This is a genomic window from Sphingobacteriales bacterium, from assembly GCA_016700115.1.
Taxonomy (GTDB): domain Bacteria; phylum Bacteroidota; class Bacteroidia; order Chitinophagales; family UBA2359; genus UBA2359.
Genome location: CP064999.1, coordinates 4,440,698 through 4,498,368, shown reverse-complemented (window position 1 = coordinate 4,498,368; position 57,671 = coordinate 4,440,698). Strand labels below are relative to the sequence as shown.

Sequence of the window (57,671 nt, the reverse complement as noted above, 5' to 3'; positions counted from 1 at the left end):
TACGTATTCAAGGTATTCATCTGAAGCAAATACATATTGAAATTGGGCTGTACTTGAAAGAGGGACAAAAGTAAACTGAATTACTGCAGCATCATTTGTGGATGAAGCAAATCCACATGGAGTGGATGCAGTTAAAGCAGTTAAGTTTGCATCACCCGCAGTCCCAAATGAAGTTGTGACTCCTGATGAGTTATTAGGTCCTACAGCACTTGAAGCTGAACCGCTTGAAATAATTATACCACTTGGAATACCGATACCACCTCCATTCGCAAAATAACCGATTGCATTTGAATTTCCGGTGAAAGTAACATTTGAAACCTGAGAACAACCTGTTAAAAAAACATTTTGTACCAACCAGGCTGCATTACTATTATTGCCTCCTGTTTGAACGGTCAAATTTGAACAAGCTGTCTGTCCTTGCCAATTCATGTTAAATCCAGATGAAACAACACTTCCGTTTGACACAAAATTTAAAGTAACACAAGAATTAACAATAAATAGATTGCCGGGAGTTGAGGTTCCAGTATATGATCCAATCAATGTACCGGAGGTAGAATTACCACTATAAATATTGATATAATCCGGGCCGTTTTGAAGATTGAATTGTGTGAAATTTAGGTTAATACAAGAGGCACCGGTAGGACAAATTGTAAAGACAAAATTTTGATTGTTTCCATAATTTGATGAAAGCCCTCCGCTGTCGTATAGTGTGCCGGATGTATTCGTTACACTATTATTACTCATATTGTATGTTTGGGCTAAAAGACAATTACTGGTTATAATGAAAAGCAAAAAGGGTAAAATTCTTTTCATAGAGCGTATTTTCCGGCAAAAAAATATAAGTATTTAGTAGTATGTAAAAGAAATAAATAAAAAGGTTAGAATTGTGGCTAAAAATAGGAAATTAAACAATCACTTGTTCTTTATTGTATAATTTTTATGAAATTATGACAACTGAAATCTATAATTAAGTAGTCCTTTTTACAAAATATTTAATAGCTCGTAATCATTTAACAGGAAATTGAAATTTTATTTAATTTATAGACCTGGTTGTTTCAGAACTTTTATTGGCATTTGCTTGTTCTGAATTAGTTTTTTTATGCCATCTGTTTTCTAAACAACAAAAAAGTCCTGAATGCAGGCAAAAATAATTATATCTGCGGTATCATATCTGAATACTAAACCATTTTTATTTGGTCTGAAGAAAACCGGCTTAATTCACAATATTGACCTTCAACTGGAAGTTCCGGCTAAAACAGCAGATAAATTAAAGAATGGGTTGGCTCATATTGGTTTAGTTCCTGTGGCTGTATTACCGCAACTTCAACATCACAAAATCATTACCGACTTTTGTATTGGTTCAGTGGGTGATGTAAAGACTGTAGCTCTTTATAGTCAGGTACCTTTAAGTGAGATTAGAAAAATCTATTTAGATTACCAATCCAGAACTTCAGTTCAATTGATCAGAATCCTGAGCGAAAACTACTGGAAACTCACGGATATTGAATTTATACCCGCAACAAAACATTACGAACATCAAATCAACGGCACAACAGCAGGGGTAATAATTGGGGACAGAACAATTGAATGGGCTCCTAAATTTAACTATCAATATGATTTAAGCCGAGCATGGTATGAATTTACCGGACTTCCTTTTGTTTTTGCCTCCTGGGTTACAATTACCGATTTACCAGATGGATTTGAAAACTCACTGAATAACGCGTTTAGGCTTGGGTTAAACTCTATAGATGAAGTTGTTAAACTTTATCATTCGGATTATAACCTTGACTTTGATCTTCATGAGTATTATACCAGATTTATCAGCTACGAATTTGACCAACAAAAAAGAAATGGATTGGAGTTGTTTTTGAGCTATCTAAACAAAAACTCTGCTGTCAATACAATTCCTGCTACCAAACTTGTCCGGTAAAATTCTTTTAAACTGTTTTCGATTCTAAATTTTATTTTTATTGCCGGTGGTTTTAAAACGGCTTAGTCAATCTTTTAAATTTTATCCGAAAGGACATTTTACTTCGTTTTTGATTTACGGATTCGTTATTTAGTTTCATACTACCAATCTACTGCGATTCCGTTGTAATACCACTTCACTATCTAAAAGAACCCACCCCTAACCCCTCCAAGGAGGGGAATTTAAAGACCTACGTCAGTAATTGATGGTGCAAAATTAAATCATAGTTGGTATAACTATTCTTTTAAAAGGATTTCTGCTTTCCAAATCCGGTTTTCGCTCCCGACTAAACGATTTTCGCTCCTGACTAATCGGTTTTCGCTCCCGACTAAACGATTTTCGCTCCCGACTAAACGGTTTTCGTTCCCGACTAAACGGTTTTCGCTCCCGACTAAACGGTTTTCGCTCCCGACTAACCGGTTTTCGCTCCCGACTAACCGGTTTTCGCTCCTGACTAAACGGTTTTCGCTCCCGACTAAACGGTTTTCGCTCCTGACTAATTACACATAGTTTAAAACCTATCACACATAACTCAAATCGAGCCTTTGTAATCAAAAAATTGAATAATCCAAATAATTGAAAATTTTTATTGGGATTCGCATAATATATACAACTGATTATCTGTTTTAAGAACATTAATTTGCTTTTTGAAAATTTTCTAACTGCTAAAAACATCATTAAACATGGATGACAAAATGTCGAACAGAGTTAACATGATCTCTGCCACCCACGTTTTTTGCACAGAAAATGCTGCCGAAACAGCCAGTGTGCCCGCAATCCTGACCATAGTAACCAATGTAGGAAACAGGTTGGTACTTATTAATTCGCTGAATCAAATTTCTGTCGGGACATCAGAAGGCGTAACGTTAGATACCAATTTATTGAGGGCGACCATGGTAAATTTGGCATTTAAATGTGCTTCGGGAACTGCGACTTATGCGAGTATTTCTGAAAACAACACGCTTGCCGCTTTGGTAAAAGTAAACTTATCTGACCTTGGGAAAACAAAAAAGGCAGATATTGACGATGTTTGCCAGAATATTCACGACGCTGCCGATACAAATATTGCTAACTTGGCCGATTACGGAATTCTTCCTGCCGATGTGACGGCACTTCAAACAAGTATTGACATTTACAGGGCATCTTTTCAAAACCCGCGACAGGCTATTATTGACAAGAAACAAGCTAACAAGCAAATCAGAGAAAACGTTAAATATATTACTAAGACTTTGTTTTCTAACCAATTGGACAATCTGTTCAACTTATTTTTAACGACCAATCCTCAGCTTGTGAGCGCTTATAAAGATGCGCGTATAATTATTGACCTTGGAACAACCAATGCTAAAATTCGCGGAACAGTTCTTGATATCAACGACGTTCCTCTGCAAAATGTAGAAGTAAAAGTTGTCAGCGCCGGCACTCAAAACGTTATTAAAAGCGTGTTTACCGATATTAAAGGAAAATACAGTGTTACCAAACTGCCTGCGGGATTTGTAGATATAACCTGGCGTTTGGCGGGTTACGACACCATAACCGAAAATAATCTTAAAATTGTAGCAGGCAGAGAGTATCAAAGAAAAAAAGTAATGATACAGTCGGTTGTTTAATTGCACTTGCTGTTATTTTTTTTTCCAACATTTGGAGGGCTAAAGTTTTAGCTACCCGATGGAAATCTGAACGGAATACCTTATTTTCCGTTCAGATTTTTTTTTAAACACATACTTATACCACTTCACTATCTAAAAGAACCCACCCCTAACCCCTCCAAGGAGGGGAATTTAAAGACCTACGTCAGTAAATGATGGTGCAAAATTAAATCATAGTTGGTATAATTTGTCAGCCTTTTAAAATTATACCACTTCACTATCTAAAAGAACCCACCCCTAACCCCTCCAAGGAGGGGAATTTAAAGACCTACGTCAGTAAATGATGGTGCAAAATTAAATCATAGTTGGTATAATTTGTCAGCCTTTTAAAATTATACCACTTCACTATCTAAAAGAACCCACCCCTAACCCCTCCAAGGAGGGGAATTTAAAGACCTACGTCAGTAATTGATGGTGCAAAATTAAATCATAGTTGGTATAATTTGTCAGCCTTTTAAAATTATACCACTTCACTATCTAAAAGAACCCACCCCTAACCCCTCCAAGGAGGGGAATTTAAAGACCTACGTCAGTAAATGATGGTGCAAAATTAAATCATAGTTGGTATTACCTCCACTGTTTACAGATTATCCGCCAAACGGTTTTTGGGATGAAGAACTTAAGGGCTGATGTTATGCAGCGGTTTCCAATCTGCTTTGCTTGTCCCTGTTTTGACCCATCCCCGGTCACTTCCTAAAACAAGTTTCAGGGAGGGGAGAAGGGCTCCTTGTGATAACGATGAAAGTGAAAAAGCGGACACTCTTACTGTGGGTAGGTTAGAAACATGTCGTTGCGTAACATCAGTTATGGGATAAAATTTATGTCTTTTTCATTATAATGGTTATGTTTGCAGCCCGAAACCGGTGAAGATAAACCAAAACACAAAACAGCGCACAATATTTTTTAATTAAACATGTTGCAAATTGACACTGATTAAATCTATATCAGGAATAAGAGGAACTATAGGCGGCTTGGCCGGAGAAAACCTAACCCCTCCTGATTTGGTAAAATTTACATCAGCTTTTGGTATCTGGTTATTAAATCAGAATAAAACGGAAACTCCGAAAGTAGTACTTGGAAGGGATGCACGTATATCTGGTGAAATGGTCAACCGATTGGTGAGTGGAACTTTGATGAGTTTAGGAATAGAAGTCATTGATCTCGGAATGGCAACAACTCCAACTGTTGAAATTGCAGTTGTAGCTGAGCAGGCAACCGGCGGAATTGTATTGTCTGCAAGCCATAATCCTGCACAATGGAATGCACTTAAATTGCTTAATGAAAAAGGTGAGTTTATAAGCGATGAAGAAGGTAAAGCATTATTAAAAATAGCAGAAGAAGGAAATTTTAGCTATTTAGATGTCATGAAAATTGGTCTTTACCATAAAAAATACAATTACCTAAAAACGCATATTGCCCAAATTGTTGCATTGCCTTTAGTCAATGTTAAAGCGATTGAAGACCGCAACTTTACTATTTTGGTTGACGGTATAAATTCTGTTGGCGGAATTGCCGTACCGGCATTGTTACATGCATTAGGTGTGAAAAATATTGTTGAGGTCAATTGTCGCCCGACCGGCCAGTTTGCTCATAATCCTGAGCCCTTACCCGAACATTTAGTTTCTACGGCATTAGACGTTGTGAGCTCTAAATCTGATCTTGGAATTGTCGTAGATCCCGATGTGGACAGGTTGGCATTTATTACCGAAAAAGGTTTAATGTTTGGTGAAGAATATACTTTGGTGGCTGTAGCAGATTATGTTCTTCAGGAACAAACGGGGAATACTGTTTCGAATCTTTCATCTACCAGTGCTTTGCGGGATGTTACTTTAAAAGCAGGAGGTAAATATTTCACATCGGCTGTTGGAGAGGTGAATGTCGTTGCAAAAATGAAAGAGGTCAATGCGATTATAGGTGGTGAAGGAAACGGGGGAGTGATTTATCCTGCATTACATTATGGAAGAGACGCATTGGTGGGTATTGCCTTATTTTTGTCCTATTTAGCTGTTTCCGGAAAAACCTGTTCTTCTTTACGGGATAAATATCCGGATTATCATCTATCCAAAAATAAAATTGATCTCAGATTATTTGACCAAGTCAACCCTGATGAAGTGTTGAATGCATTAAAACAAAAGTATGAACGCTATCCTATAACCGACATTGATGGTTTGAGAATAGATTTTGAACAAGGTTGGGTACATTTGAGAAAATCCAATACAGAGCCTATTATCAGGATTTATGCAGAAAGCGCATCCGAAACCATTGCCAACACAATGGCAAAGCATTTAATCAGTCAGATTAAGGAAATGCTGTCAGGTTAGATTTTGGGAAAACTACCAATTTTGCATTTGTAAATCAGTAAATGAATATCCTTGCTGTATGGCTGCGCTTATCTGATTTAGTTTTATCAGGTAGTTTTCATACTCGGTGCTCCCTGATTCTGCATATACAGGTGAATTTCCCAAAAGATTTAACTGATTTTGAACATTGATTTCAGGATTTGTAAAGTATTTTATTGATAACAAATACATCCATAAACCGGACCAATCCTGATTTAGCTGTTCGATATTCTGTTCCGGTGTACCATAATATAGCATTTCAGACTTTAACCCATTCAAATGATGTACTACACTGGCAGCAATCAATCGTTGCCATTCAGATAGAATTATTTCTCGAAACTGAGATCTCAATACATCAGACTGATTGGTTATTGCAGTTCTTCCTCCGGTCCATGCCTCAAATAAAACTCCGGTGAAATCAATATCTGCATCATCTATTAAATCCCGATAAACTGCCAAATTAGCGAACCCGAAATTATATTCTGTAGTGAAATCAATCAACAGGTCTCCGTTATAATCATGATATGGTTGGGCATCCCAAGCTTCATCTGTGTAAAGTGAATAAAACACCGATGCACCAAAAAATCCAAAAGCACTGTCCCAGGAATTTTCCATCGGAGTATAATTTTTAGAATAGACGAAAGCAGAATTGGATTGTGAACTGATGTTGCTTACTTTTTGAATTGAGTTAGCCATTAAAACGGATGTATATAAGGTAATTCTGACGGCTTCTTTTAAATTCAGACCTGAAGACGTTGTATAAACTTCAGGGGTTCCCAAAAAGACACTATTTTGAGAACGTGTTGCAATTGTATCAAACCACGACATTAACATAGAATCAGCCTTGTATGTATTTATGACATTGGATGCTAACCGTTGAGAACTTGCAATTTGTGTAAACTGTGAGTAAGATGGAGAATAAGGGGCTACTTCACTTAAAATGTTATTATTGTAATCAGTTTGTTGATATATCTCCAGCAAATCGGCTATATCTATGGGAGTTGCTCCGGGTAGCGCTGTTTTTTCTATTGTTTTACAAATAGTTTCTATCAGCAAATTGAGTACTATTTGGGGAAGGTAACTGACAGAATTTTGATTACCCCTTTTGAACTCATAAATTGAAGGAACAGGCAATACATACAAACATTCGCCATTGTCTTGCATTGCATTTGGGTTATAATTCAATGCTACCGGATCGGTACAACCTTTTTCCTGTTGAACACAACTTGTGCAAAGCAGTATTATTCCAAACAATAAAAATATGACTTGCCTTTGTTTCATAAAGCAGTCTATGGTAATTAGTCAGCCTTTTAAAATTATACCACTTCACTATCTAAAAGAACCCACCCCTAACCCCTCCAAGGAGGGGAATTTAAAGACCTACGTCAGTAATTGATGGTGCAAAATTAAATTATAGTTGGTATAATTTGTCAGCCTTTTAAAATTATACCACTTCACTATCTAAAAGAACCCACCCCTAACCCCTCCAAGGAGGGGAATTTAAAGACCTACGTCAGTAATTGATGGTGCAAAATTAAATCATAGTTGGTATAATTTGTCAGCCTTTTAAAATTATACCACTTCACTATCTAAAAGAACCCACCCCTAACCCCTCCAAGGAGGGGAATTTAAAGACCTACGTCAGTAAATGATGGTGCAAAATTAAATTATAGTTGGTATAATTTGTCAGCCTTTTAAAATTATACCACTTCACTATCTAAAAGAACCCACCCCTAACCCCTCCAAGGAGGGGAATTTAAAGACCTACGTCAGTAAATGATGGTGCAAAATTAAATCATAGTTGGTATAATTTGTCAGCCTTTTAAAATTATACCACTTCACTATCTAAAAGAACCCACCCCTAACCCCTCCAAGGAGGGGAATTTAAAGACCTACGTCAGTAATTGATGGTGCAAAATTAAATCATAGTTGGTATTAATACTGTTAAAGCAGGATAATTGCTAAAGTCTCCATGAAATCAATCCGTCAGGTTTAACTAAATCTTTGATTTCGTTAAATGAGATGAATATTCTTTGCTCGCCCATGACATAAGGAGCAATTTCATAGGGATTGTACAAAAATGTAATTCCTGCCAATGATATTGAAAAGTTGTTGTTTAATTCTAATTTATCTTCCATAAAACCGGCCTCAGAAAGTGGGGTATTTGGCCCAATATTATATAAAACTCTGATTTTAGATTCAATTAATTTTGTCAGTCTTGTGGAGTAATTAGGAAGTAAAAAATCGTCAAGTTCTATAAGTTGGCCATTTTTAAGATTGAAATTATAGTAAGATTCTGAATAATTGGGGTGTGCGCCTCCGGTAAAAATATAGCTGTCAAATCCTATACTTAGAATATTGTTGGCATTGTGATAAATTTCGGTTGTCAATTGATATTCCCAGCCTATTCTGTAATCTGATTCCTGATTTTTAAAATCATTTATAAATTCGACTGCTGCCTGATCTGGAGGAGTTGATTGTTCAGTTGGCATAGTTTCTGCAAGAACTTTCCGGATGGTCGAGTTGATAAGTTGAGTTACCTGATTATCTCGATCAGCAGTTTGCTTTAATTTTGGGAAGATAACTTCAAAATGAGCACAAACAGATTCCTCTTCATCCGGGTTACAGGAGCCTTCTTGTTTTTCAACTTTTGAAATAGAAACTTCTGAAGAACTTTTTGAGACTATTGAGGTCAATTCAAAATTAAGATTCTTTTTTTCGTCAGCACTTGTCCAATTTCCTATAACTTTTCCTTCCTTCAATAACTGACCGTTAAAAGTTCCGGTTTGTGTGTATTCACCTTGTTTGTTGGTTGTAAATTCAAAGAGGGTAAAATTTCCGTTTTGATCTATGTTTTCGTCGTTACCTCTTGGGCTTAATTCTATCAATTCACCTATTTTGGTATATAAGTAATTGCCATATAGTTTGTTTCCGGTTTTCACCAAAAACATTTTAATGGCTGCCGTTCCAATTTTTCCTTCAAATTGGCGATAATATCCGTCTTCTTCTTCACTATTTACAGCAGCATCTGTAGTTTGAACAGTATGGTTTATATTTCCGGATAATTTCTCATCAGGAAGGTTTGCAGTAGTAGTTTGTTTACAGGAATAGTTGAAGCTAAAAAGGATCAGAAAGAGTAGTGTGAATCGTTTCATAGACAGAAAATTCAGGTGATTTTTTCAAATTAAAAGCCCTGACCAAATTGCAATAGTTAATCCGCTTCCTGCATCGCAAATTCAGGTTGAACAGCATAGCCCAAAATTTTCAACATAGAACCGGCTGTCTGTTCCTGTGAAAACAACTCGGTGGTTATTTCACCGGTTTCAGAATCCCGTTGTATTAATACATGCTTAGGGCTTGGCAACAAACAATGTTTAATGCCTCCAAAGCCGGACAATGATTCCTGATATGCTCCAACATGGAAAAAACCAAGATACAACTTTTCATCTTCGGCTTCGGCCGGAACTCCTTTTCCTTCTTGATTTAAACAGGGTAGATACAAATTATTGCGATGTAGTTTTGAACTGTAGAAATCATTGCCATCGCAACTCAACCCACCAATGGTGACGGTTTGGTAAGGATAGTTCCATTTGTTGATTGGCAATAAAATAAATCTTTGCTTGATGCCATAGATATCGGGCAAAGTTGTCATCATGGAACCATCGAGCATGTACCAGGACTCCCGATCATTCTGATGTTTTTCTGCTAAAACTGTGAAAATAATTGCACCACTTTCACCAACCGTAAAACTGCCGAACTCTGTAAAAATTTCTGGTGTATCCACCTGTTGTCTTTCACATATATCTTTGATCTGATAGACTATTTCATTAATGAGATATTCATAATCAATATTAGAATCAAGAGAATATCGAATTGGAAGACCTCCACCTATATTAAGCATCGTTAACTCAGGGCAGGCTTTTTTTAGCTCACAATACATATGTATCAGTTTCACCAACTCATTCCAGTAATAGGTGTCGTCTTTAATCCCCGTATTGATAAAGAAATGCAGCATGTTTAACTTGAAACGGGGATTCTTCTTGACTACATTTTCATAAAAAGGAAGAATGTCTTTGTAGCGCACACCAAGTCTTGAAGTATAAAACTCGAAAGTTGGCTCTTCTTCTGCAGCAACTCTGATGCCTATTTTACATTCAACATTGGGGTCTAAATATTTCGAATAAAAATTAAGTTCCTCCATGTTATCAATCACCCCTATTACATTATGGTGCCCCTGATTGATTAACTCACTGATGCGGCGAATGTATTCGCGGGGTTTAAAACCGTTGCAAATAACAAAGGTGTCTTTAGATATTTTGCCCTCGGAATACAAATTATATAAGAGGTCAATATCATAGTTGGAAGATATTTCGAGATGAATATCATTCTTTAAAGCTTCGTTCAACACATAAGAAAAGTGAGAACTTTTTGTGCAAAAACAATAACGGTAAGGCTTGTCGTACTGGTTTTTTTGATACGCCAACTCAAACAAATGCTTTGCTTTCTGTATTTGAGAACTGATTTTTGGCAGGTAAGTTAAACGGAGAGGAGTGCCGTATTCTTCTACCAGTTTTTTGAGAGGGACATCATGAAAGTACAAACAACCGTCAATCACTTTAAAACCTTCGGCAGGATCAAAGGTTTGCTCTATTAAGTCAATATACCTGTTTGTCATCGAACGAAGATGGAAAACTTTGGGTTATGAAAAGATGAGCCAATTTTGATGCAAAGAAAACATAAATATTTGCTAATCAAACTATCGTTAGACTAAAAAAGTAGTGTTTACTGTAAATTAGTTCTAATTTTGCCGATGCAAAGCAAGATTATTCTTATTGTTTTCTTATTCAAAAAGTTCAATCAAGCTCTTAATTCCGGATTCAAATCATTCCTGTTTTATGGATACCAGAGAAAATTTAGTCTTAAACAAGAACACATCATCACTTGAAAATGGCCAACATTATTCAGAATTTGAAGATCCCAAAAGTCATTTTCAACACAAGATTTTTGTTACATCTGAAATTGGTCAATTACAACGTTTGTTAGTACATAGCCCGGATGCAGGTATTGGTAAAGTTGTTCCCAGAAAGTCTCAGGACTGGCTTTACGATGATATTGTTGATATAGACAAAATGAGGGCGGAGTACAACGAATATTTACAAGTATTGCTTTGGTTTTTAGATCCGGATGCAATTCGGGGAAAAGAAATCACCGAAGATTTTTTCAAACCGGCTAAAAAAGGAGACTATTTTAATTCAGATAAAGTAGTTGAAATAGAACACTTATTGATAAAAATTTTAGATATTTCTGATGTTCGTCAACGATTAGTTACCCATGTTTGCGCCGCAGAAAAATGTAGCCTTAGAGTAATTAACCGTTTGCTTGAATTGGATACCGAGTTGTTGGCAAGAGTGTTAATAACGGGGGTCATCTCAACAGACAAAATTGATGAGTTTATTTTTCCTCCAATCCCTAATCTGATTTTTACCCGAGATATCGGAATTGTTATCAATGACTTTTTATTGCTCACAAAACCGGCTCAAGATGCCCGTATCCGGGAAGCCATCATTACCAAATATATTGCTGCATACGCTTTATTCCCAAATATTGGCGAATTTGAAAACAGAGTCATAGAAATTGAAGGCGATAAGAGTTTTTTGTTGCACGAAACTAATTCTTCCAATATATCTACTATTGAAGGGGGAGATGTGATGATGATCAGCCCTGAACATTTGTTGATTGGTTGTAGTGAGCGTACTTCTCCAAAAGGTATAGAGAATACCATTCGACAATTATTTCGCCGCAATGTTGTTCAAAAGGTAACAGTGGTCAAAATTCCATCGAAACGCGATTATATGCATATTGATACAGTGTTTACTCAGGTTAAACGCAATATGTGGGTGGTGTTTGGTCAGTTTTTAGACCAAAGTCACGATGTAAAAGGGAAATTTATTTCAGAAGTAGTTTCCCGTAACAGCGTTTCTCAGGCAGAGTTAAAAGTTAATATTACGCAGTTTCTCAGAAAACCAACTTTAAAGGGTTATACCATTAAAATCAACAAGGTTAAAACGCTCCAAAAACTGTTTCGTCAAATTAGTTTGGATGATTTCGGTTCACGCGAATGCAAAATTATTCGATGTGCAGGAGGAAGATTTCCTTATGACGAAAGGGAACAATGGACAGATGCCTGTAACCTTTTGGCACTTCGGGAAGGTGTTGTGATTGGTTATGACAGAAATAAGGAAACTGAAAAAGAGTTTGTAAAAAGAGGTTTTACGCTTTTAAAATCTTCTGATTTTATTGCCCGGATGAAAGCAGGTGACAAGTTGGAAGATGTATTGAAAGGAGATACTTTGATACTTCTGCCTTCATCCGAATTATCCCGGGCAAGAGGAGGTTCTCATTGTATGAGTATGCCTTTGCTCAGAAATTCATGGTTAACTTAAATCATGGGAAAAATATCTCCTTATTTTATTCGGTGAACTTATAACCGACCCCTCTGACCGAGAAAAAATGTTGAGGGTTTTTTTGGTCTGCCTCAAAATGCCTGCGAAACGAGAGTATAAAATTATCAATGGTTCTTGTTGTCGGGTAAACATCATAGCCCCAAACAGTTTGTAAAATCTGTTCTCTTGAAACAACTTCGTTTTTCCTTGCGATAAGCAATTTGAGGAGTTTGATTTCTTTTTTAGTCAGATTGATTTCACCATTGGCTGTAAAAGCTTTATAAGTAACAAAATCAATGGTATTGTTGCCAAAGCTATATGAAATCATAGGTGAAACCATCTGGTTCCCTTTGGAACTATGTTTTAGCAGGTTTTTAACACGAAGTAAAAACTCTTCCAGAATAAAAGGCTTGGTGATATAATCGTCTGCTCCTTTTTTAAGTCCGTGAATTTTATCCACGGTTGAGTCTTTGGCAGTTAAAAATAAAATAGGAATTTCAACATTGTCAATTCTGATTTGTTCGCAAACCTCCAAGCCATTTATTTCCGGCATCATTATATCGAGAATAGCCAGATCAAATCGCTGTTCTTTGAAAGCTCGCAAGGCTTCGGCTCCATTATCCGCAGCTACTACTTCATACCCTTCTGCCAGGAGATTGATTTTGAGAGATTCCTGCAGATTTTCCTCATCTTCTGCTAACAGTACTCTGTAACTCATAATTTGTGGGTTTTGGGTTTAGAAATTGTTGGTTGTTATTCATTAAATAAAGCATTGGTTTTGGCCTCGGTAAGTTAGTGTTCTTTCCTGAATTTTACCCTTTGAAACTAAAACTAATTGCTTAAATCGTTCACAGAGCTCTCCTGCCTTGGCATGTCTCATAAAAATAGGGTCGCCTAATTGCAGATGTTCCATCCCTTTATAAATTACCGGAGTTTGCACTTCACCGGCAGCTTCGTTGCCTGTTAGTTTAGCACCCTCGGGTAAATATGGTTTGGGAAGTTTATCACTCCCTGCAGAACCTGAGGCAATATATCCTCCTCCTGCACAAGTATAAATATTGGGTTGAGGATGTCGGATTATTTCGACGGCATAACCTGCTGCCGGAAGGTGTTTAAACCGGGCATAATTATCAAACAGGGCAGGAGAGAAGAAAGCCGAACCTACGGTAACTTCTGTAACTACGGTTTCCTGAACCGTGCTTTCGAGACTTCCGGTACCACCTCCATTAATTAAATCAATAGCATATCCCATTTTTCTAAGGGTCGCAACGACTTCGGCCCGCCGTAGAGAAACTTCCTTAATTGATTGCTTTTTCAGGGTTTTCACCACAATATTTTTAAGGTCAGCTCCTTGAACGGCATCTCCAACACCAGCAATCTGGGCTTCATACCCCATAATACCCATTACGTTTAAATATGGGTGTCCAATATATGCCTGCATCAGTTTTTTAACTGTTTTTGCGTCTCTCAAACCGGAGCGATAAACTCCAAAATACAATCCTGGAAAAGAAGAAGACATATCAATATCCAAACAAACAGACAAGACAGTATTGTATTTTTCGGCAAACAAAGCATACCTGTTCAGATGTTCGGCACAATCGGCCATCAAAATGATTTTACTGCCTGATTTTACCAATTCACAAACCCCGTTCAATTCAGTTTCCTGCCACGTAGGATAACCAATCAGCATATCATCAAACCCTTCTCCCGCTAAAAAAATAGATTCCCCTGCGGTATAGGTCATTAACCCTTTAAAAGGCATTCCTTTATCTAAGATGTATTTCAGTAACCGGGTGCATCTGACCGATTTTGAGGCTATTCGGATGGTTTTACCGCTTGCCCTTTGAATGACTGAAGCAATGTTTTCATCAAGCAAATCCAAATCTACAAATCCAAAAGGTTTATTTTCGTCTTTGAAAATGTGTTTGTAGTATTGATAGGTCGGTGGATTTGGAATCATTATCTGAATTTCGGTTTGAATTTTTTATACAAAAGGCTTTCAATCTTATGGATTAGTTATTTTCTATGCATCTGAAATTTTTCACTGTATCAATAAAACATTTTACGCCGTCAAGAGGAGTATCAGGATACACGCCATGACCAAGATTTACAATATGCCTTTTGGAACCAAATTGATTCAACATCTTCAGCGTTTCATTTCGGATGGTATCTTGATTGGCATACAGGACACAGGGGTCTAAATTTCCTTGAAGAGTAATCTGAGTTCCGGTTTGTTGCCTGGCAAAAATTGGCGATATAGTCCAATCGAGTCCTATTACATCGCAGGATAGTCCGGAGATTTGATATAATGCATAAAATGCACCTTTTGCAAAAATCGTAACAGGTGTGTTTTCTATTGCATTGCATATCTGTGAAATATAAGGCAACGCAAATTCGGTGTATTGTTGAGGACTTAGAATTCCGGCCCAACTGTCGAAAATCTGAATCAGGTCAGCACCGGCTTTTACCTGAGCCTGAAGATAATTTATGGTGCTTTTGGTGATTTTATCCAACAAAAGATGGGACAATTGCGGTTCAGTGTACAGCATTTTTTTTGCGAGGCTAAATGTTTTAGACCCGCTTCCTTCTACCATATAGGCGAAAATTGTCCAGGGCGCTCCTGCAAAACCGATAAGTGGAAGTTTGTTTTTAATCGCAGATTTGACTAAACGGATGGCTTCAATAGTATATTTAACCCCTTCCTCGTCTGCAATTTGAAGACTATCTACATCAATTCTGCTCTTGATGGTGTTTGAAAAAACCGGCCCTTTGTTTTTTTCCATCTGATAGGGCAATCCCATGGCTTCGGGGATCACTAAAATATCAGAATAGATAATTGCAGCATCCACTTCTAATTCGTCCACAGGCTGTAAAGTTACTTCACATGCTATTTCGGGAGTTTTAACCATTGTTAAAAAACTTCCGGCTTGTTCGCTCAACCTTCTGTATTGAGGTAAAATTCTTCCGGCCTGACGCATTAACCAAACCGGCTTCCTTTCTGTATGCTCCCCGCGCACTGTGCGCAACAATATATCGTTTATCAAAAAAAATGGTTTTAGGGCATAAAGTTAATGTTTCGTACCTCTTCCCGCAAATTTAGCGTGTTTAAAAACAAGAATTTAGCCCTTAAGCTCCCAAATTAACTTTTTTTAAATAGTTTAATTAAATTCACTCCAATCCGATAAACGATTATTTGTTCAACGAAGACTAACTTCTTCAATGTTTTTTTCACACTAATTCTCTTTGTTGTCTCAGGAAAAACTTGCAATTTCAATGTTAAAAGTGCCAAAGTAAAGTCTCGAATATTAAGGTGAATTAAAGATTTTGCTAAAGAAACAGGGCAGGAGTTGATGGTTCATTCAGAAAAAAAATGTGATTATCTTGCAAAGAAATGTGCGAATTACCAATTACGTAACCGGGCGTTTAAAACTAACCCGGAAGCAGATTATCTCAAACCCAAACAGATGTATTTGATTTGCCAATCAGCATGTTATATTATAGCAACTATTTATCAGTAACCGGTACTAAGCAAGCAAGCTTTGTAAGTACCTATTATATATCAGACAAAAGTTAATCATCTTCACAAACCTGAACTTATGAACCGAAACATTCTTTCTGTTTTATTTTTCTTTTTATTACAAATTTTTTATTTACATATGGAAGCACAAAATTCCCAAAAACCTAATTCGCCTTTAGCACATACTTATTCTATCGTAGCTTATGATCCCGAAACGGGACAGATGGGGGTTGCCGTTCAATCTCACTGGTTTTCGACCGGAAGCATTGTCAGTTGGGGTGAAGCAGGAGTTGGAGTAGTTGCAACCCAATCTTTTGTAAATCCAGAATTTGGACCGAATGGATTAGCATTGCTCAAACAGGGCATCCATCCTCAAAAAGCTTTAGACAGTCTTATAAATGCCGACAAGGGAAGGAATTTCAGACAGTTGGCATTGCTCAACTCAAAAGGTGAAACAGCAGCCTATACCGGTAGCAATTGTATTGCCGAAGCGGGACATTTGCAGGGGAAACATTATTCGGTTCAGGCCAATATGATGCTGACTGATAAAGTTTGCGAGGCTATGGCAAAAGCCTTTGAAACTTCAGCCGGAACACTTACCATGCGTTTGGTAGCAGCTTTAGAGGCAGCCGAAAATGCAGGTGGAGATATTCGGGGAAAACAATCGGCTGCTTTGCTGGTGGTTGCCGGAACTGCAACCGGTAAACTTTGGCTCGATAGATTGGTTGATTTGCGTGTTGAAGATCATCCGCAACCCGTCGAAGAATTAAAACGTCTGGTAAAAATTCATGAGGCCTATCAACACATGAATGCCGGAGACGTGCATATTGAAAAAGGAAATTATGCCGATGCGCTTATTGAATATAACACTGCGCGAATCTTAAACCCCGAAAACGAAGAAATGACCTATTGGACAGCCGTAGAGATGGCAAATGCCGGAAGAATTGAAGAAGCATTGCCTTTATTCAGTATGGTGTTTTCGAAAAACAAAAACTACCAAATTCTCACGACGCGCATTGTAAAAAACAAATTACTTGTAGTAAGTCAGGAAGACTTGATGAAGATTTTAAACATCAGATAAACTGTCAATTTCTTTAATTTTCCGGAGAAAATAAAATCACATCAACCTTGTTTACAGGTTTTTATCTTCAATTATTAAACCGGTAGTTGCAAAAATCATTTGATTTTAAGAACTATATTAATGCCTTTAAAACTCCTTCACTAAATCCAGTTTTAGTATAAAACATATAGCTATCTATTTAAGTGAAATGGCATTTTGACAAAACTCTAATCATTCAAGCTAAACTGCTAAACAGATAAAGTAATGATACTGATTTAATTTTGTAAGTAGCAATTTTCCACAAAAAACAAACTATTCGAATCCTAAACCAAATTTTAAATCAAATAAAATCATAAAAGAAGTAAGAAATGAACCAATTCTTACTTGCTTTCTCCTTAAAATCATAATTTCCTGAGTCCATAAATTTAATTTTTGGACTCCAAAAGCAATTTTCCTTTTGAAAATTTCAATTAAAATCTTTCTGATTGCTTTTTTCTAAGCTTTTCAAGTAAGAAACGAACCAAAGTTTATTTCATTTATCTTTAAGAAGTCAATTTGCTTCAATAAAAGGTCAATTTGCTTCAATAAAAGGTCAATTTGCTTCAATAAAAGGTCAATTTTCTTCGATAAAAAGACAATTTTTTTTACAAAAAAAGACAATTTTTTCCCCATTCTATAGTCTTTTCCCCTTTTATTATCGGAGTAGTTTTTAACTTCAGATTATCAAAGTTTTAATTTGTGCAACCTAAAAACTCAGTGAAAATTGAGTACTGATGAACGTTTGACTATTTTGTATTAAGTATAATTGCCGGTTTTATAGTAAAAAAATCTCTCAGATTCAATCTTTCATTGGATGCAAATTATAAGTAACTGTCGTGTTCTTTAACCAATTTAGACATGAAATAAATAAAATGCCTGTTAAAAAATACCGAATAAGTTATCAGGATAAATACTCATTCAGTGGATAGTCAAATTCAAAGTTTTCATTGTTTTTAATAAAGTCTATGCTGCAGATTGTTATCTTTGCGGCATACAACAAAGATTTGTCCGGTTCTTTAAACAAACAAATGAAAAATATTGCCGAGCTTCAACAAATAGCAACACAGGTTCGCCGTGATATAGTACGGATGACTAATGCTGCCGAATCAGGTCATCCGGGAGGTTCTTTGGGTTGCACCGATTTTCTGACCGCTTTGTATTTTAACGTTATGGAATTCCGTCCACAACCGTTTAGTATGAATGGTCATCATGAAGATTTGTTCTTTTTGTCTAATGGACATATTTCCCCGGTTTTTTATAGTGTGTTATCCCGATCCGGATATTTTCCCGTTAAAGAGTTAGCCACTTTTCGCAAAATAAATTCTCGTTTGCAGGGACATCCTGCCACAAAAGAAGGGTTGCCGGGAGTTCGAATTGCTTCAGGTTCTTTAGGTCAGGGGCTTTCTGTCGGAATTGGTGCGGCTTTGGCAAAAAAGCTAAATGAAGATAATCATTTGGTTTATACTTTGCATGGAGACGGAGAATTGCAGGAAGGACAGATTTGGGAAGCGGCAATGTTTGCGGCACATCACCATGTGGACAACCTGATTGCAACTGTTGACTGGAATGGTCAACAAATTGATGGTCCCAATGATGAAGTTATGTCATTGGGTGATCTACCGGGTAAATGGCGCTCTTTTGGGTGGGAAGTGCTTCATTTGGATGGTCACAATCTGACTGAAATTCTTACTACTTTAGCCAAAGCAAAAAACATGTCCGGACAAGGAAAACCTGTAGTAATCCTGATGAAAACTATCATGGGTAAAGGAGTAGATTTTATGGAAGGAACTCATAAATGGCATGGTGTTGCCCCAAATAACGAACAATTAGCAGTTGCTTTAGCACAACTTCCAGAAACCTTAGGGGATTATTGATACTAATATTTCAGGTCTCTTTATTATCTCCTAAAAGTATTCAAACAAACAATTTTTTAATTACCCTATTTGACACCGCAATAAAATTCTTACAACTAATATGTCTTTAAAGCATTATCCCATTTTAGCCAACAATGATACCCGAAGCGGTTTTGGCGATGGTTTGTTTGAATTGGGTCAATCTAATTCAGAGGTAGTAGCCCTATGTGCAGATTTGACTGATTCACTCAAGATGGGCAAGTTCAAATCTGCCTTTCCCAATCGTTTTTTTAATACCGGAGTAGCTGAAGCCAATATGATGGGCATTGCAGCAGGGTTAACTATTGGCGGTAAAATACCCTATACCGGCACATTTGCCAATTTTTCGACCGGCAGGGTTTATGATCAGATCCGACAATCTATAGCTTATTCAGGCAAACCGGTTAAAATATGTGCTTCACATGCCGGTATTACCCTTGGAGAAGACGGTGCAACACATCAAATTTTAGAAGATATTGGATTGATGAAAATGTTACCGGGTATGATGGTAGTGGTTCCTTGCGATTATATGCAAACCAAGTTGGCGACCAAAGCCATTGCATCGGTTAATGGTCCTGTTTACCTCCGTTTTGGTCGTCCAAAGGTACCTGTATTTACCCTCGAAAATCAGGAGTTTGAATTGGGTAAAGCTCAATTGCTTCAAGCAGGCAACGATGTCAGTATTTTTGCCTGCGGACATTTAGTCTGGCAGGCTTTGGAAGCCGCTAAAGTTTTGTTTGAGCAAGGAATTCAGGCGGAAGTAATCAATATCCACACGATTAAGCCGTTGGATGAGGAAACTATTCTGCAATCTGTTATGAAAACAAAATGTGTGGTATCAGCCGAAGAACATCAGCTAAACGGTGGTCTCGGCGATAGTATAGCCCAATTATTGGCTACTAAAATGCCTGCCCCTATGGAAATGGTTGCCGTTAAAGACAAGTTTGGTGAAAGTGGCAAACCCGAAGAGCTTTTAGTAAAATATGGACTCGATTCTGACCATATCGTCAGTGCAGTTCATAAAGTCAGAAGCAGACGTTATTTATAGTTTATATTGAAAAATTGTGGTAGATTCAATCTCAGAATTCTCTTTTTGCAATTCAGCAACTTTGATTCTTGAATATTGAATATTTTTTCTTGGAGTGAAGGATAATTTTTCGCTTACTTTTTCATTTTACTAATAGCTTTATTTTCCAACAATCTTTTATTTCTTACTATTACCGAATTATTTGATTGGGTTTAAAAGCTTACATTCTGGGAAACAGTCCAACTAATTATATTTAAAGATTCTCTTGAAACTAAACTTATGGTCAATAAAAAGTTAAAAGAAAAAGACAGGATTGTCTATTCTACGAACCCTGACTTTTTCAATAATGTTGAGGAAGAAAATATTGCCGAATCTTTGCCACCTGACAAACAGCAATTGCGTGTTAACATGGAAAGAAAAGGAAGGGGAGGGAAAACCGTTACGTTGGTACACGGATTTGTAGGAACAGAATCTGATTTGGAAACATTGGCCAAACAATTGAAAACAAAATGTGGAGTTGGAGGCAGTGTGAAAGACGGACAAATTGTATTACAGGGAGACTTCAAACAAAAGGTTTCGGATACTTTAAAAGTGATGGGTTATATCAAAACCAAAATGGGGTAAATATTTTGGTTTCCAATTGCCGCAATAGCGTGTTTTATTAAAAACATAGACTGAATGAAATACTTACTTCTCATATTGCGAATAGGAATAGGAGGAATATTGACAATATTCGGTCTTTTTCGAGGTATGGATGCTGTTGGTTTTTCCTATAAAATCAACGAATACATCAAATTGTTTATAGCGGACGACTTTGAAGTCCTTTCTTTACCAATAGCATTGATATTTTGTGCTGCCATATTTGCTTCAGGAGTCGCCCTGCTTTCCGGCATAAAACCAAGAATAGCAACATGGATGGCTATGGCAATGACATTTCCAGCCATGATAGTTTCCTTTATTTCGTGGCAAAATAATGTAATCCATAATTGTGTTTGTTTTGGCGATATTTTTTCATTCGACAATGCACTGTACAATTTTACCGCAAGGCTTTTAGTATTAACCGGTTTGATTTTGTTAGCCGTTGTATTCAGGGCAGACAAATATGCCTCATATATCTATCTTCGTTATTCTTCTATCATGATGTGGGCAATTCTGTTCAATATCCTGCTCGGAATATATGGATCTTTAAATTTTCCGCTCATTGATTTTCGCCCTTACTCCGAAGGTGTTAATATCTTGGAAAGTATGGCTATGCCTGAAAATGCTCCCGGTTTTGAATACGAAACAATTTTGTATTATCGCAACAAAAAAACTGAAGCAGTAAAACCGTTTACAGAACAGAATTTCCCCTGGCAGGACAAAGACAACTGGGCTTTCCATCATCGCGAAACGAAATTAGTTAAAGAAGGTTATGTTCCTCCGATTACAGATTTTTCCATAAAAACGGAAGATGATACAGATATTACACTGGAAGTGCTGCAAGACCATAACTACAACTTTCTCATAATAGCCGAAGATGTCAGCAGGTCTAACTTGAATGTACAAACCCGACTAAATCAACTTTACGAATATTGTAAAACAAACGGATATGGATTCAGGTGTTTAACAGCTTCCACACCCAAACAGATAGCGCGATTTAAAATAATCAGCGGTGCGGAATATGAGTTTTGTACAACTGATGCTACTGTTCTCAAAACTATGTTAACGTCAAACCCCGGTTTAATTTTACTAAAAGATGCCGTCATAGTTAAAAAATGGCATTTTAATAATATCCCTACGGTAACCAAACTTAAGAAGCGTTACAATCTTGTTAACAATCAGGAAAGTTAAAGCATATTCAAAAAAACATCTGCTTAAAGGCAGATGTTTAGTAAGAATAAGTAAGATTTTATAATGAATGGTTAAAGCATTTCTGCCTCCACACTTTCAACTGCCGGAATCATTCGTTTGAGCAATCCTTCAATACCGGCTTTTAAAGTAATGGTCGAAGAAGGGCAGCCACTACATGAACCCTGCATTCCTAAAGTTAAAACTCCATTTTCGAAGGAGCGAAAAACGATAGCTCCTCCATCCATCTCAACAGCAGGTTGTACGTATTTAACCAACAATTCTTTAATTTTTACAACCACTTCTGAGTCATCAGCATAAATTTCGTTTGGATTAGCATCAGGATTTTGAGTAAAATGAGCTTGTAGCGCAGCCGTGTTAATCACTTCTCTGTCATCAGAAACATAAGTCCTTATAAAATCCCGAAGAAGAGGAGCTATCTCGAACCAGTCTTTATCTTCAGAGTTTTTGGTAATTGTTACAAAATTGTTCATAATAAAGACTCCGCCGACAAAATCAAAGGCATCAAACAACTCATGTGCCAATGGTGAAACTCCTTCAGCAGTTTCACGAGTGGGAAAATCAGCGCTGTTTTGAGGTAGCAGCATTTTGTTTAATACAAATTTCATGCTGGATGGATTTGGAGTGGCTTCTGTATATATACTCACTATTTTTGTGGGTGTATCCATTTGATTTGTTATTTTAAAATGTGATAGGTGTGTAAAGTTTGGTCAAAGTTAAGATTGAATCTAAATAACCAAACAGAACAAACATCATTTTTGTTTTTTAAAACCCCAATGTATTAGGGAAGGATATACTTTACTTTGTTCAAACGTTGAATTTGTGGTGAAAAGGAGTAAGTCAGAAACTGGGGAATGATTTTTCAAAAACAACTTGTTTGAATTTTTTATCTGAATTTTAATAAATTCTATTTAAAAAGTGTTTGCCTTTTGTTTCATAGGCAATAATGAAAATCAGAGTAGGTTTACAATTAGAAACCTCGAAGTAGGTTTGGATATTTATTGATTTAAAATCCATATCTTAGCAGCCGAAAATAAAAAATCAAATCCCTAATTTTTTGCTATGGAGTTTACATACTACGGTCATTCATGTTTTAGTGTTAATGTTCGCAATAAACATTTGTTATTCGATCCGTTCATCACCGGCAATGAACTGGCCAAACACATTGATATCAATACAATCAAAGCCGATTATATTTTAATTTCACATGGACATGGAGATCATATTGCCGATGCACCGGCTATTGCACGGAATACACAGGCTACTATCATATCGAACTATGAGATAGTGAGTTGGTTTGGAGATAAGCATGGCTATCCCAAAGGGCATCCTATGAATACAGGAGGTGAATGGAAATTTGATTTTGGTGTGGTTAAATTTGTAAATGCCATTCATTCAAGCGTTCTGCCCGATGGAACTTATGGCGGAGGCCCCGGAGGTTATGTAATTAATCACGAAGAAGGTTATTTTTACTTTGCAGGGGATACTGCATTGACTTATGATTTGAAACTAATTCCTTTATATGCTAATCTGAATTTTGCAGTACTTCCCATCGGCAACAACTTTACTATGGGTGTTAATGATGCCATAATTGCCGCCGAATTTTTAGAATGTGAAACCATTATAGGGGTACATTACGACACTTTTGGCTATATAAAGATCAACCACGAAGATGCTATCCGTAAATTTGCTGAAAGAGGATTAAAGTTGTTATTACCCAAAATAGGTGAAACCATAACAGTCTGAGCTGGGCTGGAAGGTTATGGCATCTAACCACCGGCATACATAAACGAACAGGTCGGGCAAGACAAAATTTTACAACAGATAAAAGAAAGAAAGCAAACAAAATGGGAAAAGTTTTGGCAATTGCTAACCAAAAAGGAGGAGTTGGTAAAACAACAACCTCAATCAGTTTGGCTGCAAGTTTGGCAATTTTAGATTACAAAGTATTGCTGATAGATGCAGATCCACAGGCAAATGCCACCTCTGGTTTGGGGATAGATCATAACAAAGTTAAAATCAGCCTGTATCAGGGATTTGTTGGTAAGTCAGATATTATAGATGGCATTATGAAGGTTGATGTTCCCAATTTATACATCCTCCCATCTCACAGAGATTTAGTAGGTGCAGAGATTGAACTCGTCAATCAATTTGAAAGGGAGATTTTGATGCGAGATCTTCTTGAACCAATCAGAAACCAATACGATATCATTATTATAGATTGTTCTCCTTCTTTAGGTTTAGTAACCGTCAATGCTTTAACTGCGGCAGACGGGGTTATTATTCCGGTTCAGTGTGAATACTTTGCTTTAGAAGGTCTGGGCAAACTGCTCAATACGATAAAGATAATCAAAAAACGTTTGAACAAAGAGTTGCTGTTAGAAGGCATTTTATTGACGATGTACGACTCGAGGCTAAGAATGTCTAATCAAATCATTTCAGAAGCCAGAAAGCACTTTCCCGGATTAGTGTTTGATACCATTATTCATCGAAGTGCCAGATTAAGTGAAGCACCGAGTGTCGGACAATCTGTTATTATGTATGACATTGACAGCAGGGGTTCGGTAAACTATCTTAACTTTGCAAAGGAATTGATAGAAAAACAAAAAATTGCACCTATCAAACATGAAAGAAAATAAAGCTGCTAACCTTTAAATCTCAATAACTTGACAAAACCAAAAAATAAGAAAGAAGAAATGGGGGCAGGCATACAAGCTTTGCTTGGAAGCATTTCAGATGAATTAAACGATAAACAGCTGGTCAATACGGTAGCTGATATACCGGTTGAACAGATTGAAGAAAATCCCTTCCAGCCCCGATTGGAATTTGATGAGGAAAAGTTGGCTGAACTTGCTGAATCTATCACCACACATGGAGTTGTGCAACCCATCACAGTTCGATATATTGGCAAAGACAAGTTTCAACTCATATCAGGTGAACGACGACTACGGGCCTCAAAAATTGCAGGATTGACCCATATACCTGCTTATATTCGAACAGCGAATGATCAGACTCTGCTCGAAATGGCATTGGTTGAAAACATACAACGCGAAGACCTGAACCCCTTAGAGGTGGCAATTACTTATCAGCGTTTGATTGACGAATGTAATCTTGTACATGAGATTTTGGCCAAAAGGGTAGGTAAAGACCGGTCATCAGTTACTAACTATTTGCGTTTGCTGAAACTGCCACCCGAAATTCAACAAGGATTAAAAACCCGGCAAATTAGCATGGGGCATGCAAGAGCGCTTGTTAATGCCGGAACAATTGAACGACAGTTAAGTATTTATCAGGCTATTTTAGAAAAAGGTTTATCGGTCAGACAAGTCGAAAATTTAGTCAGTGGCTTGACCGGAAAATCTAATAAAGAAACCAAACCTGCTTCACATCTTCCCTTACACATCAGAAAAGTGCAAGAAGATTTGGAATCTCATTTCGGAGCAAAAATTAGTATTAAGAGAAATAGTAAAGGTAACGGGCAATTAGTTATCCCTTTTAGCTCAGACAAAGACTTAAACAGGATTTTGGAACTCATTAACAGATGACAGCCCGTTTGCTTCTGAAATTCATTCGTCGAATGATTAACTCACTTCGCGGCTCATTTTCTTTTCTGCCAATTCTTAAAGTGTGGATTGCTTTTGCTTTAGGCCAAATGCTATTTGCTCAGGATACAATATTGGTAAATAATAAGCAAGGATTAACTTCAATTGATTCAACTATGGTTAATGAGGATATTCCTGATTCAGTTTTTCACTATAACCCTAATAAAGCACTATTATTTTCTCTTGTACCCGGAGGTGGTCAGTATTACAACAAGCAATATTGGAAAACTCCCTTTTTTGCAAGTGGGGTAGCTGCTTTGACCACCGCAACAATAACTACAAGAATAAACTATAACAAACAACTGAATAAATACAACCAAGTATTGGAAAACTATGCCAATGGAATAAAAGACAATACAGACTTGTTGCCAATACAGGAAAAAAAACAGAAAGCATTAAAGCAATATAATATAGCTTTTAATGCACTGTTGATATTTTACAGTGCCAATCTCTTGGACGCATACATGAATTCGCATATTAAGAATGATAAAATTGTCAGATCACCTATAAAAGCTGCATATCGGACAATGCTCATACCGGGATGGGGACAAGCTTACAACAAAAAATACTGGAAGATTCCAATCGTTTATGCCGGTTTTGCAGCCGCAGGAGTTGGATTTTATTTAAACAGAAAAGAGTACTTGAACTACAAAAATGAGTACCTTGTGCGAACAAGGCCCGGATTTTATGCTCCAAACAACCCGGACCCCCAACTTGCCTTTATCACAGATAACAATATTCTGATTGGACGAAAAAATGTTTACCGTCGTTATGTGGAAATCTCAATTATAGGTGGAACATTATGGTATGCCATTACCATACTCGATGCCTTGATAGATGCACATTTGGTTGACTTTGATGTCAGTGAAGATCTCAGTTTCAAAGTTTCTCCATATCTGATACCTCAAAATTCTCCGTATTTTGCAGGTTCATTTAACTCTGCTACAGGAGGCTTAACCTTTCAAATAGGATTTTAAATCATTTAACCTCATGAAACCCAATCATCAAATAAAGAATCGCAATTCCTTATTTTTAATCTGTATAATTTTACTGTCTTTGTGGTGGACCGGATGTTCATTTGCTGAAGATTGGACAGTATTGAACGATTATTATCAAGGCGCTGAGCGATACAACAGTTTTGAAGAAAATCCTTTTATTTACACAGCAATTGAGCCGGTATCAACTTTTTCGACTGATGCCGATGGCGCAGCTTATGCTAACATGCGTCGTATGGTTAATGCAGATAAAAAACCTTTGAAAGATGCAATACGCACTGAAGAGTTTGTGAACTATTTTCAATATGATTATCCGGAACCCGAAGGAACAGAAAATATTGGCATTAATGGTGAGGTTAGCAGTTGCCCATGGAACGTTGAAAACAGGCTCATCAGAATTGGAATTAAGGGGAAAACCATTCCTCTTCAGGAATTACCGCCCTCAAACTTTGTCTTATTAATTGATGTTTCAGGTTCAATGGCTCCCGAAAATAAACTTCCATTATTAAAATCAGGATTGATATATCTGGTAAACACACTCAGAGAAGAAGATAAAATCGCCATCGTTACTTATTCCGGAAAATGGGAAACCGTTTTGTCCTCAACATCAGGAAATCAGAAAACAGTAATAAATAACGCCATCCAATCTTTAGAGACCGGAGGAGGTACAGCAGGTTCTGCCGGCATTAATGCTGCTTATCAGATTGCAGAAGAAAATTTTGTTTCCGGAGGGAATAACCGGATTATTATTGCCACTGATGGAGATTTCAATATTGGTATCACTGATAAAGACCAATTGATTGACCTCATCAAACTAAAACGGCAAAGTGGAATTTACCTGACTGTTATTGGATTAGGAAGTGGCAATCTCAATGAGGCTTTGATGGAAAGTGTGGCAAATAACGGAAATGGCATTTACGAATACATGGATAATCTCGAGCAGGCAAGAAAAATTTTTGAGTACGAATTTAACAAGTTTTATTCCATCGCAGATGATGTGAAAATTCAGGTTGAGTTTGATCAGAATTTGGTCAGTGCTTATAGATTAATAGGCTACGAAAACCGGTTACTTCAAAATAATGAGTTCGAATCAGATACCACGGATGCAGGAGATATCAGTGTGGGTCAAACCATTACAGCTTTATATGAAATAATTCCCGCAATATGTGCAGAATGTAGCGGAATTCCATCTTTTACCATAGATTTTCGTTACAAAATGCCCGGAGAATCTGTAAGCCGGGAAATCACAATGCCAATTACAGATTACCAAACCGGTTTTGCAGAATCTACAGAGAACAACAGATTTGCTGCATCAGTTGTGGCTTATGCTATGTTGCTTCGCCAATCTCCTTATAAAGGCAATGTTACTTTCTCAAATGTTATTGATTGGGCCCAAAATGCACGTAACTACGACCCGCATTTATTCAGAGAGGAGTTTATAGAACTGGTCGAAACTGTAAATGCTATGGATTGAAGTCAATAGAAGTTATGATAACATAAATAACACATTGTTATGGTTATCACGGATTAGTTCAGTTAAAGTGTACGCTAAATTTTATCGAAGAATCAAAAATTATCCCGCTTGTTTTTTTTCTCTATTTTTGGCCAAAATTTACCGGAGGAAGCATGGCAAAATATGATGTTGTTATAGTTGGAGGAGGAATTGCAGGGCTGACTGCAGCAATAGAACTGCAAAATGAAGGACTTAACGTAAAATTATTGGAAGCAACAGACAGGGTAGGAGGCAGGGTTAAAACAGATATTGTTGATGGTTTTTTGTTAGATCATGGTTTTCAGGTCTTACTGACTGCATATCCCGAAGTATTCAGAATGTTGGATTATAAAGCATTAGGACTTTTTAACTTTATGTCAGGGGCATTAATATGGAAAAACAATAAACTTCATCCTTTGTTAGACCCCTTCAAACATCCGCAATCTATTATTAATAATTTATTTTCTCCTTTAACTACATTCAGAGATAAACTAAAAGTAGTTGCGCTTCGCAATAGGGTAAAACGATTATCAGTAGAACAGATTTTTGCTCAACCCGAAAAAACAACGGCGGCCTATTTAAAGGATTGGAAATTTTCACCGGAATTTTTAAAATCTTTTTTTCAACCTTTTTTCACCGGAATTTTTCTTGAAAATGGGCTGCAAACATCAAGCCGGATGTTTGAATTTGTATTTAAAATGTTTGCCTCCGGCTATGCTGCTCTTCCATCTGGCGGAATGGAATCAATACCACAACAAATGGCTGAAAGATTGCATCCTAATTCAATTCAAACCAACACTAAAGTTACTAAAGTAACTCACCATAAAGTTACAACTGAGAAAGGCGAAACTTTTGATTGCAGGGCAGTTTTGATTGCAACAAATCCTGCTGCAGCAAAAGTTTTACTTGGCGATACAGTTCAAATTAACGATAAAGGACATCGTTCGACTTGTTTATATTTCTCAACAGACAAACCTCCAATACATCGCCCAATTCTTGTTTTGAATGGTGAAGACGAAGGGTTAGTTAATAATATTTGTGTGCCAAGCCTTATTAACCCAAATTACGCACCTGCAGGGAGGCATTTAATTTCTGTTACAATAGTTAAACCTACAGATTTGGACAATACCCAACTTCTTACTACGGTAAAAGGAGAATTGCGCAAATTGTTTAAGAAAGAAGTGCGTTTTTGGGACCATTTAAAAACTTATCATATCCAATACGCACTACCTGATAAACCGCATATAGAAACACCGGACAAAAATAATATTAAACCGGTAAAGCCCGGCATTTACCTGTGCGGAGACTATCTTTTCAACGGTTCAATTAATGGAGCAATGGAATCAGGACGTTTTACTGCAAATGCTCTTGCCTGGGATTTAGCGTTAAATGTTGCAGTTCCCAAAAACTAATTCCACTGAATTTCAATAGCTACCTAATACTTATTCAATGCAAAAGAATTTCAATCCCTGGCATCATGTTTCTCCGGGTAAAAATATACCTGAAATTGTAAATGGCATAATTGAAATTCCAAAAGGTTCACGAGCAAAATACGAGTTAGACAAAGAAAGTGGATTGTTAAAATTAGACAGAGTTTTATATTCTTCTGTATATTATCCGGCAAATTATGGTTTTATACCGCAAAGCTTTTGTGATGACAATGATCCCTTAGATATATTAGTCTTGTCTCAGATAGACTTTGTTCCTTTATGCCTCGTTTCTGCAAAAGTTATTGGGGTAATGAGAATGTTGGACAACAACGAAGCAGATGACAAAATCATTGCCGTTTGTGCCAATGATCCAAGCGTCAGCCATATTAATGACATTTCAGAACTGCCTCAACACTTTATTTCCGAACTTCGCAATTTCTTTGAAGATTATAAAAAACTCGAAAGGAAATCTGTGGTTGTTGAAGATTTCTTAGGAAAAACGATGGCGATGCAAATAGTTCAGGAAAGTTTTGAACTATACAAACAAAATTTCACATCCTAAACCGATCTAACAAAATCTGTCAATATTTGCGCTTCCAGATTGTATCATAAATTATGGCATCCCGCAAATTAAAAACAAAAGGTTTTTTTACATTAAACAATGTCATTTTTTTGGAAAGCCCCTTATAGGCCTTTTTCAAGGTTTTTTTCCTGGAAAGTTTTCTTTGTTCTATGATTTGACTTTCGTAATCAATAAAAAGACTTTCTTCTTCTTTTTTAACCGGAGTCAAATTGTTTGTAGTTTTAATAGGAAGAGGTTCTGGTTTAGGATTCACCGTCACCACTTCATGGGCAGGGACTAAATTAGCTGCAGTGATGGGGTCATAATTGTTTAAAGCCTGTTCGATAGTCAGTTCTTCAAAGCCTACTTCCTCTGCCAAAGAAGGGCGTTTTTTTCGTCCTTTGTTCCACGAATAATACAAAAATACACCAACTGCCAGCAAAAGGTAAAAGAATGCTACTAAATCAATATTCATAGTCTATGCAGTTTTTTAATTTCTGATAGGAGAAAGTCCGATTTGCTGAAAATAAATACGCATAAAATTGAAGTCATTTAAGTTTACCTGACCATCCATATTGCAATCTGCAGGATGATAATTATTCGACATTGTACCTGCATTTATAAATGCATTATAGTCTGCATAAGTAACTACACCATTTGAATTGATATCGCCGGGTGCAAGTCCGAACAATCCGGTATCTCCTAAATTTATCAATTGATTACTGCCTTGATTTACATTTGCCTGACTTACTAAGTTTGCAACACCACCATTAGGATCTATAGTAGCATTGCTGATAATTCCGACATGATTTCTATGTTTTACCACAACCTTAAAAGTTCCTGTTGCTGCAAAAGTCAACCCGGGATGACCTGATGTATTTCTAACAAAACCATCAGAAGCTAAAAGGCCTGCCTGACTTTCAATCAAATTGTCGTTTAGGGGGTTTCTCAGTTCTACAAGGACCCAGTCAACAATATCGGATGGAACAGAAGTAACTGATGCTGACGGAGCATTCCATGGTGATACACTATAAGGAGAATTTAAAGGGACTAATGAATTGAGATTTAAACGCATCAAACCATCATTTGCAGTAAAATTATATGCTCCGGTTAAGAAGGCTCGAATAGTTAAAGCTGCTTTACAGGTTGTAGCTACATTACCCGTATAATTGGTAACGTTTGACCACGTAATTGTTTTGTTAGTCAAACAACTGCCGGATGATCCTGAAAAATTGATAGTAGTTGATCCGCCTGCAAGGTTAATTTCTCCCTGACTCATTCGAAGCCAAACAATTGACATGTTTCCTATTGTCGCTGTGCTTTGAAGAGTATTTGCATTTAAAACATAAAACGAACCTTCATCAGAAGTAAGATTATAAGTAGTACAAGTAACGCCATTAACACGCAAAGGAACATAAAGGTAATGTGGAAGGCTGGGATTGACTTCACCAGTAACATAAGTGGTACAAAAAGCAACAGGCAATGCAGATACAACGGGTAAACTACTAAGGTCAAAATTGAGAAACTCAGCGCTGATTACACAATCACAATCGGCTGGGCAAGAGCAAAATTCTTCTGTACCATCACAAGCATTGTTTCCACAAAATACAGGAGGAGTGCAGTCTGGAAGGGCAACAACAAAAGGATTTCCGGCACAACCGGGATTAGAAGCATCCGTAACATTGATACTGATATTGCCGGCGGTAAGATTATTAGGAATAGAAACCTGAATTGGAGAGACATTTCCTGAAGCAAGAATGTTATTATTGGCGGTGTTAATGACATTATATACGCCACTTCCATTTGCAACATTAAAGGACACGTTAAATTCGGCACTTGTACCGTTGCATGTAGCAGTTGTAGCATTTACAGAACTAATTGAACAAACTGGTGTGCAGTCAGGTAATGTAACAGTAACCGGACTTCCTGAACAAGTAGGAATGGAAACATCAACAATGTTAACATTAATATTACCTCCGACACTATTTGGTATCGTTACGGATATAGGGGAACTGCTGCCTGAAGCTAAAATACTGCTGTTGGCAGTATTGATTACATTGTAATTGCCACTTCCGCCACTTTGAATAAAGCTAACATTAAAGGTTGCTGATGTGCCGCTGCAATCAGGAGTTGTTGCAGACACATTAGTGATGTTGCAAGTTCCGGGAATAGAAACAATGATATTGTCTATTCCTAACTCATCCCTTTCGCCTGAACCTGAAACATCATTGCCAAACCAACGCAGGTAGAACATTTCACCATTTAGAATATTCAGGCTATTGAAGGTAGAGCTTCTGGGAACAGTTACAACAGTAGGTGTTACACTGGCAGTTGTAGGAGAAGTATAATCCAATGCTAAAATTTGGGTGTAGGTACTTCCATTGGTTGAATAGAAAAAGTTAAAACTGCTTGAACGGTCGCGATCGTTATAGATTAAAAGGTCATAACTTATATTTAGTGAAGTAATGCTGCTTCCACTGTTATTACACAATTGAAGATTAATGCTTCCTCCGTTTGGAGCACTGAAATCGCTGGTAGAAGGTTGAAGCCAAAGTGCTTGATTTCCTGTTGAATAAGTACAACCATAAATTCCTCCAGTTACAGGAACTCCAGGAGTAGTGGCACCACGAGCAAAATCATTTCCTGTATTAGATTGTCCGGGTTTATAAAAATCACTAAATCCACCAAAATTCCAGACTTTTGAATTGAGTTGTGTAGTTGAAGGTGAGGAAGTAAAACCTCCACCTGCAAAACCTGTAAAGTCTATCGTAAGCGGGCTGCCGGAAAAAGACTGGCAAAAAGTGTTATCACCTAAAGCCCCCCCTCTGATCCATGCACGAACTAAAGCTATATCGGAAGCACTGACTGTGCATGGATTCCCATAAGGCATATTGCTTCCACCGCAAGTTAATGGGAGTGAACAATCTATTTTGATGACATAAGGGCTACCATTTTCGTCAAATGGACGAACATCAGGGGCACATTGAACCCCCCCCGCCAATATTGCTGCATAAGTTAACTGATTAAAACCACTACTTCCTCCGGCAAAATGACATCCGCCACAACCATAGGTGGTAATAAAACTTTGTATATGTGGTGTGTAATAATAAGGCTGTGATTGTAAATTGCTAAAATTGAACAAAAAACAAACACAAATCAAAAGGGTAAAAATGTTGCATTTCATAGAGTGTTAGGTTTGGTGTTGAAGTGTATATTTGAGCAAATTTATACTTTAGTCGGGATTTTTATATAGTGAGCTTCGTTTTTAGTGCTCAATTCTGCAATTTGACGACAATAATTTTTTTAAATACAGTAAATTGTAGCAAAGAATATACTTCTAAAAAGCCCTTAAAAGTGGGGAATATTATTTATGCAATTTTGACTTTTAAACTGTCTAACTAAGTAAAAAACCAATCTACTTGTAATAGTTTGAGTTAAGGAGGACTGAAAAATGCTTTTTTCAATTTACTAACTATACAAAATCAAAATGTGTGAGAAATTCAATATTAAACGATTCATATAAAGGCATTGCAGTATAGAATTCAAACAGCTTTGTAAATTGTGGAATTTAAAACAATACAAAATGAAAATTTCATTGCTTCTTACCGGAAAAACAACTGAAAGTTATATTGAAGAAGGTGTAAATGTTTACCAAAAAAGATTGAAACATTATATTGGGTTTGAGATTATAATATTACCGGAACTCAAACAGATTAAAGTTGAGTCCTTAATCAAAGAAAAAGAGGCAGAAATCCAACTGTCTAAAATAGGAGAAGGGGATTACCTTATTTTGTTAGATAAAAGTGGAAAACAATTTAGTTCTGTTGGATTTGCTCAATATTTACAACAATTAATGAATAAAAGTATCAGGCAAGTTAAGTTTTTAGTTGGGGGCGCTTATGGATTTAGTCCGGTAATTTACCAAAGGGCAAACGATAAAGTGGCATTATCAGAAATGACTTTTTCACATCAATTGGTTAGATTAGTTTTTACAGAACAACTATATCGGGCTTTCACTATCATCAACAATGAATCTTATCATCATTGATATTGTATCTGCCTAAAAATTATTGATTTCAATGTGGGTAACAATTTTTCCTGTAAACATGAGGTTTTTTATCTGTCAATTGTTGAATACTACAAGTGTAAATAGTTGCATGTTTTTGTAATACTGATAAATCTGTAATACAATTTTCTATCATCTCATTTAAATCTAAAGGATATATGCATAGTTTTGAAACCATTATGTCAGCAATTGAAAAACAATTCAACCGAATTTCACCGACTGCAGAAATTTCTTTGTTTGGTGTTATTAAACTTTCGTTAGATGGTTTTTTAAAAGTTGACAACCCAACTACCAAGGCAGAAGCAATGGCAGTTATCGCTGCTTTTCATTTTTACAGACACCGGATGGACACGACAGCTTATAATTTTTTTGCTAATAACATGCGGAAATCTATTTATAGTTATAGCGGGTTACGTGATTGGAGGTTATCGCAACTTGCAGTACCCGAGGTATTGGATTCAACTGCATCCGCTTTGCGATCAAGTTCATTGGTTGGAGTTTGGAGCAAAATGGAGAGTTACCGATCCGGAGATTTTAGTTTTAAAAGTTTTGGAAATTTGACTTTACAAAGCAATGGTGTTTATATAAAATCAAATCGCAGCTATACTTCTGACACCTATAAATATAGTGATGGTTCATTCAAAGGTAGTTCATCTGGTTCTTTCGGAGGCGATGAAATTCTTGGTTTATGGGGAAATTCATTCGATGATTTTTATCTATGCGACCCAAATGAAAGAACATATTTTGACTATGATTGTAAGTTAAATCAAGGTGTAACGCTCATTTTAACTCAATCTAACGGTAACGAACAGATTTGGTCAAAAATCCGTTAGCTTGTCTTTCAGAAATATTGTTTCGTTATTTAGTTAAGGCAATTCAGATTTACAGTAACTTTGCATCGTTTTATTCATCAATCATGATTTGCGATGAAAACATTTACTTTTACCTTTGTAATTGCACTTTGCTTTTTATTGGCATCTTGTAATACTTCGGAAAGTCTGACCGATAAAAAAGAGCCCACTAAAAAGTCTAAAAAAACGCTTACTGAGGGTAAAAAATCTGAAATACAGGAGAATCCTCCTGTTGAAGCAATTTCTGATAGCAGTTTAACTATTCAAAGTGAGTTAGGAAACAATGCCACTAACTCCAGAAATACTGATCAAACAGCACCAATTGCCAATTCTACTACCCATACTGAAACTAATTCAGGAACAGACACTCCAAGCATTTCAACAATGGAGTTTATGGCTACTGAAGACTTAAGCATGAGAGCTACTTCATCAAGAGCAAAACAGCCAAGAAGCGGAGATAATAAAGCAAGCATGATTTTTGAAGAGGCAACTTTCGATTTTGGCACATTAAAAAGCGGAGAAAAGGTCAAACACCATTATAAATTTACAAATACAGGCAATGCTCCCCTGATTATTCATAATGCTACAAGTACTTGTGGATGCACGGTGCCTGAAATTCCATTAGAACCAATTTCTCCTGACGATACAGGTTCAATTTTAGTCTATTACGACAGTACCGGTAAAATAGGCACTCAAAATAAAACCATCACCATTCAGACAAATGGTAATCCTCCTATTTATCAGGTATATTTAAAGGGGCTAGTTGTTACTGAAAACAACGAAGACCAACCGGAAGAAGAATAACCAGAAGATGTTATTCCCCATAAATTATGACGGTATCTGAATTTCGCAAATTTGCACACCATGTTGCTGATTGGATGGCAGATTACTTCGAAACCATCGAAAAGTTTCCAGTAAAATCAAATGTAGAACCCCGCGAAATTTATAATCAAATACCAGATTCTCCTCCTGAACATCCTGAGGATTTTGAAAAAATTTTTCAGGATTTTCTTTCAATCATTTTGCCGGGCATTACGCATTGGCAACATCCTTCTTTTTTTGCTTACTTTCCTGCAAATGCCAGTTTTCCTTCTGTTTTAGCCGAAATGTTGACTGCAACCTTAGCAACACAGGGTATGTTATGGGACACATCTCCTGCTGCAGCTGAATTAGAAGAAAAGATGATGGAATGGCTGAAACAATCTATAGGACTACCTGACATTTTTCAAGGTGTTATTTATGATGGCGCTTCTACTGCTACCTTGAGTGCTATTATTTCTGCTCGTGAAAAAGTAAGCGGTTTTTTAATCAATATTTCGGGGTTCAAACCAAATCATTTGTTCAGGGTTTATGCTTCTGAAGAAGCCCATTCTTCAGTTGAAAAAGCAGTTAAAATGGCCGGTATCGGGAGAAACAATTTAGTAAAAATCCCAACAGACGAAAATTTTCTTCTGCTTCCAAATGCCTTAGAACAGGCAATTGAAGATGATTTATCGAAAGGATATATTCCACTTTGTGTAGTTGCAACTTTAGGCACAACAAGTTGTACAGCGATTGACCCTTTGGATCAAATTGCCCCAATTTGTGCAAAATATAAATTATGGATGCATATTGATGCCGCTTATGCTGGGAGCGCACTTATTTTACCTGAATACAGATGGATGATTAAGGGCATCGAACAGGCAGACAGTTTTGTTTTTAACCCTCATAAATGGTTAATGACCAATTTTGATTGCACTGCTTTTTTTATCAAAGATAAAGAAGTGTTACTTCAAGCTTTCAGTATTCTGCCCGAATATCTAAAAACTCAATGGGCAACAAAAGTAAACAATTACAGCGATTGGGGTCCTCAACTCGGTCGCAGATTTAGGGCACTAAAACTATGGTTTGTTTTAAGAAGTTATGGAGTTTCTCAACTCCGTCAGATTTTGCGTAGGCATATTTTGTTGGCAAGAATGTTAGAAGAAAAAATGCGCAAACATCCGGATGTGGAAATATTAGCACCAGTCAATCTAAATCTGATTTGTTTCAGGGCAACTTGTTCAGAATACAAAGAAGATGAAGATAAACTGAATCAATTAAATCAAAATCTTTTAACAGCACTCAATAAATCGGGAAAATTGTATTTATCTCACACCAAACTCAAAGGCAAATTTACTTTAAGGATGGTCATTGGACAAACCAATGTTCAAGAATCACATATTGAAAAGGCGTGGCAGGAAATTCAATCGAAAATTAAGGAGTTAGTTGGAAACTTAAAGATTTAAAAGTCTTAGTTCAGGTCTTGCCAAAATCTTCGGCGGTTGAGTTTCAGATCTTGTAAAAGTGCAGATTTTACACGAATGGTAAAAATGTAATAACGGTATTGACCGGTAGGAGCAAGTGTTAACAGCATCTCCCAACAATGAAGGTCTCGGGTTATATCTAAAGTGGTACGAGCCAATTTTTTAAATGCAAAGTCATATCCCGAATTGAATCCCACCCTCCATTTGGGACTTAAATTTACCTCTCCGTTGAAATTCAGGCTTTGAGTAATTAAAGTAGTATCCTCGCCATTCCGTTTTGTTGGCCGTAGAGCGAGTGTATAATCCATAGTTAGCCTCCAGGGGATATTAAAGTTTGAGAAAGCATCCGGGTTATTTTCAATTTCTTCAATTTCCTGTTTAGTTCCCGCACCAGATTTTAAAGTATTTAGTTCTTTTGAGCTAAATGAAGTCGCAACTGTAAAATTTACGTTGCTGATTCTCAACGGGCTTTTCTCAGCCTTCCATTGGGTTTGGTTGATACTTCTGCCTTGTCCGTCAATGGCATAAGGGTCTAAAGCACCACTTAAGTTTATTTGAATTTTACGGGCAATCGTAACCCCCCCGCCATAGGTTATAGGTGCCCATCGCATGCTGTCAGCTAAAAAGTTATAGGAGGTGTTGAAGTTTAATCTATCAATCAGGTTTATCTTTTTCTCACCGTTATTTGTAGTGTCTTTAGCTGAAAAAACCTTCATCTGAAGGTTATTATTCAGACTAAAACTCATAGAACCGACATCACCTCGAGAAGGGCTTCCAAATATAGCACCTTCAAATACCGAGTATTGCACACTATCTCCTTTGGCATTGTTTTGAACAAAACGATAGTAATTCCAAAAATCAGTTCCAAAATCGGGCTGATAACTCAAACTGATTGATGGAGTAACTTCATGTCTGATTGAACGTATTTTGCCTTTTTCAAAATTTAAAAATCCAAAGAGTTTGGTGGTAGCACTAACTCCGGTATTTAGCTGTTTAACACTTCTTTTGAATCCGGTAATATCAATAGATTGTAATCTGGGAAGTATTGTGTCTATGGTGGTTTCTCCGTTAGGTTTTGTTGAATACTGAAAGGTAGTATCAGGGATCCATTGCTTTTCTATGGTTTTAAAATACCATGCTTCTGAATATGTTACAGTCGGACTGATGTTAATATACTTAAACAGATTAAAGTTCGTGCTCGCATTGGCATTGTGTTCTATGCCATATTTGGCATTGTCAAAGAAAGCGCGTGTAAATAAGAGCGAGTCGGTTACTGATGTTCTGGATTCTGCTCGCATATTATATGTAACCCCAATTTTTTCATACCATCTTGCTCCACCGGTTTGTATTTTTCTGGCAAATGGGAATTGGCGGTTAATATCAACTCTTAAACTCGGAAGAGTAACATTTACCAATTTTGTGTTGGTGTTTTGGTCAAGTCTTCCTGTTAGTGCTACTCTCATCGGAGTGCCGGGAATGTTGAAATTATAGTTGATGCTTGAAGAAAGCGTATTGGTCAGAACATTGTTGTTTCGAACTTCAAACTCTCGGTTGTAGCCACTACTGCCAAATCCCACATTGGCAGAAAACGTACTGTTTGGTCTTGCTTTGGCATCCTGAGAATGGTTCCATCGAACAAAAAAGTTTTTGGCTTCACTATATGCAGGGGTTATTCTGTCTCCTGTTTTATTCACTCCATAATCTATATTGACATTTCCACTGAACTTATATCTTTTTCTGTAGCCTGTTGTGATATTGGCTCTCCAACTTCCATTTGTAAAAATATCACCGGTCAGGGCAAGGTCGGCAAAATCACTAAAACCCAAATAATAACCTCCTCCCTGAAAATAAAACCCTCTGTTTGGTGAGTAGCCATAAGAAGGCATTAAAATACCTGAGCGTTGTCCTTTAGCTATTGGAAAAATGCCAAATGGAAGAAACAAAGGTGTTGGCACGTCTTCTAATACTAATTGAGCGGGTCCAGAAATGATAAGTTTGTTGGGGATAATCTTAACTTTATTGACGTTGATTTTAAAGTGAGGATGTTCCTGATTGCAAGTTGTGTAATAAGCATTTTTGCCAAACATTTCGTCCTGTTCGTTTTTTTTAACAACCTCTCCCCTTAAATATCCATCCCCCTCTTGAGTAACAATATGTGTAAGTCTGCCCTTCTTGGTTTCGAAATTGTAGATCATTTCGTCAGACTGAAAAGTTCTATCCTGATCTGAAAATTCAGGGTGATCGTATAAATAACCTGTTGTGTCTGTTGCCGGTTTTGCATGTATGGTTTTTTGAGTATAATCAAGCAGCAAGGTTGCAGCTGAAATTGACATACTTCCCTGCTTGATTTTAGCCTTAGAGTAAAGGTATATTTTTTGATTAGTGATATCATAAACAATAGAATCACGGGCACTATAAACTACTTTTTCCTTGATACTTCCATCAGCCATTTTTAGGGTTATTGTATCGGTGGTGGAAATCTGAATAGAATCTCCGGGAATTGATAAATCAGATGGTTTCATTGGCACAACAGATAAACTGTCCTGTGCCATTACAATTGGGCAAAATAGAAACGACAAAATAAATATATATAGAGTAGTTTTCAATTTGAATTAAACTAATTAGTTTTTTTGTAGTTTCAATTTGTTTGTGGTAAATTTGCACCAATCCAATTGCTGATAAAAGCAACAAATATGACAATAAAGCTACTAAACGTTTCGAAGCGAATTTTTATTAATCGTTTTCTGATTTATTTTACTTTCTTTACTTTTTGTTGGCTAAACCCAGTTTTATCTCAAGACGAAGCAACAAAGCCACGAATTGTTAAAACTGTAGTGATAGATGCCGGTCATGGTGGCAAAGATAGCGGTTGTTCGGGTAAGAAGGCTAAAGAAAAAGATATTGCTTTGTCGGTTGCACTGAAAGTAGGGGAGTACATTAAAGAAAATGTTCCTGACGTTGAGGTATTATATACAAGAGAAAAGGACACATTTGTTGAGTTACACGAAAGAGCTTCGTTTGCTAACCGAAATTCTGCGGATTTGTTTATTTCCATACATTGCAATCATTCACCTGCTTCCTATGTACAAGGCACTGAAACTTATGTGATGGGTAATGATAAATCAGATGCCAATTTAGAAGTTGCCCGTCGTGAAAACTCAGTCGTAGCTTTAGAAACAAATTACAAAGATAAGTACGATGGATTTAATTTAGACGACCCTCTGTCAGATATCATATTCTCGCTTTATCAAAACTCGTACAGAGAACAGAGTTTGAAGTTTGCACAATTGATAGAGAATCAGTTTAAAAACAGAGCAATGCGACATAGCAGGGGTCCAAAACAAGAAAGTTTTTTGGTGCTATACAAAACCAATATGCCAAGTGTATTAATTGAAATTGGTTTTCTCAGCAATAAAGCCGAAGAACAATTTCTTGATTCGGATATTGGTCAGGTTTTGATTGGTTCTGCTATTTATCGGGCTTTTAAAGAATATAAAGCTCATTGGGACTCCCGGGCACAAAATGGAATTAAAAAGAACCAATAGCTCGGATTTTCATTTCAACCCCCTTTTTTACCCAATTCAAATGATTTTTGGTTGTCAATCAACTAAAAACGGTAAATTTTAAGTTATTTTGCAGCGTTAAGTTCACTTACAAAAATTGACTTGTTTTGAGCATCAAACTTTCGAATGAAACTAAAGTTGGCATTTTAACGATAACAGCCATAATAGCTTTGGTTTTTGGTTATAACTATTTGAGGGGTAAAAATTTATTCCGTCAACAAATTGTCTATTATGCCGTGTATGACAGGGTAGATGGATTATTGCCCGCAAACCCTGTTTTGGTGAACGGCTTACAAATAGGTATTGTAGATAAAATTTTTCTGAAAGAAAATGACCGCACTAAAGTTGTCGTTCGCTTTTCTTTAAAAACTCCAATTGATATTCCCAAAAACTCTACTTTGCAAATTGTAAGTTCCAGTTTGTTAGGAGATAAAGCATTGGAATTGAAAATGCCACAAACACAAACAGCTGAAGAACTTGGGAAATTGGTTTATGCAACCCCGGGGGATACTTTAGAAGGTATCCGGGAAATTGGAATCACAGAAATGGCCTTGAAAGAAATTCAACCCATCAAAGAAAAGGCGGAGCATCTAATACAAACTTTGGATTCTACTTTGGCTTCTATCAATGTACTGCTTAATTCTGAGCGGATGGATCAAATTATTCAGGATGTTTCTCAAAGTATAAGTTCTGTAAGGACATCATTAAAAAGCATAGAGAAAACCGCGGTAAATGTAGGCGAGTTTTCCGATACTGAATTTAGTAAAATTGCAGCAACTTTAGATAATATCGAAAAACTTAGCAAGGCGATAGGAGATAACTCTTCAAAGGTGAATACTATAGTAGCAAATGCCGAAAAGATTACCGGCAACCTAAGTACGTTATCTGAAAATCTGGTAAAAACAGATATTTCTGCTATTGTGCAGAAAGCAAATCAAACCCTTGCAGAAGTTGCTGAAATTACAACTAAAATTAAAAACGGAGAAGGAAGCATCTCTATGCTTATCAATAACCCTGATTTGTACAACAATCTGGAACAATCGAGTGCAGACTTAGACCGCTTGTTGGTTGATATTCGTCAAAATCCCAAAAACTATCTTGGGTTTTCTTTTATCACTATTAATAAGAAAGACAAGACTCCTGCAACCGTTAAATCTTCTTCGGGCAACCAAACTCCTAAGGAAAAGTTTTAGTCAATTTATCAGGAAATTCAAATTTTGAAACAATACAATTCTTGATTAACAGTTTTCTCATTGCACTAAAGACCTTTACTTTTGGGTGCTTCGATGTTTTATGAAATATATTAACGTTATTTCAAGAATTTTACATTTACCCGGATTTATCCGAACGAGCTATTTGTGTCTTTTTTTTCTTCAATTTTATTTTGTCGCACCAATTTTGGTAGCTCAAACATTGCCTTCACCAACTGAACCTGCAGAGGACAAAACCCTGCAGATTATAAGTGCCAATGAATTAGAGGTTATTACAAAAGGAGTAAAACCAGCCCGAAAATTGATTGGTAATGTGGCTCTAAAGCAGGGAGATGTGTTGATGAAATGCGATAGTGCTTTATTCTTCTTTGAAGAAAATAATATTGAAGCTTTTGGCAACATTCATATCCGTCAGGGGGATTCGGTTGATATTCATTCTGAACGCTTAATTTATCATGGCAATCTTGAAAAAGCTACCTTATATGATAAAGTGAAGCTTAATGATAAGACTTCAGATATTACTGCTGATACGCTGTATTATTTTGTGCCGGCAAGAAAGGCAGTGTTGCAAAACAAAGTGCATCTTACTGACAAAAAAAATGATGTTTATGCCAATCGTGTGGACTATTATGTCAACACGAAAAAAGCAGAATTGTATAAAAATGTAAGGCTGACAGATGGAAAAGTGGATATTACCGCACAAAGGATGGACTACGATGTAAATCTTCAGGAAGGAACATATAGCGGAGGAGGTAAATTGGTTGATGGAAACACAACACTGACAAGTCAAAAAGCACATTATTATGGCTTAACGAAACAAACTATTTTTGAGGAGAATGTGCATTTAGTCTCCCCTGAATACGATTTAAAAACGCCAAGATTAGTTTATGACATAAAAACAGAGGAGGCAAAGTTTTCAGGTCAATCATTAATTACAGATAAAGAAGGGGCAACTATTAAAACGACAGAAGGGATTTATGATACCAAACACGACCGTTTGAAACTAAGCCAAAGAACAGCAGTAGTAAATCAGTCCCAAACTTTGATAGCCAATGATTTAGACTATAATAAAATTTCAGGCTTAGGAAAGGCAAGAGGGGACGTGGTTTGGAAAGACACTTCCCAAAATGTGATAATAACTTCTCAGGCTGCTGACTTTGACGACATACGTCAGACAGTCCTCGCTTATGACCAGCCAATGTTGATACAAATCAACGGAAACGATACCTTGTTTATGACCGCTGATACGCTCAAAGGATTTACATATCCTGCCCAAACAAATGAAAACTCACTAAAAGATACCACAAAATCAAAGGATTTTTACGCTTATAGAAATGTTAAATTGTTTAGAACCGATATGCAGGCCGTATGCGACTCATTGATGTATTCTTCGGCAGATTCAGTCTTTAGAATGTTTTACAATCCGGTGGTTTGGTCTGATAATCACCAGCTTTTCGCCGACACAATTTTAGCTTTTACCCAAAATAATAAACTTAAAAAGTTAGATCTAATCAGATCAGCTTTTATGGCAAGCAAAGAACAAGTAATGGTATTTAATCAAATTAAAGGAAAAAATATTTCAGGCTTTTTTAACGATACAACCATTACACATATTTATGCGGATGGAAACGCAGAAAGCATATATTATATAAAAGACGAGCAGGAAGCATACAACGGGGTTAATAAATCAGAAAGCCGGACGTTGTGGATATATTTTTTGAAGAATGAAGTAGATAAAATTGTGTTTGTTGAAAAACCCGAAGCCACTTTTTTTCCAATCCACGAAGTTAATCCTGCCGATTTTTTACTGAAAGGATTTCGTTGGTATGAAGATCGCCGACCTCAGCGTCCGGCAATGCTTATTTCTATGTCTAAATAGATTTTCTTCCAAATTCTAACTTAATATGAAGTCCATTAATTTTGTTTCACCCGATTTTGCATTGAGTCATCTTGGTTCGGGGGATAGTGTTTTTATTCATTCAGTCGCTGCAGCACCTCAGTTTTTGATTAACGCCATGATGCAAAGAGCAGGTGAAGTTCGAAATGTTCGCATTTTACAACTCCATACTGAAGGGCCTGCCCCTTATGCAGAACCCGAATATGAAGGAATTTTTAAAGTATGTGCTTTTTTTGTCGGTGCAAACATACGTAAGGCAGTTCAGGAAGGTCGCGCAGATTATTTTCCATTGTTTTTAAGCGAAGTACCTGCTGTTATAAGAAGGAAACTGACTCCCGTAGATGTTGCTTTAATTTCAGTTTCTCCTCCGGATAATCATGGTTACGTGTCTTTAGGTTGTTCGGTGGATGCAACTTTAGCAGCAGTTCAACAAGCAAGGATAGTAATTGCTCAGGTTAATCGGTTCATGCCACGATCTTTAGGCGATGCACCGATTCATATAAATGACATTGATTTTTTTGTGGAAAGCGATATCCCATTGCCTGAAAATACCATGGCAAAACCAAATGCGGCAGACCTTAAAATTGGTGAGTACATTGCCACATTGGTTGAAAACGGAGCTACTTTGCAAATGGGAATAGGGTCTATTCCAAATGCAGCGCTTGCCAACCTGACCAATCATAATGGGTTAGGTGTCCATACCGAAATGTTTTCTGATGGACTTCTTCCTTTGATAGAACTTGGAGTAATCACTAATGAATTTAAACAAATATACCGGCACCAAATCGTTTCGAGTTTTGTAATGGGAACTAAGAAAGTATATGATTTTATTCATGATAATCCCAAAATTTTGATGTTAGATGCGGCATTTGTGAATGATACTGCGATTATTCGCCAAAACCCTAAAGTAACTGCTATTAACAGTGCAATTGAAATTGATTTAACCGGACAGGTCTGCGCAGATTCTATAGGCACTAACATTTTTTCGGGTGTTGGGGGGCAGATGGATTTTATACGGGGTGCAAGCTATTCGGCAGGTGGCAAACCAATTATTGCACTCAATTCCTGTACCGGTAAAGGGGAATCTAAAATTGTTCCTGTCCTAAAAACTGGAGCAGGTGTAGTAACAACCCGTGCTAATGTTCATTTTGTAGTTACAGAATTTGGCATTGCCAATCTTTATGGTAAAACGCTTAAAGAAAGAGCTGTTGAGTTAATCAGAATTGCTCATCCCGATCATCGCGAAGAACTTGAACGTGCTGCATATTTGCGCTGGAAGGGAAATTTTTAAACAATTCAACAATTAAACATTATGATTCCGCTTCTATTATTGCATGGGGCATTGGGCAGTGCTGCAATGTTTGACCAACTTTCAGGTTTAATGCCCAAAAACCTGTCAATTCATTGCCTCAATTTTGAAGGGCATGGAGGTCAGGATTTTAATCATCCGGTTTTTTCAATTGAAAATTTTGCATTACAAGTGATAGGTTACCTTGACTATCACGAAATACCGGTAATCAATGTTTTTGGTTATAGTATGGGTGGATTTGTAGGACTTTATTTGGCTAAACATTTTCCTGAACGTATTGGAAAAGTAGTAACTTTAGCCACAAAATTAAACTGGAACCCAGAAATAGCTAAACGCGAAACTTCAATGCTCAATTTGTCTAAAATGGAGATAAAAGTTCCGGCTTTTGTCGAAGAACTCAGGCAAAGACATGCTCCTCAAGATATATCTATACTGATGAATTATACCATAGAGCTGCTTACAACTTTAGGAAACGAAAATCCGCTTTCTCCCGAAGCACTTGGCACAATTGAATGTCCGGTAATGTTGGCAGTTGGAGATAGAGATAGTATGGTTTCTGTCGAAGAAACCATGGCAGCTTATCGGGTTTTACCTAAAGGGCAATTTTGGGTTATACCTTCAACACCACATCCCTTTGAAAGAGTTGACGTTCAACGCCTTGTTTTTGAATTGTCTTGTTTTTTTAATCCCAGTAGTTGATTTTTATTTAAGCTTTAATGAAAAAACCCTTAAACATAATCATTGTTGGCAGCCCCGGTTCGGGGAAAACCACATTGTCGAAACATCTGAGTTACTGCCTGAACGTTCCTGCCATTGAACTGGATTATTACCATTTTAAAGAAAATTGGGTAGAGGTCGAGGACGAGATTATGGTTAAAAAGGTGGATGAAATGACAAGCGTACCCGGATGGATAGCAGATGGAAACTATAAAACTCTGCGTTTCCTTTTATGGAAACGAGCGGATGTGTTGATTTGGCTCAACATCCCATTTTTTACCAACTTACGAAGACTTTTAGTTCGCACCATTCATCGCGCTTATACTAAAAGCCGCTATGGCATGGCAATCAGGAAAGCTTTTATATGTCTTTTTTTACTAAAAACTCTATTTTGTATTGGTTTTTAAAAACGTATCGCTTGCGAATCAATCAATACAATAAATTGTTAAGAAGTCCTGAGTTTTCACACTTATATGTTATTGTTATTAAAAATCCAAACCAAGTATTGGAACAAGTATTAACTGCTTTGCCCCTTAATAATATCCGGACATGAAGTCTTCCCGGAATATATTGCTCGTAATTGTCGGCCCGACTGCCTCGGGAAAAACTGAATTGGCTATACGATTAGCTCAATTACTTAAAACGTCAGTGATTTCAGCAGACAGTCGTCAGTTTTACAGGGAAATGAATATAGGAACTGCAAAGCCGACGGAACACGAGCTTCAACTTGTACCACATTTTTTTGTAAATTCTCATTCAGTCAAAGATTTTTACTCGGTTGGGGCGTTTGAACGAGACGTTCTTGACTTGCTCAACCAATTATTCAACAAAAATCGGATTGTCATTATGGCGGGTGGTTCTGGATTATACATTCGGGCTGTCTGTCAGGGTGTTGACGATTTTCCTGTTGTCAAACCAGAAATCAGAAATGAACTAAACCACATTTACCAAACTAAAGGGTTAGAGGCAATCCAAAAATTGTTGTCCCAACATGACCCTGTTTACTTTAAATCAGTTGACCTCAACAACCCTCAACGACTGTTGCGGGCTTTGGAAGTTTGTCTGAGCAGCAACCAACCTTATAGTTCTTTCAAAACCGGAAAAAAAGCAATTCGCAATTTTGATATTATAAAAATAGGGTTGCAGATTGACCGCGAAATCTTGTATCGGCGTATTGATCTCAGGGTGGAAGAAATGATGAACAACCATTTTTTGGAAGAAGCACAACAGCTTTACCCACTCCGAAATTTAAATGCGTTGCAAACCGTGGGTTATCAGGAACTTTTTGATTTTTTAGATGGAAAAATAACGCTTGATGCAGCTGTTTCCCTCATAAAACAAAACACACGACGTTATGCCAAACGACAAATGACCTGGTTTAGAAAAGAACCCGGATTGATTTGGGTGTCACCCGATAATTTAGATCATATTTTGGAGATTGCCGGCATTTCCTACTAAGAAACCCCTTTAATAACAATAATGTTTCTAAGAATTCTCTATTCATTTTTGCATTTTAACTCTGAAAAAAAGATATACAAAATCAGGAATGAAGTAAGAAACGAACCATTTCTTTTTTTCTGATTTTCCCAAAAATCAAATTTTGCCCTTAAACTTTTACTTAATAGGGAGTTAAATTCCTGTTTTTGTCTTTTCAGTTCTAATTTTCACCAATTAAACATCAATTGTGTTCGTATAAATTGGTTTTTATCTCATTTTTAAAACAGGTTTTGTTTCAAAACCAACTTGTTTTTCTAAAAATATTTGAGTATAACTGTATAAATAAGGAATTACAGAAGCTTTTTTTAATATAATCTTCCTTCTATAAATTGTTGTTAAGGTGAAATTTAGTAAAAGGCTCAATTTTAACCAATAGCCTAAATCCCTTCATTAATCTTCTTGTGCAGAATAATGCATTAGTGAAATGAAGATAAGCATGATAGATAATTGTAACCACAAAAAGCGCCAATATTTCAAGTTTAATATATTTATCAATCCTTAAAAGGGTTTTGATCAATCAACTACCTTTCTGAAAAGATTAAAACAGATTTAATAACTTAGATTGGGGAATACATCTGTCCTAGTTTACATTATAAGCCAATTTCAACAGGTAAATTGAGGGTTAACATCAGATTTCTGCCTTGTTCGGGCAAGTTGAGGATTCTAAACCTGCTCAAATGGTTCATGTATGATTTATCCAACAAGTTTTGAATTCTGAATGTAAGCCGTAGTGGATGTTTTCCGACTTTAAAAGTTACTCCTGTAGCAATATGCAGCAGATGATATCCCGGAGTTTTATCTTCGTTTCTGTCGGTTCTGTTTTGAGCGGCTGTCCATTGATGTTCCAAGGCAAAAAACAGTTCTGACCAATAGTTCCCCAATTTATCAATCGTATAATCTGCTTGATTAAAAACCGAAAAAGGAGAGGTAAAAGGTAAAGGCAGTCCGGTTTCGGTATTTAAGTTGTAAACATAGTCGGCGTTAGCTTCCAAATGAAGTTTTTCAACCGGATGATATTCGATTCGAAATTCAAAACCTGTATGAATGGCATTTGCCTGAGTGTATTGATAGATTTGCCCGGCATCTGGAAGCAGGGAAAAAAATCCACTTGGGCGCAGATAAATGTAGTCTTTAAAAAAGTTAAAAAAAGGAGAAAATTCGGCAATCAAAAATGTGTTTTTTGCCATCAAAAACAGATCAAACTGATAGCCGTTTTCAGAAATTAAATCAGCATTGCCTTGTTCGTGGCGGAAAGTCCCATGATGAACTCCATTTTGGGTCAATTCGGGAGGTGAAGGAAGTCTGAAAGATTTGCCAAAATTAACCTTTACTTGATAATTTTCATGTTCATACCAGGAAACTCCAATAGCCGCAGAATAGTTAAAAAAATTCCGGACTACTTTTGGGGCTCTTTCCTGAAAACCTGATATAGTTGAGTCGTTTTGCCAAACCGCAATAATAAAACTTTGGGAATTTATATGCCCAAAATCTAAACGCAAGCCCCCATTCAGGGTCATTTTATCACTGATTTGTTGTTCTATGGTCGAATAAACTCCGGTTTGGAACATATTGTAGTCAGGGAGTAAAAATTCAAACCCATTTCTTGCGTTCTCCTGCCATTGGATGGCGTGACCAGATACAACTTTACGGCGCTCGTTCGGATAGCGATTGTAACGGGTGTTCAAACTCAGGGTTGTAAGTCGAAGTTCATGTGCCAGATTTCCTACGGGCAGAGGTCCTTGTCCATGCAAATGAGGAAAAGAAAATTCTTGCCGGAAGTTGTGTTGAAGCCCCAAATCTGTATGAACAGATTGTTTTTTAAAAACCCATTTGCCGTTCAAAATTCCTTTCCAATGACGAGTATATTGATAAGGCAAATCAACATTTCGGTCATTTCCGTCCGGTTCAAGTAAATATGAGCGAGGAATTCCTACCGCACCTGAAAAAAAACCGGCTTTTTGTTCAAATAATCCTGCATAACCCTGTAAACTTCCCCATTTTCCACCTGTTCCGGCTTGAAATGATGCGCTTTGTTCATGCCCGGCTGTGTTGACCAATTGTTTGTTGTAAATAGGCAGCAAATATCCATTGTAAATAAAAGTATTGGCAGGAACCCGGTAATCTGCAAAACTTTGACCTGTATATCTTGCTTTGAAAAACCGATGATATTTATGCCCTGCTATACCCAAAGAGGAGCCAAACTGAGAATTGTTGTGGCGAAAGAAAGAAGTGATTTGTCCCGAAAGCCCTTTTCCTGTTGCAGGTGGAGGATTTCCTGTCAAATTGATAACTCCACCAAGTGCATCCGAGCCATATTGCAGTGATGCGGCACCCTTAACTATCGCCACTTTTTCAACATTAAACTGATCTATCTCCAAACCATGGTCTGTACCCCATTGTTGCCCCTCTTGTTTAACTCCAAAATCATTCACTATTACTCTGTTGCCATAAAAACCCCTGATTACTGGTTTCGATATCCCTGTTCCGGTGTTAATTGATGCCAAACCAGGAATTTTTTCAATTGTATTGCTAAATGTGTTCCCATAGTTTTTTTCAAAAAAAGACTTGTCTGCTATTACCACACTCAAAGATTGCTCTTTCTGTCCTGTTTTCAGCACATCGCCAATTACTTCAACTGCTTTCAAATCAATGATTGCAGGCTGAAGCCGGAAATCTATATGAGCATTGGTAGATCCCACCATAATAACCGTATCTTTAGAAACATATCCCAACATACTGATTTGAAACCGGTAAACCCCTGCAGGTAGCTGTTTTATTTGGTAGCCTCCATACATATCAGTTACGGCGAAATAGGTTGTTTTATCTAAAACTACGGTCGCGCCAGGTAAAAATTCGTCTGTTTTAGCATTATGAATATGACCAGATAAGGTAAACAGGGGAGTTTGTGCTGAAACTTCGGTTTTTTCTAAAAAAAACACGATAAAAATTAATAAATAAGTAACCCAATTTTTCATTGTTTTTGCAACTATGTTGCAAAGTTAGGATATAATACCAAAGCTTAGTACAAACAGCGGTATAATTTATAAATCTTGTCAAAATTTAACTATATGATTCCCTACTTAAAATACTCAAAAGTTTATAAATCCTTCTTAAACAGTGTTATAGTACTCCAAATGAAAACTAAGTAGAGGCCTGAATAGAGGCATTTTTATAGATGGAATGAGAAGGAAACTACAGTACAGACCAAAACTTCGTTCAAAGCAGAATCTTTGAAATTTTTAAATCAACCAAACCAATAATTCAAAGAGCACCAAAAAATGTTAGTTGATTACAATTTTATCCGAAACTTTGGTGCGGTTGAGCAGCATGGATTTTTTAGTATTACCCACTTTGAGATGAACTATATTGGTTTGCATGGAATACTGTTCCATCAGCAACCGGTTTTCCACTACTAATTCCGAAAAACCGGCAACCGCTCCTCCTGCTTCAAGAAATATCCATATTACATCGGCTTCAGGTTCAATGCCGGTAAACTGTATTTTAAGAGACTTATCGTCAACCTTTAACCCAAATCGCTTTAACACATACTGTTCCATTAGTTTTTCTGTATCCGGACGCTGATTGGCTGTTTGGTAATGAAGCAAACAAGCACAATCTTTTTCAACCGCAAAGATAAAATCGTCACTAAACACTTTGATCCCAACTTCTAAGGTATGTGCAGATTGATTATATTCTATTTCTGTAATGCTAACATAAAACTGATGTATAAAGGTGCCAAAATTTAAAAATTGAATCATCAGGATAACAGGTAGTATCATATTGTAAGCTTCAAATTGTCAAAATAATAATGAGAATGTGTTAATTGGAAAATTTCATTAAAAACGTTTCTACCAACCGTTTAAAGACATAGATAGTTCTATTGGCGAATATCTTAGGATCAAGAAAAAGGGTGTCAAACTATTTCTTGTCTAATCATTCTCATCAAATTACGCTATACTTTCTATACAAAACTGAATAGTACCCATTTAGAACAAACGACTCTTCTAAAGGAGTTCTAAATTTTACATCCAAAACACCAGGGAATAATTCACCTTGTTTTTAAATAAGAATTTTACTGTTCTCAAATAGGTTTCAATTTACTTTAATCTCATTTTATAGAAATCCACTAAGATTGCTTGTTTAGCTTTTTAAGAATTGTATATTTGATGGAAAAACTGAGTTTTTTAAATAAAAGTATAGAGTTTATCTTATAAATACTAATTTCAAAGCCAAATGAGTAAGTTTTTATGTGACTGTGGTCAGGTTATTTTTGACCAGGCAGACTATATCAGATATAAAGGGCACATTATTGCTGATCAAGATTATATGGATTTTTTTGATGAAATTGAAAAAGGGGATTTTATGGAAATGGTTGAAAAAGGCAGTAAATATTTTGGTAGAATATTCCAATGCGAATATTGTAGCAGTTTAATAGTTTTTAGACCGGGTAAAAACGAAGGAATATTTTTTAAACCTATTGATAAGGACAAAAGCAAACAAATTTTAAGTTCATTTTTAGGAGAAAGTTGGTTAGGAGTGATGTCTGCTAATTTTAGAAACGGTCAAGGTGAAATTTTTTGGACCACTAATTGCGATAGCGGGTTTTGACAGAATCTTTCATTAATTGAGCTTAAAATGATTTACCAAGCGAAATTTCAAGAACTTTCTTCGCTAAATATATTACGACATTCTTTTTTAAACATAGAAGGTAAATTTGAACACAAATTTGAAATCCAATAAAAGCATAAGAGAATAAAGTAGTTATCTCAAACCGTTTGACGAGCATCCTTGGTAAAATTTCTAATTCGTGTATTTGGTTTTTAAAATCAATTTATCTTTAAAAGTTAATATGGTAAAAGTGGCGGATAAATCAATAAAATCTAAATTGCTTTACCACATTAGAAGTTAAAAATTTTCCTTTTAAATAAAAATTTTTTCACTTCAATCTTCAATCAAATGGAAAAATATACTGTTTTAAAGTTAATTGGATTGGCAATTCTTACGATGGCAACTTTAATTCTTCTTTCATTCATCGAAGTTGCGATTTACTCATATTTCATAAATCCGGGACATGAGGTTGGAATATACGAATCTCATGCTCAAGATTCAGCGCCCTATATTTCCGGTATTTTTGGGTTCATTATCTTTTTTTTAGTTGCTCGATATTGGACAAAAAAAGACTATCCCAATGTGTTCAAGTTAATTTTACTTTTTCCGGTTATATATATATTGTTAGACATTTTGATAATAGTTATTGCCGGATTTAGGGATATTTCGAGCTACATTTTAATTTTTCTTCTTTCTAATGGAGCAAAATTTCTTGGCAGCTTCTTAGGTTATAAATTATCCGGCCTAAAAGCAGGAAATCTATAAATTAAATGAGAGAAAAAAAGTTGGTGACAAAACACTTGTTGAAAACCTGCCTGATTTTATTGGTTTTGATTTTGTCAGGATGTGAAGAAAAACAGGTTAAAAAAGAACGAAATGACTTTAAAAAGTATTACGACCAATTTCAGGTTGATGGTTCTTTCATTCTATTTGATGAAAACAACAACTTTACCATATTTTACAACAAGGAGCAATTAAAACAACAGTTTTCGCCGGCTTCAACTTTCAAAATATTAAATTCTCTGATTGGTCTTGAAACCGGGGTAATAAAAGACGAGGAATTTATAATTCCCTGGGATAGCATTGTCAGGAATCCGGTATGGGACAAAGACCATGATTTAAAATCTGCTTTTTCAAATTCTGTAGTTTGGTATTATCAGGAGTTAGCAAGACGAGTTGGTGAAGAAAAAATGATATTTTGGATAAACAAAGCAAACTATGGTAACAAAGACATCTCAGGAAGCATTGATAGTTTTTGGCTAACAGGAGGGTTACTTATCTCGCCCGAACAACAACTCGAATTTTTAAGAAGACTTCATGCCAACTCTCTTCCTTTTTCAAAGCGTTCGACGGATATTGTCAAAAAGATAATGGTTGTAAAAGACACTTTGGATTACAAGATAAGTGCTAAAACGGGCTGGGGTGGACATGGAAGTAAAGACATTGGCTGGTATATAGGTTATGTTGAGGTGAAAAGCAAGGTTTATTTTTTTGTAAATTGTGTTCAATCTGAAAGCGATAAACTAAATGATGTTGAGAATGCCAAAAGATTTGATCAAGCAAGAAAGGAAATTGTGTATCTGATACTCAATGACTTAGATATAATAAAAGATTGAAACTTTCCTTTGATTCATTTTTCCTAAACTTTTAACATTATATTAAAAAGACAGATTGAAATTTGTTTTACAAACTTAAATTACCTTAAATTTCAACAACAACAAAACAAAGGCTAACATTGATTTTTTGCAACATTACTTCTAAATCTGACAACAAAGGACTTTTTCTAAAAACTTCATTTCCAAAAACCACTAAAACAATATGTTCGTGGTAAATGTGATAACTTAAGAAATGAATTTTGCCTAATAAAGAGGTAGCTTCTTTTAATGTTAAAGTTTCGGCAAAACAACACAAAATACCAATATTGGAATCTATATCTGCAGTAAGAGATAACTGCAATTTATTTTTTGGATACAAGGTAATTTTGGATTCCGGAAACTGTATTTTTAAGTTATTGGTCAGAACAATTTCTGCTTCAGACAATTTAGAAAACTCTTTTGAATTAAAAGAAAGAGATTCTATATAATAAACAAGCTTGGTCATTTCTAAGGCAGCGCCCCAAAAATCTTTCGACAAATTACCAATATGTTTTCCGGTGCTTTCAAACAACTGTCGCCAGGTTTCAAACAAACCGGTATGTTTTTTCGGGGGGGTAGCCATATATAGCAAGATAAAAGTGTTAAAAACGCAAGTGTCTAACCGAAGCTTTGTTGTCGCGCAGTTCTTTGAGCGAGTCGATGCCAATTCTGAGATGAATATGAGCATAATTTGCCGTTACAATTTTGTCTTTTATTTCAGTTTTAACACCATCAGGTTCCATAGGTTGATCTGACACTAACAGTAAAGCACCCGCAGGAATTCTGTTCGAAAAAGCTACGGTAAATATAGTAGCAGTTTCCATATCTATGGCCATGCATCTGGTTTCGAGTAAATAGTCTTTAAATGTTTTGTCGTGTTCCCAAACTCTTCGGTTAGTTGTATAAACTGTACCTGTCCAATAATACATACCTTTTTCGGCAATGGTAGCAGAAATAGCTTTTTGGAGCGCAAAGGCAGGCAATGCCGGAATTTCCGGTTTAAGATAATCATTTGACGTTCCCTCCCCTCGAATGGCTGCTATAGGTAAAATAAAGTCTCCAATTTCATATTTTTTTTTAAGCCCACCACATTTTCCCAAAAACAAACAAGCCTTTGGTCGAATGGCTGTGAGCAAGTCGAGTATTGTTGCTGCATTAGCACTTCCCATTTGAAAGTTAATGATGGTAATATTTTCAGAGGTAGCAGTGGACATTGTATTTTGCAGTCCTCTTACAGGAACATTATGCCATTCAGCAAACATTTGGACATAATTGATAAAATTAACCAAAATAATATACTCACCAAATTCTTCAACAGGAGTTCCTGTATATCGGGGCAGCCAATCTTTTACTATTTCTTCCTTGCTATTCATAAATCTTTATTCTGCTCAAAATGATGAAAGGATTAATCCTGGATACAAAGTTTTAATTTAGGATCAAAGTTATCTTTGTTCATCCGGATTATGGAGTAATTGCTTCCAATCACTACCATGAATAACCTGCTCGATTGTTTGATACAAGTGTAAAGGGCGACAACTTCTCCAGTTAATTTTATCAAATTTTGTGCCCCAATTCAGATAACGTTGCAAATCACAGGTTTGCATTTCTGTCAATACATGTTCTCTAAAATTCATAGCAACAATCCATCCATCTTGTTCTCTAACTTCTTCATGCCATTCTTCATAATAACAATCGTCATCTGCATGGAAATTTAGAACATTTTCGCCTATCAGGAGAAATTTGAAGATTTCACGGCGCAAGAGTTTGTCAATTACTTTGCGTTTTAATAACATTATATCGTTCGTTATACAGTCATTCCATTCACCGAGCAATTCAATAACTGTAAAATTTCGGATATAATCGGCATACAAAATTTTCAGATATAGGGTTTCAGAACCAAAATGGTCCCATTGTGGATGGATATAATAGTTATAAACGGTATTACTCCATTCAAACTCGCTGTATGTTCGTTTATAAAAGGGAGATTTCCGGTCTTCGGATGCGATGTAGTAATCTCTCCATTGATGATAAGGCTCAATTTCGTGCATGGTTAAAACGCTTCATGGTCAACAAAGGAAAAAAATATAAACGTAATAACCAAAACAAAAACTGAAAAATTGTATCAATAAATACCTGAAAACTTTACAGGCTGCAACTTAACAGGTAAAAATCAGACAGAAAACAATACCTAAGAAATTGCGTCCATAGGTTTTTAAAAAGAGATGCCGGTAAAGATGGATAAACGGCGAATATCTAATTCTGTTCTGGTAACATTGCCCTCAAAAGGCACATATTCGGTCGAAAATTTTTGAAAATTATACCCAACACCCAATACCCAACTTAAAGGACCTTGCCCCCTGAGTTTAAAGCCTGCACCCAATCCAAAAGTCAGTCCTCCTTCAGTTTTAAGAAATTCGTTGTTGTTTGAGGCAAAAGCGTATCCTGCCCGAGCAAAATAATGAGGAGTTATAGGTTTTGAAGGCAATAAATCTCCGCTAAAATTAACAAAAATGGGAATAAGCCTGGTAGTGTTGGTTTCTGCATAGTACCAATAATAGTTTATGGGTAAATTCCAATAAAACTGTACACCGACACCTGCACCTAAAGCTGCATAAGGATTAAATTTATATCCGTTGATAGTTTGTAGTCCCAGCCCGATACCGTCTCCTTCACCTCCAATAAGAAAACCAAATTCGGAACTATGAGAGTATCCATGTTTTTTATATTCTAATTTGGTAGCACTCGATTCGGTAGTTATTTTTTCTACTTCTGACAGATCAAATACAAATACGTTATTGCCGGTAATTTTAATTGAAACCTTGCCTGAACTTTCAGGATTTATCAATTCTCCTCTAAGAATTGAACCGTTTTTCAGATATACTACTGATTGCATCCTTTTTTGAGCAAATCCTGTAACACAAACCAACAAAGCAAACACAACAACAAAAAACTTCTGCATAATATTCAATTTAAAGGTTTCTTAAAAGATACACCATAAACGTATTCACTTGCTTGTTCGGTTGGTTCTGAATTGTCATTTATTTTACCCAAATGTATTCTGTTAAGAAAATAACAATCTTGTACAAGAACAGAAAGTTCTACGTTAAATAAAGTTAAACTTTCAAGCCCCTGTAAAAATAGCCATACTTTAGCTACAAACCCATAACCTCACTCTGAAACACACCAAAAACTATGAAAACATTTATTCTCTTGCTATGTATATTCGCCTTATACATTAGCCCAAATTCTATTGCAAATTCTTATGCTTCCAATCTTAACCCACTTTTAACAGATGGAAATCCGGAAGACGAAAAGAAAGACAAGAATGCTCCAAAGGAAATCAGCGCAAAGCGCCTGGTCAAGACACCTAAAATAGATGGCGTGTTAAATGATGAAATCTGGGCTTTACCAACTACCCCGAAAGCCGAGAATTTTATCCTTGTTGAACCCAATCCGGGATCTGTTCCATCACAATCTACCGAAGTCTTTGTTTTATACGACGATGATGCCATTTATCTGGCTGCTCATCTTTACGATAGCAAGCCCGACAGTATTTTAAGGCAACTTTCCCCAAGAGATGAGCTCGGCAATGCCGATTGGTTTGGGATTGTTATAGATTCCTATCAGGATGGACTTAACGGATTTGGATTTGTTGTCAATGCAAGTGGAGTCCAAACTGACATTAAATATACAGCTCAAGGTGAAGAAACTTCCTGGAACGCTGTATGGCAAAGCGCTACTGATTTTACGGATGATGGATGGACCGTAGAAATGCGTATTCCTCTTTCTGCTTTGCGTTTTGCTTCTGCCGAAAAACAAACATGGAATGTCAATTTTGTAAGGTTAGTTAGAAGAAGCAGGCAAAAATCATCCTGGAATGAAATCAGACCGGAAATAACCGGTTTTCTGAATCAATCCGGTAAACTCACCGGTCTGGACAATATCAAAGCGCCCCTACGGTTGTTCCTATATCCCTATATTTCCGGCAATCTCGAACATCAGTATAAAACTACCGGGGACAGTAAACTTTTTAAAGGATTTAATGCCGGAATGGACATTAAATATGGCATCAATGATGCTTTTACCTTAGACATGACACTGGTACCTGACTTTGGGCAAACAGTATCTGATAATCAGGTGCTAAATCTAAGCCCTTTCGAAGTGCAGTTTAA

At 36.5% G+C, this 57,671-nt stretch carries 49 protein-coding genes (2 of these 49 running past the window's edge); 31 read left to right on the top strand and 18 right to left on the bottom strand.

The genetic code is table 11. The features are described 5' to 3' along the window. On the bottom strand, window positions 1-744 hold the 5' portion of the coding sequence (locus IPM47_16170) for a choice-of-anchor L domain-containing protein (protein ID QQS28381.1). The gene continues 25,533 nt to the left of window position 1, outside the view; the window shows 744 of its 26,277 coding nt (coding positions 1-744); it begins with the start codon at window positions 742-744; its stop codon lies beyond the left edge, outside the window. Window positions 745-1,135: 391 nt separating this feature from the next. Here IPM47_16170 and IPM47_16165 point away from each other — a divergent pair, with 391 nt between their 5' ends. Then, on the top strand, window positions 1,136-1,930 hold the full coding sequence (locus tag IPM47_16165) for a menaquinone biosynthesis protein (protein ID QQS28380.1): 795 nt from the start codon (window positions 1,136-1,138) through the stop codon (window positions 1,928-1,930). Between the two features lie 255 nt (window positions 1,931-2,185). On the opposite strand, the gene IPM47_16160 is transcribed toward IPM47_16165, so the two are convergent. Continuing rightward, window positions 2,186-2,524: a hypothetical protein gene (locus tag IPM47_16160; protein ID QQS28379.1), complete on the bottom strand. Its 339-nt coding sequence runs from the start codon at window positions 2,522-2,524 to the stop codon at window positions 2,186-2,188. 140 nt (window positions 2,525-2,664) lie between these two features. Here IPM47_16160 and IPM47_16155 point away from each other — a divergent pair, with 140 nt between their 5' ends. Both IPM47_16155 and glmM read left to right on the top strand, forming a co-directional pair. Continuing rightward, window positions 2,665-3,576 carry a carboxypeptidase regulatory-like domain-containing protein gene (locus tag IPM47_16155; GenBank protein ID QQS28378.1) on the top strand — a complete coding sequence of 304 codons (912 nt, stop codon included), beginning with the start codon at window positions 2,665-2,667 and terminating at the stop codon, window positions 3,574-3,576. A gap of 962 nt (window positions 3,577-4,538) precedes the next feature. Further along, window positions 4,539-5,936, top strand: coding sequence for a phosphoglucosamine mutase (gene glmM / locus IPM47_16150; protein ID QQS28377.1), 1,398 nt, complete (start codon window positions 4,539-4,541; stop codon window positions 5,934-5,936). A gap of 12 nt (window positions 5,937-5,948) precedes the next feature. On the opposite strand, the gene IPM47_16145 is transcribed toward glmM, so the two are convergent. The 3 genes from IPM47_16145 to IPM47_16135 form a co-directional block, all read right to left on the bottom strand. Beyond that, complete coding sequence (locus IPM47_16145; protein ID QQS28376.1) at window positions 5,949-7,235, bottom strand: DUF4856 domain-containing protein; 1,287 nt, start codon at window positions 7,233-7,235, stop codon at window positions 5,949-5,951. A 680-nt stretch (window positions 7,236-7,915) separates the two neighbouring features. Further along, window positions 7,916-9,109 carry a DUF3298 and DUF4163 domain-containing protein gene (locus IPM47_16140; GenBank protein ID QQS28375.1) on the bottom strand — a complete coding sequence of 398 codons (1,194 nt, stop codon included), beginning with the start codon at window positions 9,107-9,109 and terminating at the stop codon, window positions 7,916-7,918. Between the two features lie 56 nt (window positions 9,110-9,165). Beyond that, a complete protein-coding gene (locus IPM47_16135; protein QQS28374.1) occupies window positions 9,166-10,629 on the bottom strand; it encodes an arginine decarboxylase in 1,464 nt (487 codons plus the stop codon). Between the two features lie 220 nt (window positions 10,630-10,849). Between IPM47_16135 and IPM47_16130 the strand changes: the two genes are divergently transcribed. Further along, a complete protein-coding gene (locus tag IPM47_16130; protein QQS28373.1) occupies window positions 10,850-12,397 on the top strand; it encodes an amidinotransferase in 1,548 nt (515 codons plus the stop codon). A 25-nt stretch (window positions 12,398-12,422) separates the two neighbouring features. Here the strand turns inward: IPM47_16130 and IPM47_16125 are convergent, their stop codons facing one another. From IPM47_16125 to hemE, 3 genes are read right to left on the bottom strand one after another with little or no spacing between them, the layout of a single operon-like run. Further along, a complete protein-coding gene (locus IPM47_16125) occupies window positions 12,423-13,115 on the bottom strand; it encodes a response regulator transcription factor (GenBank protein QQS28372.1) in 693 nt (230 codons plus the stop codon). A gap of 42 nt (window positions 13,116-13,157) precedes the next feature. After that, window positions 13,158-14,357 carry an amino acid deaminase/aldolase gene (locus IPM47_16120; protein QQS28371.1) on the bottom strand — a complete coding sequence of 400 codons (1,200 nt, stop codon included), beginning with the start codon at window positions 14,355-14,357 and terminating at the stop codon, window positions 13,158-13,160. 52 nt (window positions 14,358-14,409) lie between these two features. Then, window positions 14,410-15,441 carry a uroporphyrinogen decarboxylase gene (gene hemE, locus IPM47_16115; GenBank protein QQS28370.1) on the bottom strand — a complete coding sequence of 344 codons (1,032 nt, stop codon included), beginning with the start codon at window positions 15,439-15,441 and terminating at the stop codon, window positions 14,410-14,412. A gap of 552 nt (window positions 15,442-15,993) precedes the next feature. On the opposite strand from hemE, the gene IPM47_16110 reads away from it, so the two are divergent. From IPM47_16110 to IPM47_16090, 5 genes are all read left to right on the top strand, one after another. Next, window positions 15,994-16,995 carry a DUF1028 domain-containing protein gene (locus tag IPM47_16110; GenBank protein ID QQS28369.1) on the top strand — a complete coding sequence of 334 codons (1,002 nt, stop codon included), beginning with the start codon at window positions 15,994-15,996 and terminating at the stop codon, window positions 16,993-16,995. A 1,046-nt stretch (window positions 16,996-18,041) separates the two neighbouring features. Continuing rightward, on the top strand, window positions 18,042-18,887 hold the full coding sequence (locus IPM47_16105) for a transketolase (protein ID QQS28368.1): 846 nt from the start codon (window positions 18,042-18,044) through the stop codon (window positions 18,885-18,887). Window positions 18,888-18,987: 100 nt separating this feature from the next. Continuing rightward, a complete protein-coding gene (locus IPM47_16100; protein QQS28367.1) occupies window positions 18,988-19,953 on the top strand; it encodes a transketolase family protein in 966 nt (321 codons plus the stop codon). Between the two features lie 258 nt (window positions 19,954-20,211). Next, window positions 20,212-20,556 carry a translation initiation factor gene (locus tag IPM47_16095; GenBank protein QQS28366.1) on the top strand — a complete coding sequence of 115 codons (345 nt, stop codon included), beginning with the start codon at window positions 20,212-20,214 and terminating at the stop codon, window positions 20,554-20,556. Between the two features lie 54 nt (window positions 20,557-20,610). Then, entirely contained in the window at window positions 20,611-21,762 is a 1,152-nt protein-coding gene (locus IPM47_16090; protein ID QQS28365.1) for a DoxX family protein, read from the top strand. A gap of 71 nt (window positions 21,763-21,833) precedes the next feature. Here the strand turns inward: IPM47_16090 and IPM47_16085 are convergent, their stop codons facing one another. Beyond that, a complete protein-coding gene (locus IPM47_16085; GenBank protein ID QQS28364.1) occupies window positions 21,834-22,448 on the bottom strand; it encodes a NifU family protein in 615 nt (204 codons plus the stop codon). Window positions 22,449-22,842: 394 nt separating this feature from the next. Between IPM47_16085 and IPM47_16080 the strand changes: the two genes are divergently transcribed. The 7 genes from IPM47_16080 (at window position 22,843) to IPM47_16050 (ending at window position 29,861) form a co-directional block, all read left to right on the top strand. Continuing rightward, window positions 22,843-23,526: a metal-dependent hydrolase gene (locus IPM47_16080; GenBank protein QQS28363.1), complete on the top strand. Its 684-nt coding sequence runs from the start codon at window positions 22,843-22,845 to the stop codon at window positions 23,524-23,526. Between the two features lie 101 nt (window positions 23,527-23,627). After that, on the top strand, window positions 23,628-24,419 hold the full coding sequence (locus tag IPM47_16075; GenBank protein QQS28362.1) for a ParA family protein: 792 nt from the start codon (window positions 23,628-23,630) through the stop codon (window positions 24,417-24,419). A gap of 57 nt (window positions 24,420-24,476) precedes the next feature. Next, entirely contained in the window at window positions 24,477-25,325 is an 849-nt protein-coding gene (locus IPM47_16070) for a ParB/RepB/Spo0J family partition protein (GenBank protein QQS31504.1), read from the top strand. A gap of 32 nt (window positions 25,326-25,357) precedes the next feature. Further along, window positions 25,358-26,359: a hypothetical protein gene (locus IPM47_16065; protein QQS28361.1), complete on the top strand. Its 1,002-nt coding sequence runs from the start codon at window positions 25,358-25,360 to the stop codon at window positions 26,357-26,359. Between the two features lie 13 nt (window positions 26,360-26,372). Then, entirely contained in the window at window positions 26,373-27,851 is a 1,479-nt protein-coding gene (locus IPM47_16060) for a von Willebrand factor type A domain-containing protein (GenBank protein ID QQS28360.1), read from the top strand. 152 nt (window positions 27,852-28,003) lie between these two features. Further along, window positions 28,004-29,281, top strand: a complete 1,278-nt coding sequence (locus IPM47_16055) for an FAD-dependent oxidoreductase (GenBank protein ID QQS28359.1) — start codon at window positions 28,004-28,006, stop codon at window positions 29,279-29,281. A gap of 37 nt (window positions 29,282-29,318) precedes the next feature. After that, window positions 29,319-29,861, top strand: coding sequence for an inorganic diphosphatase (locus IPM47_16050; protein QQS28358.1), 543 nt, complete (start codon window positions 29,319-29,321; stop codon window positions 29,859-29,861). A gap of 19 nt (window positions 29,862-29,880) precedes the next feature. Here the strand turns inward: IPM47_16050 and IPM47_16045 are convergent, their stop codons facing one another. Next, the gene (locus IPM47_16045; GenBank protein QQS28357.1) at window positions 29,881-30,336 is read right to left on the bottom strand and encodes a hypothetical protein; all 456 of its coding nucleotides are present in this window, start codon (window positions 30,334-30,336) and stop codon (window positions 29,881-29,883) included. Between the two features lie 15 nt (window positions 30,337-30,351). After that, a complete protein-coding gene (locus IPM47_16040) occupies window positions 30,352-33,045 on the bottom strand; it encodes a hypothetical protein (GenBank protein QQS28356.1) in 2,694 nt (897 codons plus the stop codon). 399 nt (window positions 33,046-33,444) lie between these two features. Between IPM47_16040 and IPM47_16035 the strand changes: the two genes are divergently transcribed. From IPM47_16035 to IPM47_16020, 4 genes are all read left to right on the top strand, one after another. Continuing rightward, window positions 33,445-33,909 (top strand): 23S rRNA (pseudouridine(1915)-N(3))-methyltransferase RlmH, encoded by a 465-nt coding sequence (locus IPM47_16035; GenBank protein ID QQS28355.1) that lies wholly within the window; start codon window positions 33,445-33,447, stop codon window positions 33,907-33,909. A 176-nt stretch (window positions 33,910-34,085) separates the two neighbouring features. Continuing rightward, complete coding sequence (locus IPM47_16030) at window positions 34,086-34,760, top strand: hypothetical protein (GenBank protein QQS28354.1); 675 nt, start codon at window positions 34,086-34,088, stop codon at window positions 34,758-34,760. A gap of 93 nt (window positions 34,761-34,853) precedes the next feature. Next, window positions 34,854-35,582 (top strand): DUF1573 domain-containing protein, encoded by a 729-nt coding sequence (locus IPM47_16025; GenBank protein QQS28353.1) that lies wholly within the window; start codon window positions 34,854-34,856, stop codon window positions 35,580-35,582. Window positions 35,583-35,608: 26 nt separating this feature from the next. Then, window positions 35,609-37,045 (top strand): aspartate aminotransferase family protein, encoded by a 1,437-nt coding sequence (locus IPM47_16020; protein ID QQS28352.1) that lies wholly within the window; start codon window positions 35,609-35,611, stop codon window positions 37,043-37,045. Between the two features lie 5 nt (window positions 37,046-37,050). On the opposite strand, the gene IPM47_16015 is transcribed toward IPM47_16020, so the two are convergent. Then, window positions 37,051-39,615: an LPS-assembly protein LptD gene (locus IPM47_16015; GenBank protein ID QQS28351.1), complete on the bottom strand. Its 2,565-nt coding sequence runs from the start codon at window positions 39,613-39,615 to the stop codon at window positions 37,051-37,053. 141 nt (window positions 39,616-39,756) lie between these two features. On the opposite strand from IPM47_16015, the gene IPM47_16010 reads away from it, so the two are divergent. The 7 genes from IPM47_16010 (at window position 39,757) to miaA (ending at window position 47,218) form a co-directional block, all read left to right on the top strand. Then, complete coding sequence (locus IPM47_16010; GenBank protein QQS28350.1) at window positions 39,757-40,608, top strand: N-acetylmuramoyl-L-alanine amidase; 852 nt, start codon at window positions 39,757-39,759, stop codon at window positions 40,606-40,608. Window positions 40,609-40,733: 125 nt separating this feature from the next. Then, window positions 40,734-41,819: an MCE family protein gene (locus tag IPM47_16005; protein QQS28349.1), complete on the top strand. Its 1,086-nt coding sequence runs from the start codon at window positions 40,734-40,736 to the stop codon at window positions 41,817-41,819. A 205-nt stretch (window positions 41,820-42,024) separates the two neighbouring features. Then, window positions 42,025-43,716 carry an LPS export ABC transporter periplasmic protein LptC gene (lptC, locus tag IPM47_16000; protein ID QQS28348.1) on the top strand — a complete coding sequence of 564 codons (1,692 nt, stop codon included), beginning with the start codon at window positions 42,025-42,027 and terminating at the stop codon, window positions 43,714-43,716. Between the two features lie 25 nt (window positions 43,717-43,741). Continuing rightward, complete coding sequence (locus tag IPM47_15995; GenBank protein QQS28347.1) at window positions 43,742-45,025, top strand: acetyl-CoA hydrolase/transferase family protein; 1,284 nt, start codon at window positions 43,742-43,744, stop codon at window positions 45,023-45,025. Window positions 45,026-45,046: 21 nt separating this feature from the next. Further along, window positions 45,047-45,742 (top strand): alpha/beta hydrolase, encoded by a 696-nt coding sequence (locus IPM47_15990; protein ID QQS28346.1) that lies wholly within the window; start codon window positions 45,047-45,049, stop codon window positions 45,740-45,742. A 17-nt stretch (window positions 45,743-45,759) separates the two neighbouring features. Beyond that, window positions 45,760-46,167, top strand: coding sequence for a hypothetical protein (locus IPM47_15985; GenBank protein ID QQS28345.1), 408 nt, complete (start codon window positions 45,760-45,762; stop codon window positions 46,165-46,167). A 142-nt stretch (window positions 46,168-46,309) separates the two neighbouring features. Beyond that, on the top strand, window positions 46,310-47,218 hold the full coding sequence (gene miaA / locus IPM47_15980) for a tRNA (adenosine(37)-N6)-dimethylallyltransferase MiaA (GenBank protein ID QQS28344.1): 909 nt from the start codon (window positions 46,310-46,312) through the stop codon (window positions 47,216-47,218). Between the two features lie 629 nt (window positions 47,219-47,847). Here miaA and IPM47_15975 read toward each other — a convergent pair. Both IPM47_15975 and IPM47_15970 read right to left on the bottom strand, forming a co-directional pair. Continuing rightward, entirely contained in the window at window positions 47,848-50,232 is a 2,385-nt protein-coding gene (locus IPM47_15975; GenBank protein QQS28343.1) for a TonB-dependent receptor, read from the bottom strand. Between the two features lie 306 nt (window positions 50,233-50,538). After that, window positions 50,539-51,015, bottom strand: a complete 477-nt coding sequence (locus tag IPM47_15970; protein QQS28342.1) for a hypothetical protein — start codon at window positions 51,013-51,015, stop codon at window positions 50,539-50,541. A 475-nt stretch (window positions 51,016-51,490) separates the two neighbouring features. Between IPM47_15970 and IPM47_15965 the strand changes: the two genes are divergently transcribed. The 3 genes from IPM47_15965 to blaOXA all read left to right on the top strand — a co-directional run bounded on the left by IPM47_15965 (window position 51,491) and on the right by blaOXA (window position 53,481). Next, window positions 51,491-51,865 (top strand): hypothetical protein, encoded by a 375-nt coding sequence (locus IPM47_15965; GenBank protein QQS28341.1) that lies wholly within the window; start codon window positions 51,491-51,493, stop codon window positions 51,863-51,865. Between the two features lie 348 nt (window positions 51,866-52,213). Further along, window positions 52,214-52,630 carry a hypothetical protein gene (locus IPM47_15960; protein ID QQS28340.1) on the top strand — a complete coding sequence of 139 codons (417 nt, stop codon included), beginning with the start codon at window positions 52,214-52,216 and terminating at the stop codon, window positions 52,628-52,630. 5 nt (window positions 52,631-52,635) lie between these two features. Beyond that, window positions 52,636-53,481, top strand: a complete 846-nt coding sequence (gene blaOXA, locus IPM47_15955) for a class D beta-lactamase (protein ID QQS28339.1) — start codon at window positions 52,636-52,638, stop codon at window positions 53,479-53,481. Between the two features lie 85 nt (window positions 53,482-53,566). Here the strand turns inward: blaOXA and IPM47_15950 are convergent, their stop codons facing one another. From IPM47_15950 to IPM47_15935, 4 genes are all read right to left on the bottom strand, one after another. Further along, the gene (locus IPM47_15950; GenBank protein ID QQS28338.1) at window positions 53,567-53,998 is read right to left on the bottom strand and encodes a hypothetical protein; all 432 of its coding nucleotides are present in this window, start codon (window positions 53,996-53,998) and stop codon (window positions 53,567-53,569) included. A 103-nt stretch (window positions 53,999-54,101) separates the two neighbouring features. Further along, window positions 54,102-54,872, bottom strand: a complete 771-nt coding sequence (locus IPM47_15945) for an AMP nucleosidase (protein ID QQS28337.1) — start codon at window positions 54,870-54,872, stop codon at window positions 54,102-54,104. Between the two features lie 69 nt (window positions 54,873-54,941). Further along, entirely contained in the window at window positions 54,942-55,547 is a 606-nt protein-coding gene (locus IPM47_15940) for a hypothetical protein (GenBank protein QQS28336.1), read from the bottom strand. A gap of 164 nt (window positions 55,548-55,711) precedes the next feature. Continuing rightward, complete coding sequence (locus tag IPM47_15935; GenBank protein ID QQS28335.1) at window positions 55,712-56,458, bottom strand: hypothetical protein; 747 nt, start codon at window positions 56,456-56,458, stop codon at window positions 55,712-55,714. Window positions 56,459-56,691: 233 nt separating this feature from the next. On the opposite strand from IPM47_15935, the gene IPM47_15930 reads away from it, so the two are divergent. After that, on the top strand, window positions 56,692-57,671 hold the 5' portion of the coding sequence (locus tag IPM47_15930) for a carbohydrate binding family 9 domain-containing protein (GenBank protein ID QQS28334.1). 1,600 nt of this gene lie beyond the right edge of the window; the window shows 980 of its 2,580 coding nt (coding positions 1-980); the start codon lies at window positions 56,692-56,694; the stop codon falls past the right edge of the window.

What these genes read in the sequence shown, in the direction of transcription:
- IPM47_16165 (QQS28380.1), top strand. Translation starts at nt 1,136, where the DNA reads ATGCAGGCAAAAATAATTATATCTGCGGTATCATATCTGAATACTAAA.
- IPM47_16155 (QQS28378.1), top strand. Translation starts at nt 2,665, where the DNA reads ATGTCGAACAGAGTTAACATGATCTCTGCCACCCACGTTTTTTGCACA.
- IPM47_16145 (QQS28376.1), bottom strand. Translation starts at nt 7,235, where the DNA reads ATGAAACAAAGGCAAGTCATATTTTTATTGTTTGGAATAATACTGCTT.
- IPM47_16140 (QQS28375.1), bottom strand. Translation starts at nt 9,109, where the DNA reads ATGAAACGATTCACACTACTCTTTCTGATCCTTTTTAGCTTCAACTAT.
- IPM47_16135 (QQS28374.1), bottom strand. Translation starts at nt 10,629, where the DNA reads ATGACAAACAGGTATATTGACTTAATAGAGCAAACCTTTGATCCTGCC.
- IPM47_16130 (QQS28373.1), top strand. Translation starts at nt 10,850, where the DNA reads ATGGATACCAGAGAAAATTTAGTCTTAAACAAGAACACATCATCACTT.
- IPM47_16125 (QQS28372.1), bottom strand. Translation starts at nt 13,115, where the DNA reads ATGAGTTACAGAGTACTGTTAGCAGAAGATGAGGAAAATCTGCAGGAA.
- IPM47_16120 (QQS28371.1), bottom strand. Translation starts at nt 14,357, where the DNA reads ATGATTCCAAATCCACCGACCTATCAATACTACAAACACATTTTCAAA.
- IPM47_16110 (QQS28369.1), top strand. Translation starts at nt 15,994, where the DNA reads ATGAACCGAAACATTCTTTCTGTTTTATTTTTCTTTTTATTACAAATT.
- IPM47_16105 (QQS28368.1), top strand. Translation starts at nt 18,042, where the DNA reads ATGAAAAATATTGCCGAGCTTCAACAAATAGCAACACAGGTTCGCCGT.
- IPM47_16100 (QQS28367.1), top strand. Translation starts at nt 18,988, where the DNA reads ATGTCTTTAAAGCATTATCCCATTTTAGCCAACAATGATACCCGAAGC.
- IPM47_16095 (QQS28366.1), top strand. Translation starts at nt 20,212, where the DNA reads ATGGTCAATAAAAAGTTAAAAGAAAAAGACAGGATTGTCTATTCTACG.
- IPM47_16090 (QQS28365.1), top strand. Translation starts at nt 20,611, where the DNA reads ATGAAATACTTACTTCTCATATTGCGAATAGGAATAGGAGGAATATTG.
- IPM47_16085 (QQS28364.1), bottom strand. Translation starts at nt 22,448, where the DNA reads ATGGATACACCCACAAAAATAGTGAGTATATATACAGAAGCCACTCCA.
- IPM47_16080 (QQS28363.1), top strand. Translation starts at nt 22,843, where the DNA reads ATGGAGTTTACATACTACGGTCATTCATGTTTTAGTGTTAATGTTCGC.
- IPM47_16075 (QQS28362.1), top strand. Translation starts at nt 23,628, where the DNA reads ATGGGAAAAGTTTTGGCAATTGCTAACCAAAAAGGAGGAGTTGGTAAA.
- IPM47_16070 (QQS31504.1), top strand. Translation starts at nt 24,477, where the DNA reads ATGGGGGCAGGCATACAAGCTTTGCTTGGAAGCATTTCAGATGAATTA.
- IPM47_16065 (QQS28361.1), top strand. Translation starts at nt 25,358, where the DNA reads ATGATTAACTCACTTCGCGGCTCATTTTCTTTTCTGCCAATTCTTAAA.
- IPM47_16060 (QQS28360.1), top strand. Translation starts at nt 26,373, where the DNA reads ATGAAACCCAATCATCAAATAAAGAATCGCAATTCCTTATTTTTAATC.
- IPM47_16055 (QQS28359.1), top strand. Translation starts at nt 28,004, where the DNA reads ATGGCAAAATATGATGTTGTTATAGTTGGAGGAGGAATTGCAGGGCTG.
- IPM47_16050 (QQS28358.1), top strand. Translation starts at nt 29,319, where the DNA reads ATGCAAAAGAATTTCAATCCCTGGCATCATGTTTCTCCGGGTAAAAAT.
- IPM47_16045 (QQS28357.1), bottom strand. Translation starts at nt 30,336, where the DNA reads ATGAATATTGATTTAGTAGCATTCTTTTACCTTTTGCTGGCAGTTGGT.
- IPM47_16040 (QQS28356.1), bottom strand. Translation starts at nt 33,045, where the DNA reads ATGAAATGCAACATTTTTACCCTTTTGATTTGTGTTTGTTTTTTGTTC.
- IPM47_16035 (QQS28355.1), top strand. Translation starts at nt 33,445, where the DNA reads ATGAAAATTTCATTGCTTCTTACCGGAAAAACAACTGAAAGTTATATT.
- IPM47_16030 (QQS28354.1), top strand. Translation starts at nt 34,086, where the DNA reads ATGCATAGTTTTGAAACCATTATGTCAGCAATTGAAAAACAATTCAAC.
- IPM47_16025 (QQS28353.1), top strand. Translation starts at nt 34,854, where the DNA reads ATGAAAACATTTACTTTTACCTTTGTAATTGCACTTTGCTTTTTATTG.
- IPM47_16020 (QQS28352.1), top strand. Translation starts at nt 35,609, where the DNA reads ATGACGGTATCTGAATTTCGCAAATTTGCACACCATGTTGCTGATTGG.
- IPM47_16015 (QQS28351.1), bottom strand. Translation starts at nt 39,615, where the DNA reads ATGGCACAGGACAGTTTATCTGTTGTGCCAATGAAACCATCTGATTTA.
- IPM47_16010 (QQS28350.1), top strand. Translation starts at nt 39,757, where the DNA reads ATGACAATAAAGCTACTAAACGTTTCGAAGCGAATTTTTATTAATCGT.
- IPM47_15995 (QQS28347.1), top strand. Translation starts at nt 43,742, where the DNA reads ATGAAGTCCATTAATTTTGTTTCACCCGATTTTGCATTGAGTCATCTT.
- IPM47_15990 (QQS28346.1), top strand. Translation starts at nt 45,047, where the DNA reads ATGATTCCGCTTCTATTATTGCATGGGGCATTGGGCAGTGCTGCAATG.
- IPM47_15985 (QQS28345.1), top strand. Translation starts at nt 45,760, where the DNA reads ATGAAAAAACCCTTAAACATAATCATTGTTGGCAGCCCCGGTTCGGGG.
- miaA (QQS28344.1), top strand. Translation starts at nt 46,310, where the DNA reads ATGAAGTCTTCCCGGAATATATTGCTCGTAATTGTCGGCCCGACTGCC.
- IPM47_15975 (QQS28343.1), bottom strand. Translation starts at nt 50,232, where the DNA reads ATGAAAAATTGGGTTACTTATTTATTAATTTTTATCGTGTTTTTTTTA.
- IPM47_15970 (QQS28342.1), bottom strand. Translation starts at nt 51,015, where the DNA reads ATGATTCAATTTTTAAATTTTGGCACCTTTATACATCAGTTTTATGTT.
- IPM47_15965 (QQS28341.1), top strand. Translation starts at nt 51,491, where the DNA reads ATGAGTAAGTTTTTATGTGACTGTGGTCAGGTTATTTTTGACCAGGCA.
- IPM47_15960 (QQS28340.1), top strand. Translation starts at nt 52,214, where the DNA reads ATGGAAAAATATACTGTTTTAAAGTTAATTGGATTGGCAATTCTTACG.
- blaOXA (QQS28339.1), top strand. Translation starts at nt 52,636, where the DNA reads ATGAGAGAAAAAAAGTTGGTGACAAAACACTTGTTGAAAACCTGCCTG.
- IPM47_15945 (QQS28337.1), bottom strand. Translation starts at nt 54,872, where the DNA reads ATGAATAGCAAGGAAGAAATAGTAAAAGATTGGCTGCCCCGATATACA.
- IPM47_15940 (QQS28336.1), bottom strand. Translation starts at nt 55,547, where the DNA reads ATGCACGAAATTGAGCCTTATCATCAATGGAGAGATTACTACATCGCA.
- IPM47_15935 (QQS28335.1), bottom strand. Translation starts at nt 56,458, where the DNA reads ATGCAGAAGTTTTTTGTTGTTGTGTTTGCTTTGTTGGTTTGTGTTACA.